Raw genomic sequence first — 56,978 nt, 5'->3', positions numbered from 1 at the left:
GCAGGAGGTCACCGAGCAGATCAACACCGACGTGCGGGAGGGGCTGGAGAAGTCCCAGCGGGAGTTCCTGCTCCGCCAACAGCTCGCCGCGATCCGCAAGGAGCTGGGTGAGGACGAGCCGGACGGCTCGGCCGACTACCGGTCCCGGGTCGAGGGTGCCGACCTGCCGGAGAAGGTCCGCGAGGCCGCCATGCGGGAGGTCGGCAAGCTGGAGCGGGCCAGTGACGCCTCCCCGGAGGCGGGCTGGATCCGTACCTGGCTGGACACCGTCCTCGAGATGCCGTGGGGCACGCGTACCCAGGACAACACCGACCTCGGCGCGGCCCGGGCGGTGCTCGACGCCGACCACGCCGGCCTGGCCGACGTGAAGGACCGCATCCTGGAGTACCTCGCGGTGCGCAACCGCCGGGCCGAGCGCAACCTCGGCGTGGTCGGCGGTCGCGGCTCCGGCGCGGTGCTCGCCCTCGCCGGCCCGCCCGGGGTCGGCAAGACCAGCCTCGGTGAGTCCGTGGCACGGGCACTCGGGCGCAACTTCGTCCGGGTCTCCCTCGGCGGCGTGCGCGACGAGGCCGAGATCCGCGGCCACCGGCGCACCTACGTCGGCGCGCTGCCCGGTCGGATCGTCCGTGCGCTGCGCGAGGCCGGCTCGATGAACCCGGTCGTGCTCCTCGACGAGGTCGACAAGCTGGCCGCCGGCTACGCCGGTGACCCGGCCGCCGCCCTGCTGGAGGTGCTCGACCCGGCGCAGAACCACACCTTCCGGGACCACTACCTGGAGGTCGACCTCGACCTGTCCGACGTGCTCTTCCTGGCCACCGCCAACGTGGTGGAGTCCATCCCCGGTCCGCTGCTGGACCGGATGGAGCTGGTCACCCTGGACGGGTACACCGAGGACGAGAAGGTCGCCATCGCCCGGGACCACCTGCTGCCCCGGCAGCGGGAGCGGGCCGGGCTGACCGCCGACGAGGTGAGCATCGCCGACGAGGCTCTCGCGCTGATCGCGGGGGAGTACACCCGGGAGGCCGGCGTCCGGCAGCTCGAACGTGGCCTCGCCAAGATTCTGCGCAAGGTGGCGGTGACGCTGGCGACCGACCCGACCCCGGTACGCGTCGACACCGACAACCTCGCCAGCTACCTGGGTCGACCGAAGTTCACCCCGGAATCGGCCGAGCGCACCGCGGTGCCCGGCGTGGCCACCGGCCTCGCCGTCACGGGCGCCGGCGGGGACGTGCTCTTCATCGAGGCGACCAGCATGGAGGGCGAGCCGGGGCTGACCCTGACCGGCCAGCTCGGTGACGTGATGAAGGAGTCGGCGCACATCGCGCTCTCCTACCTGCGCTCCAACGGGCGGCGGTTCGGCATCGACCCGAACGTCCTGGCCGGGCGCCGGATCCACGTCCACTTCCCGGCGGGCGCGGTGCCCAAGGACGGCCCGAGCGCCGGCATCACCATGGTGACCGCGCTGGCGTCGCTGGTCACCGGCCGCCCGGTCCGCCCGGAGTTCGGGATGACCGGCGAGGTGACGCTCTCCGGGCGGGTGCTACCGATCGGCGGGGTGAAGCAGAAGCTGCTCGCTGCGCACCGGGCCGGCCTCACCGAGGTGATCATCCCGGCGCGCAACGAGCCGGATCTGGACGACCTGCCGGCCGAGGTGCGCGAGGCGTTGACCGTGCACACCCTGGCCGACGTCGCCGACGTGCTCGCCCTGGCGCTGCGCCCGGCCGAGGTCGACGCGTTGGACGGCTCGGCGCTCGCCGTGGCCTGACGATCCGACCAGGGAGCCCTCGTCGTCTTCGGACGGCGGGGGCTCCCTGCTGTACGAGTCGATCAGCGAACCGTACTGTCCTGCTCGAACCCCTCAACCACCTCTCCGCCACGAGGCGGCCCCCCGGGAGGAACCCCTGTGAACGTGGTCCTTTGGATCATCCAGATCCTGCTCGCCGTCGTGTTCGGCGGTGCCGGCCTGGCCAAGCTGACCCAGCCCAAGGAGAAGCTGCGCGACCGGATGGGCTGGGTGGACCCCGTTCCGCCGACCCAGGTCAAGGCACTCGGCGCCGTCGAGGTGCTGGCCGCCATCGGGCTCGTACTGCCCGCCCTCACCGGCATCGCCACCGTGCTCACCCCGCTGGCCGCCGTCGGGCTGGTCATCGTCATGATCGGCGGCATTCTGGTACACCTGCGCGACCTGAAGAGGCAGGACACCGAGGACCGGCGCCGGATGGAGATGCAGGGCGCCGTGACCTGCGCGGTGCTGCTCGTCCTCGCCGCGGTGGTGGCGTGGGGCCGGTTCGGCCCGTACTCCTTCTGATCCTCGCGCCGGCGACCGTCGGGTACGACGGTCGCCGGCGGCGCGCTCAGCGGTGGTCGCCGCCGCGATCCCGGCGCACGGTGGCCTTGCGGCCCTTGATGGTGCTGGAACGCAACCCGGAGATCACCTCGTCGGCCACGCCCTGCGGCACCTCCACCAGCGAGAACCGGTCGGCGATCTCGATCGAGCCGATGTCCCGGCCGCTGATCCCGGTCTCCCCGGTGATCGCGCCGACCAGATCCTGCGGGCGCACCCCGGCGCGCCGGCCCAGGCCGACGAAGACCTGGACGGTGTTACCGCCCACACGCGGCCGGCCGCCACCGCGCCGGTCACCGCCCCGGCCCCCGGCCTCCGGCCGACCCTCGCGGGGGCCGCGCACCGGCACCTGCGGGATCTCCTCCTCGTCGTCCGAGCCCGGCGAGGTCACCTCGTGCGCCAGCTTCACGGCGGCGAGAGCGACCTCCATCAGGTCGAACTCGTCGGTCAGCGTCTCCACGATCACCCGGAACGGGTCCAGGTCGTCTTCCAGCAGGCTCTCCCGCAGCGCCGCCTGGGTCAGCTCCAGCCGGCGGGTGCGCATGTCCGCCACCGTGGGGATCTTGTCGATGGTGATCCGCTGGCCGGTCACCCGCTCGATGGTCTTCAGCATCCGGTGCTCACGCGGCTCGGCGAGGGTGATCGCCACGCCCTCCCGCCCCGCCCGGCCCACCCGACCGATCCGGTGCACGTACGACTCCGGCGCCGACGGAACGTCGTAGTTGACCACGTGGGTGAGCTGCTCGACGTCCAACCCGCGGGCCGCCACGTCGGTGGCCACCAGCAGGTCGGCGGTGCCCGCCCGCAGCCGCCCCATCACCCGGTCCCGCTGCTCCTGGCTCATCCCGCCGTGCAGCGCCTCGGACCGGTAGCCCCGGCCGTTCATCGTCTCGGTCAGCCGGTCGACCTCTTCCCGGCTGCGGCAGAACACGATCGCGGCGGTGGGTGACTCCACGTCCAGCACCCGGCCCAGCGCGGCCGGCTTGTGCGCCCGGGTCACGATGTACGCGCTCTGCCGCACCCGGGGCGCCTCACCGGCCACCGTCTGCTCCCGGCCGATCTCGATCCGGACCGGCTCGCGCAGGTGCTGTCGGGCCATCCCGTCGATCCGCGACGGCATGGTGGCCGAGAAGAGTACGGTCTGGCGCTGCGCGGGGGCGTGCTCCAGGATCGCCTCGATGTCCTCGGCGAAGCCCATGTCGAGCATCTCGTCGGCCTCGTCCAGCACCACCGTGGCCAGCCCGCCCAGCCGCAGGGTGCCCCGGGCGATGTGATCGAGCGCCCGCCCCGGGGTGGCCACCACCACGTCGACCCCGCTGTCCAGCGCCCGCAGTTGCCGCCCGATCGGCTGCCCACCGTAGATCGGCAGCACCCGCGCCCCCAGGTCCTTGCCGTAGCGGTGGAACGCCTCGGAGACCTGCACCGCCAGCTCCCGGGTCGGCACCAGCACCAGCGCCACCGGGTCCCCGCCCTGGCGGTGCGGCGGCATCCGGTTCAGCAGCGGCAGCGCGAACGCCGCCGTCTTGCCGGTGCCGGTGGCCGCCTGACCCAGCAGGTCCCGACCCTCCAGAAGCGGTGGGATCGCCTCCCGCTGGATGGGGGTCGGTTCCTCGTAACCGAGGACGGCGAGCGCGCCCAGCAGTTCGGCGCGCAGCCCGAGCTCCGTGAAGGCGTTCGCCTCGTCGGTGCCGTCGGGGGTGGTGTCGGTAGGTGCGTCGTGCTGTGCAGGTGCGGAACTCATGCGCCAAGCCTTTCATCACGCCGCCGCCCCCGCTGCGCCGACCGGCCCAACAGCCGCCTGGCCGCCCTGCCGGCGCGCGGTTGGTCAGCCGCCGGTGGTCAGGATCGCGAGGATCATCACGCCGGCGAGCGTCGCGTCCAGCACCCCGCACCACTCGGCATAGCCGCGCGGCACCACCCGGCCGGTGCGGTGGTGCACCAGGTCCCACCCGGCATGCGCCAGCCAGCCGAACGCCACCAGCCACGCGCCGGTCCGTCCGCCGGCCGTGACCGCGACCAGCGTCAGGGCGACCCAGCCGGCCAGGCCGGCCAGTTGGGTGGCGAGCACGCCTGGACCGCGCAGCGTGCGGCGGATCACGCCGATCAGCAGGTAGCCGCCGGGCAGCGCCAGCATCGTCCAGGGGCTGAGCACCTGTGGGTCGAACACCATGTCCAGGCCCATGAGCAGCGCCAACCCGGTCGGCCAGCGGCGGGCGAGCGCCACCACGGCCGGGTGTCGGCGTACCGGCGCGGGCGCCTCGTGCCGATGCCGCACCGCCACCAGCACCATCGCCGGCACCATCAGCAGATGGCCACCGAGCAGCATCGCGTCGGCGTCCAGCAGGCCGGCCCACATCGGCGCGAACAGCAGCAGGAACGGGACGTACATGGCGGCGGCCATCTCGCCGACCGCGCTCCATCGGTGCGCCCGGTAACGCATCCACACCGTCATACCCACGGTCATGTTGGTGGCCATCACCAGCGCGGCCACCTCCGGTCGATCCAGCGGTCCGGCCAGCCCCAGCGCGGCACCGGCCAGGTCCCACCACGGGGCGAGAAGCAGCATCCCGGCGATCATCGCGAGCGCCATCTCGGCGAGGTGCCACAGCAGCCTTCGCGAACGGCCGGCCGCCGTCGCGGCCGGGGTCATGCCCGGCGCTGCCGGCGAGTCGGGCGGCAGCGACTCGCTCGGTGGTACGGCCAGGGTGTCGGAGTGCGTCCGTGTCGTTTCCATGCCGTCGACCCTGCCCGCGTCCCGGCGCGGTGGGCAGGCTCGTCCGTCACCGGAAAACCGTGCGTTTTGCACGGTCCAACCGTGACAACCGCAGGGGTGGATCGGGCGTCGGGCGGTCCTAGGATCGGTGCGTGGCGAGCGAGGCGGTGACTCCCCGGGCGGACCGCCGGCTGCACCGGGCCCGGCAGGCGACGCTGCTGTCGCTGGCCACCGGCGTCTGGGCGACCGCCCTGCTGCCCGCCGTCGGCCTGAGCCGCGAGCCGGACCCGGGCCGCGTCGCACTCGGCGCGGTCGGCATCCTCGCCTTCGTGGCCACCCAGACCGCCGTGCTGTACGCCGCCGTGACGCCGTGGCTCGACCAGCGCTGGCGGCGTCGCGCCCAGCTGAGCCTGGCCGGGGTGGCGGTGCTGACCGTCCCGCTGGTGGGGCCGGTGGCGGCCGGTGTCTGGCCGACCTGGGCGTGGCTGGGTGCCTCGCTGATCGGGATGGCGCCATTGCTGGTCCGCCTCCCGGCCGGGCTGGCGGTCGCGGCCGGGGTCCTGCTGGTGTCGATGGGCGTGGGGTGGTGGACCGGCGGATCGGTCTGGCACCACCTGGCCGTGACCGGCGGGGTCGGGGTGGGCATCTCCGCGGTCAACGGGTTCCAGGTCTGGTTCTGGGACGTGCTCGTGGAGGCCCGGCAGGGCCAGGCCGCCCAGGCCCGGCTGGCCGCCGCCGAGGAGCGGCTGCGCTTCGCCCGAGACGTGCATGACGTGCTGGGGCACAGCCTCACGGTGATCGCGTTGAAGGCCGAACTCGCCGCGCGGCTCGCCCACGTCGACCCGGAGCGAGCCGGCCGGGAGGCCACCGAGGTGCAGCGCCTCGCCGCGTCCGCGCTGACCGAGGTGCGGGAGACCGTGCACGGCTACCGGGCCGTCGACCTCGGCGAGCAGTTGGCTGCCGTGGTGGGCGTACTGCGTTCCTGTGGGGTGCGCTGCACGGTCGTGCCGCCGCCGGCCGACCTGCCCCAGCGCGCGGCCACCGAGCTGGCGGCGGTGCTGCGCGAGGCGGGGACGAACGTGCTGCGGCACAGCCGGGCCGACTGGTGCCGGATCCACATCCACTGGGAGGACGACGTGGTCAGGATGACGGTGGCCAACGACGGCGCCGACGGGCGGGGCCCGGACGGGCACAGCCACGGCCTGCGCGGGCTGGTCGACCGGCTCGCCGCCGCCGGCGGCGAGCTGCGGGTGCGCCGGGAGGACGGGGTGTTCACGCTCGAGGCCACCGTGCCGGTGGCGTCGTGATCCGCGTCCTGCTCGCCGACGACGAGGATCTGATCCGGGTCGCGGTCGGCGCGCTGCTCGCTCTGGAGCCGGACATCGAGGTGGTGGCCCACGCCGCCGACGGCCCGGCGGCGGTCACCGCGACACTGGCGCACCGCCCCGACGTGGCCGTGGTGGACCTGGAGATGCCTGGCCTGGACGGCATCGGAGTCGCCGCCGAGCTGACCCGCGCCCGCCCCGAATGCGGGGTGGTCGTGCTCACCGGGCACGGCCGTCCGGGGCACCTGCGCCAGGCGTTGACCGCCGGCGCCCGGGGGTTCCTGCCCAAGGGCTCGCCCGGCAGCGCGCTCGCCGACGTGATCCGCCGCGTGCACGCCGGCGGCCGGTACGTCGACCCGTCGCTGGCCGCCGACGCGCTCACCCTGCCCGCGTGCCCCCTGACCCCCCGCGAGCTGGAGACGCTGCGGCTGGCCGAGTTCGGTGCCCCGATCGCGGTGATCGCCCGCCGGGTGCACCTGTCCACCGGCACCGTGCGCAACCATCTCTCCGCCGCAGTGCAGAAGCTCGGCGCGCCTGACCGCGCCGAGGCGATACGCACAGCCCGCAACAACGGCTGGCTCTAACCCCCCAACTCCCCACGCGCCGGGTCCGCGCTGATGCGTCCGCTCCGGTGATCATGAAGTTAGCGACGTCGGCGCCGGCGTGTCGTGACGCTAACTTCATGATCGACGCGGGGGTGGACCAGAGGGAGCGGGGTAGCGGGCGCCGTTGAAGGTGACTCGGAGCGCATACACGGAGTTGCCGGCGGTGATGAACAGGTGGTTCCGTTTCGGGCCGCCGAAGGTGAGGTTGGCGACCGATTCGGGCAGCAGGAGTTTCCCGATGAGGGTGCCGTCGGGGTCGAAGCAGTGCACACCGTCCCAGGCTGCGGCCCACACCCGCCCGGCGTCGTCGACGCGGATGCCGTCGAAGCGGCCGAAATCGCATTCGGCGAAGACCTTCCCGTCGGTCAGAGCGCCGTCGGCGGTGACGTCGAAAACGCGGATGTGGCTGGGTTCCTGTCGGGTGTCGACGATGTAGAGCTGCTGCTCGTCGCCGGAGAAGGCCAGGCCGTTGGGGCGGCAGAAATCGTCGGCGACGATGCGCAGGTCGCCGGTGGCCGGGTCGAGGCGGAACACATAGCAGTCACCGCCGAACTCGTTGTCGCCCCTGTTGCCCTCGTAGTCGGAGTCAATGCCGTAGCTCGGATCGGTGAACCAGATCGTGCCGTCGGCGCGTACCACGACATCGTTGGGGCTGTTGAGGCGCCGACCCTGGTGGCGGTCGGCGAGCACGGTGATCGTGCCGTCGTGCTCGGTGCGGGTGACTCGCCGGTTGCCCTGCTCGCACGTGACAAGCCGGCCCTGGCGGTCCACTGTGTTGCCATTGGCGTAGCCCGAGGTGTTGCGGAAGACGCCGACCGCGCCGGTGCACTCGTCCCAGCGCAACAGCCGGTCGTTGGGGATGTCGCTCCACACCAGGTACCGGCCGGCTGGAAAGTAGGCCGGACCTTCGGTCTTGCGTGCGCCCGTGTACAGCCGTTCGGCGACGAAGTCGCCGTCGAGGTAACGGAACCGCTCGTCGAGCAGGTGGAACTGTGCGGGAACGGTCTCGGTCACCGCCGCGCCTCCTGGATCTTGTGCACAACGTTCGGCCAGATCCTAGTCGCGCCGAACCTGATAAGGTCAACAGGCGCATTGGGCAGATCACATCTCGGGGAGCGGCTTCGTGGTAGATGACATCGACCGAGCGTTGTTGGCGTGCCTGCAGCACGACGCCACCCAGTCCTACGCCGCGCTGGGGAAGGCGGTGGGCCTGTCCGCCGGCTCGGCGCACGAACGGGTGCGTAAGCTGCGCGAACGCGGGGTGATCCGCCGCACCACCATCGACGTCGACCCGGCCGCCGTGGAGCGCGGCGTGTCGGCCTTCGTGATGGTCGACGGCAACACGTGGATGGGTGACACACGGGAAGCGCTCTCGGCCATACCCGGCATCCAGGAGGCGCACATCATCGCCGGCGCGGCCTCGCTGCTGGTGAAGATCCGCACCGCGACCACCGAAGACCTGCAGGCGGCGCTCCGCAGCATCTTCGACATCGGCGGAGTGACCAGCACCCAGACCATCGTCGTGCTCGAGACGTTCTTCGAACGTCCGGTGAGCGTCCTCGATGGGAGCACCGAACCGCAGCCGGGCTAGCGTGCGGGGGTGCGTACGGTCGAGTTGATCTGTTCGGTGGAGCTGGACGACGCGGTCCGGACCGCCTGGGACCGGTTGGCCGCGGCCGGGCTGCCCAGCCTGGCGCGCAACATCCACCCGACCAACCGACCGCACCTCACCCTCGCGACGGTGGACGAGTTCCCGCCCGGCGCCGAGCATCGCCTGGCCGAGCTGTTCGAAGCCGCGCTGCCGGTGCCGGTCACGCTCGACCGCGTCGTCGTTCTCGACGGCAGCGCGCCGTTGGTCTGGCTCGTCCGACCCACGCGCGCGCTGACCGCGCTGCACGCTGCCGTGTGGGACGTGCTCACCGACGCTGCCGGACATCGTCCGTGGCACGCGCCGGGTGCGTGGATGCCGCACCTGAGCCTGGCGCTGCGGTTCCGCAACGCGGACCTGCGGCTCGCCCGCGCCGTCGCCGGCGGTCAGCGGCCGACGGGCGCGTTCGTCGCGGGCCGCAGCTACGACGGCACGGACCGGACCGTGACGCCGCTGATCCGACAGCGACGCTGATCTCCCGCGACCGTCCGGTCCATGCGGGCATCAACTGCTGGCTACGACAGTTCGTCGACCTCGGTGCGTGGCAGGTGGGTGCAGTGCGCAACGGTGGCGTCGTCCGGGACCGGCGCGTTCGGGCCTGTGGAGGCTTCGGCCTGTCGGACGCGGCGGACGACGTCCGCCGGCCCGTTCGTGGCGAGCAGTTGCAGTACCCCGGGCCAGTCGGTCAGGCCGTACGGGCTGACGATGCGGCTGGCGCCGTTGCTGAGCAGCGCGACGCCGTCCAGCTCGTGAAGAGGGCGGCTGCCGGTCACCGCTTCGTACGCCGCGTGCGGATCATCCTTGGCGATCCAGTAGCCGCACGGCTGGTTGCGGCGAGCCCGCAGCGCCTCGGCGCAGGAGTCCCGGATGCGGTCGTACTCCGGTGTTCCTCTGGAAAGGCCGTTGAGGGGCGCGGAGCAGATGCGCCTGGTGGTCACCTCACGTTCGTCGGTGATGACCTGCGGGCCGTCGCTGGCTTGGTCGAGGACGAGGAAGGAGTCCGCCAGCAGGAGGTAGTCCAGCCGGTCCTGGTGGGCGCGGACCATCAGAACGGTCGCCTGCGGGCTGCTCGGGTTCGTGATGTCGCAGGTGCCCCGGTGGTCGGCGGCTATCTCGCCGATCGCCGGGGCGAGGATCGCCGCGAGGTCTCGCCCGTCGGTACGTGACAGCCGGCCGAGCAGCGCGCCGCCGAGACGATGCGTGTACCAGGCGACACCGTGGGAGCAGATCGACTCGGCTCCCGGGATACCGGCGCCGTCCAGCAACACGGCCGCGCCGGGAACAGCGCCGAAGAAGTCCTCGTTCGGCTGGCCGGCCCGACCGGCGCTGGTCGCGATGCTGACGTGCACTCCTGGGCTCCTCAGTCAGGCATCATGGTGGCCGTGAACGCTCCGTACCCCGATTGGGTGACCATCGCGGCCTATGAGAACACACCTGGGTGTCCGCAGCCGATGGCTGCCGCCCGCGCTTGACTGCGTGACCGGGGCATCGACTGGATGCCCTTCGGGTCGAGCGACATCTACTGGGACCTTGCCTGCGGCATCGGCCCGGACGGGCACTGGCATGGCTGGGTCCAGGTCCGTATCGAGGCTGCCGCTCTGCGGCGCCCCGGGCTGCATCCCGATCAGCCGACCGCGGCGGTCACCGGGCCGACCCCACCTGGCTGGTGGCACGCCGCAGCGGAGCGGCACGCTCGCTGAGGCACCCCGAGTCGCGACGGTGCGGAGGGGTCCCCGGTACAACGCCGGGGACCCCTCCGCACGCCTCAGCGGTAGAAGCGCAGGTAGTCGAACTCGGCGGTCACCGGGGGCGCGGCCCCGCCGTGTGCGACCAGGCCGATCCGGGGAGTGGTGTCGGCCGGGAAGGTCCACACCGCACCCCACGTCCAGGTACGCCCGTCCCGGCTGGACCCGGCCCGGAACTCGTGCTCCCCGGTGACCGGGTCGACGTGGTGCGCCAGCCGCAGCCAGGTGGTGGTGGCCGGGGGGCCGACGATGCTGCCGCCGTACACCGGCTGGCCGGCGAAGGGCAGCTCGTAGCCGTACTCGACCTGCCGGGTGTTCCAGATCGCCACCTGGGCCAGCCGGGCGAACCGGTCGTCGTCGACGTACGCGACCAGCCCGGCCTGCTGGTAGTTGCGGACCGTCTCCTCGCCCAGATCCAGCGTCACCCGGGTCTCGGCGACGTAGTCGCCGCTGGGCGCGTCGCGCAGCAGCACACCGGCGGTGTTGCCGGTGCCGGTCAGGTCGGCGGCCTGTACCGGCCAGCGCAACGCGCCACCGGAGACGGTCGCCGCCGGGTCCTCGCGTACCCACCGCCAGCCGGCGTCCAGCCCGTCGCTGAACTCGTCGGAGTACGCCCGCAGCGGCGCTCCGACACGGGGCTCGGGCACCGCCCGCTTCGCCGGCTCGTACAGCCGGACGGCGCTGACGTTGTCGAACTCGGCGGCGCCGCCGGTGGCGGTCAACCCGGGCCGGCCGGCAGTCGGGCGGTCCAGCCGCAGCGACACGACGGCGAGTTGGTCACCGAGCCGGGCCGGGCTCAGCTCGGCGACCAGGTTCCGGCCGCGTACCTCGACGGCCAGGTTGTGCTGGTCGGCTGGGGCGAAGCCGGCGGGCAGCGGCGCGGTGGCCCGCCGGTCGCCGTCGCGGGCCACCAGCAGGCCGCCGGCCGCGTCCACCCGTACCTCGACCCGGTCGCCGAGGGTGATCCCGGCGGCGGCCGCGCCGGTGAGCCGCAGGTCGGCCTCCGCCCGCACGTCCCCGCCCACGGCGGTACGGCTGGTCAGCGCGCCGCTGCCGGTGAGCCGACCGTCGGCGACCCGCCACTCGCCGGCGGTACGTCGCCAGCCGGCCAGCCCTGCGGTGTCGAACCGGTCGTCGACCCGGCCGGTGGTCACCGGTGCGGGCCGGGTGCCCTCGGACGGCCCGGCGCCGGCGTTCACCGTCGGCCAGCCGTCGATCCAGTCCAGCCGGTCCAGCAACATCGGGCGTTCGTTGATGCCGAACGGCTCGTCCAGGTACGGGTCGGCGCGGTCGATGGCGTGGTAGACGATCCAGTCCTGGCCGGACAGGTCGGTGAGGAACCCGTTGTGGCCGGTGCCGATCCACCGGTTGCCGTTCTGGGTGAGCACCGGTGTGCCGCCGGCCCGGGAGGCGGTCAGCGCCACGCCGTCCCGGTCGGTGAACGGGCCGCGCGGGGTGCGCGCCCGTCCGACCTGGACGGAGTAGCCGGTGGCCGGGCCGGCGCAGCAGTTCGCGGTGGAGGCGAACAGGTAGTACCAGCCGTCGTGGCGCAGCACGTAGCTGCCCTCGAACTTGTTGTCGACGGCCACCAGGGTCGGCGTGCCGACCGCGGTCAGCCCGTCCGGGCTGAGCTCGGTGACCGAGATGCCGCCGTAGTAGCTGCCGTAGTAGAGATAGCTGCGGCCGTCGACGTCGGTGAACTGGCTCGGGTCGATGGTCCACAGGTAGCCACCACCGCCGCCGGGGCGCGGGGTGACAACCGGCTGCGTGGCGAAGGTCCACGGCCCGGTCGGGCTGGGGGCGGTGGCCGCGCCGATCGCGTAGTCGCTGCCCTCGGTGGAGACGGTGGTGTCGGTGACCGTCACGTACATGACCCACCGGTCGCCGAGGCGGCGCACGTCCGGTGCCCAGTACGCCGCGCCGGGCGCTGCGTAGGGCGGGCGCTGGTCGCGGCCGAACGCATCCCCGACGTACGTCCAGTCGACCAGGTCGGCCGAGCGGGCCGTGGGCACCCGATGGAACTCGCGCTCACCCTCGCGCAGCGGGTCGGTCGTGCCATAGGCGTACCAGAAGCCGTCGTCGCCGCGGACGATGACCGGGTCGGCGAAGGTGTCGCCCACGGCGGCGGAGATCGGATTTCGGTAGCGGGACGGGCCGTCGGAGCCGGCAGCGGGCGTAATCGGGGACGCGGCCAGGATCAGGCCGAGCGCGGCGGCGAGCGCGCCGCCGCGGCGGAGGTGTCGCATATGGACCTGCCTCGGGGGAGTGGGCGGTGTGTGCCCTCGTTCTTACAACGATGGATACAACGTTGTAAAGGGCTGGGCATCCGCACCCCGGTTACCGGTGCGGCACCGGGTCGGGGAGATGATGGGGCGATGAGCGCAGTCACCGAGGGCCGGGGGATGGCGGAGTTGGCCGCCCTGTTGGCCGACGGCACCCGGGCCGGCATCTGCCTCGCGCTGCTCGACGGCCGGGCCTGGACGGCTGGCGAACTGGCCCGGCGGGCCGGGGTCGCGCCGTCCACGGCCAGCGACCACCTCACCCGGCTGGTCCGGGGCGGGCTGCTGGTCGAGGAGCGGCAGGGCCGGCACCGCTACCTGCGGCTGGCCGGGCCGTCGGTGGCCCAGCTGATCGAGAACCTGGTCGGGCACGCCCCGGCCCCACCCGCGCCGACCGGGTCGCTGCGCGCCGCCAGCTCCGGAGCTGCCCTGGCGTACGCCCGGACCTGCTACGACCACCTCGCCGGGCGGCTCGGCGTGCTGATGTACGACGCGCTGCTGGCCGACGGACGGCTGGACCGGGCCAGCGGACTGACGCTGACCCCCGACGGGTGGGCGTGGGCCGCCGGGCTGGGTGTACCGGTGGACGTGCTGCGCACCGCCCGACGCCCGGTGGTCCGCGACTGCCTGGACTGGACCGAGCGCCGGTCGCACCTGGCCGGGGCGCTCGGCACGGCGCTCTGCCGACGCTTCACCGAGCTGGGCTGGACCGCCCCGGGTGCAGGCCGCGCGGTCCGCCTCACCGCGGCCGGCCGGCCCGCCCTCGCCGCGACCCTGGCCATCCCCGAAGAAGCCCTCACCCCCACCCAACCCCCGACACCGGCCAGCGGCCGCGCCTGACCCCCGGCCGCCGCGTCAGAGGGAGCGGTGGACGCAACATCCTGGATCGAGTGGTCTCGGCGCGCGCGGAGGCCACTAGATCCAGGATCGAGCACGATCTTGGCGGCGCGGCGCGGCGCGGCGCGGCGCGGGCCGGGCATTGTTCGGTGGGGGGCGAACGGTCGGGGTTCTAACGTCGGGCGGTGACTGACACCTGGCCTGTTGTTCCGCCCGCTGCCGGGGCGCCGGCTTGTGGGCCGCCCACCTTCGAACCTGACGGCAGTTGGTGGGTGACGCGGCACGCCGACGTCCGGACGGCGCTGACCGACCCGGCCTTCCGGGTGCCGGCCGTCGACACCGGTCCGCCCGGCACCCTGGCCTGGCTGCGCGCCACGGTCAGCCGGTTCAGCCCGCCGGAGCGGCACGCCGTGCGCCGGGCGATCGGGGTGACCGCGTTGGCCGCGCTGGATCCGGACGAGCTGCGGCAGGAGGCGGCCGGGCTGACCGCCGCAGCCCTGGACCGGGCCGGAGACCGCCTCGACGTGATGCGCGAACTGGCCAGGCCGGTGCCGCTGTGGGTGCTGGCCGGCCGGCTCGGCTTCGGCGATCCGGCCGCCGCCGGGACGGCGGTCGAGGCCGTCGCCGCCGCGTACCACCCCGGGGTCGACCCGGCGCTGCTCGGTCGGGCCGACCGGGCGGTGGCGGCGCTGCTCGTGCTCTCGGCGCCGGCCCCGCCGGAGGTACGGGCGAACCTGATCGGCCTGCTGGTCCAGGCGTGCGACGCCACCGCCGGCCTGATCGGCGCCGCCGCCCACCACCTGCTGCCCCCACCCGCCCACCGCCCGGCCGGTGACCCGCCGGACTCAGGGACCGCCGAACTGCTGGCCGAGGTACTGCGGCTCGACCCGCCGGTCCGGGCCACCCGTCGGGTCACCACCGCCGGGGTACGGCTGGGCGGGCAGGACCTGCCGCCGGGTAGCGCGGTGCTGCTCCGGTTCGACGCGGCCAACCGCGATCCGCGCGCGTTCGCCGATCCGGAGGCGTTCCGGCCCGACCGGCCCGCCGCTGAGCTGCTGACCTTCGGCGCGGGGGAGCGCGGCTGCCCGGGTGACCGGCACGCCCTGGCCCTCGCCACCGGGGTGCTCGGCGTGCTGCGCCAGCGCTGCCGGCGTACCGAAGCCGACCTGCGCCACGGGCCACATCCGACCCTGCGCGTTCCGACGATCCTGGAGGTGACCGCCCGATGACCGACCGCCGTGCGGCGTTCCGCGCCCTGCACCACGCCGGCCGACCCTTCTTGTTGCCGAACGCCTGGGACCACGCCTCGGCGGCGGCGCTCGCCGCGCGCGGCCATCCGGCGATCGGCACCACCAGTCTCGGGGTCGCCGCGGCAGCCGGGCGACCCGACGGCGTGGCGGCCACCGGCGCGGAGACCCTGGCCCTGGCCCGCCGGCTCGCCCGGCTGCCGGTGCTGCTCACCGTCGACGTGGAGGCCGGGTTCGCCGACGACCCGGCGGCGGTCGCCGGGTACGTGACGGAGCTGGCCGGGCTTGGCGCCGTCGGGATCAACCTGGAGGACGGGCGCGCCGACGGCACCCTGGCCGATCCCGAGTGCATCGCCGACAAGATCGCGGCGGTGAAGGCGGCGGTGCCGGACCTGTTCGTCAACGCCCGTACCGACACCTGGTGGCTCGGGGTGGCCGACCCGCTGCCGCAGACCCTGGCCCGGGCTCGGACCTACCGGGCCGCCGGCGCCGACGGAATCTTCGTGCCCGGCACCGTCGACCTGCCGACCCTGCGGGTGCTCACCGAGCGGATCGACGCGCCGCTGAACGCGCTGTACCAACCGGGCGGGCCGGGACTGGACGAGTTTGGCCGGGCCGGGGTGGCCCGGGTCAGCACCGGCTCCCTGCTGTTCCGGGCCGCGCTGGCCGCCGCGGTCGCGACCGCCGACGCGGCCCGGGCCGACGGGTTCGTCGCGTCGCCGGGTCTGCCGTCGTACGCCGAGGTGCAGGGCCTGGTGGCGGCGGACGGCGACTGACGGGCCGGCCCCGCCCCCGGCGGTGGTTCGTCACCGCGCGACGCGCCTGCCGGCCGTCAACCAGCCCGCTCCCTTCGGGGTGGATAGGAGGATTGTTCGGTCCATTCCGGTCCCGCTGATTACGGTGTGTTTAGGGCGATCCACCGAGAGTCGTGACCGGAGAAAGGGACCCCCGTCATGCGAGTGCCCAGCCGTAGCCCCGGACAGCAGCCCGGCCCGCCCGTATCGCCCTCCGCCCCGGCCCATCGCCGGCCGTCCGGCACCACCCCTCGCCGCCTTCCCGCCACCGACCCGGATCTGGCCGCCTACCGGGCGGCCGTCGCGGAACTGCTGGTCGAGGTGGGCGCCCTGGCCGACGCGACCAGCACCCGCGCCCGACAGGTGCTCATCGATGAGCGGCTGCGCGAACCGGCGCTCGCCGCGGTGCTCGACGCCACGCCGCAGGGTCTGATCGGAGCGCGCGAGACGCTGCTGCTGGAGATGGCCCGCTACCAGCCGAACGAGCGCACCTCGGCGCGGGACCTCACCGCGCTGGTCCGGATCTACCTGCTCTCCCGCATCGACGTGCTGTGGTGGCAGGACGCTCCCACCTTCGTCACCGACGACCAGGTCAACGGCAGCAACGACCTCGTCGACCTGGAATGGCTGCGCCGCCGTGACCTGCTGCGCTTCCGCTACCAGGAGCAGCCCTCCACCGTGCTGGGCCGGGCGGCGCGCGGGATACGTCGCCGGCTGCGGCCGGATGCCACCCCACGCACCGCCGGGCTGCTGTTCCGGCGGGCCCGGCGGGAGGTGGTGGCGCTGCTCAACGACATCGGACGGGAGTTCACCGCAGCCGCGCCGCCGGTCACCCCGCCACTCTGGGTGACCAGCCTGGTCCGCAGCACCGAGCACCAGTACCGGCTGCGTCGGCTGGGCTACGCCGCGATGCTGCCCAGTGGGCACTGCCTCGGCTACTCGATGGACGTCGAACTCGCCTGGTACGAGCGCTTCGGCGCGCGGGACACGCTGGCGGAGCTGCTGCTGGCCCGGCAGGAGGCCGGCGAGCTCAACGTGATCGACGAGGGACAGGCCTGGCACCTCTGTCTCGCGCCCACCGCCGGGCGCCGGCTGCGCCGGGCGTACGAGTCCGAGATGGGGGTCTGAGTCGATGTGCGGTATCGCGCTGAGCATCGGCCCCGAGGCCGACCCGACGACCTTCCGGCGGATGCTCGCCGTCCTCGCCTCCCGCGGTGAGGTCACCGAGACCCGGTCCGAGAACGGGCTGCTCGCCGGCACCCGCCGGCTGCGGGTGGTGGACCGGGACCGGGCGGTGCAGCCGTGGACGTCGAACGACGAGCGCTGGCTGCTCTGCTTCAACGGCGAGATCTTCAACCACCGGGAGCTGCGCGCACAGCTGACCCGGCTCGGGCAGGTGTTCCGCACCGAGGGTGACACCGAGGTGCTGCTCGCCGCGTTCCAGCAGTGGGGCGAGGCGGCGGTGACCCGGCTGCGCGGCGAGTACGCCTTCGCGGTCGTCGAGCGTGCCACCCGGCGCGCGTACGTGGCCCGCGACCCGCTCGGGGTGAAGCCGCTGTACTGGTCCCGCCGACCCGGCTGCCTGCACCTCGCCTCCGAGGTCAAGGCGTTGGTCGGGCACGGCGTCCCGGTCAACGAGGTGCCACCCGGGCACCACGGCTGGGCGGATTCGGACGGGCACGTACGGCTGCACCCGTTCGTCGACCTGCTCACCATCGGCGACGGGCTGCCGGTCATCGACGACCCGGACGAGGCCGCCCTGCTCGTCCGTGCCGCGCTGACCGATGCGATCCGGATGCGGGTGGACACCGACCTCACCGTCGGGGTGGTGCTCTCCGGCGGCCTGGACAGCTCGTTGACGCTGCGGCAGGTGCGGGACATGCACCCGGACTGCGTCGCGGTGACCGTCGGCGTCCCGGACAGCCCCGACGTGACGTACGCCCGGCGGCTTGCCGCCGACCTCGTCGTGCCGCACGAGGTGATCGAGCTGCGCCCACGCGACATCCGGCTCGCCCACGTGCGCGAGGCGATCCGGATCTCCGAGCTGACCGAGTACGGCGACATCATCAACGCGGTGATCTCGGTGCCGATCTTCCGGCGACTGCGTGACCTGGGGGTCAAGGTGGTCCTCACCGGCGACGGCTCCGACGAGCTGTTCGGCGGGTACCCGATGTACCACCAGGTCGGGCCGACCGCGTCCCGTCGGCTCTTCCTGCACCGCATCCGCAACCTGTGCCGCACCGAGTTGCAGCGGGTCGACCGGGCCGCCATGGGCCACGGGGTGGAGGCCCGGGTGCCGTTCCTCGACCTCAGCGTGGTGGAGCTGGCGATGCGGCTGCCGCTGGAGCTGAAGCTGCGCGACGGGCAGGACAAGTGGATCGTCCGGCGGGCTTTCGCCGACGTGCTGCCGGACTACATCCGGCGTCGGCCGAAGAACCCGATGTCGTACTCCTCGGGTTTGCACGAGCGGGTCCGGCTGTACAAGCCGCTCTTCGCCCGGCTGCACCGCTCGTTCGGCTACGACCTGCTGGAGCCGGTCCGTCGCGACTTCGACACCGTGCTGACCCGGTGCGGCAACGACCTGGACCGGGCCATCGCCGACGGGCTGACCCGGCCGGACTACACGGTGCTGGAGCATGCCCGCGATCTGGTCGGGGCGGCGAAGTGGAACGCCGCGCCGGTGGTCCGCCGGCTGGTCGGCCCCCGTCCGGCCCGCCGCTGAGCGGTGCCCCGCCGCACCGCCGGCAGGTACGGGCCGCTTGACTCTGACACGGTGTCAGGGACGAGCGTGGGGGGACCATGTTCACCATCGGAGACTTCGCCAGACTCGGCCGGGTGTCGGTCCGGATGCTGCGCCACTACGACAGCATCGGGCTGCTCCGCCCGGCCAGCGTCGACCCGCACACCGGTTACCGGTTCTACCGCGCGGACCAGCTACGCCGGCTCAACCGGGTGATCGCCCTCAAGGATCTGGGCCTCACCCTCGATCAGGTGCGGGCGATCCTCGACGACGCCGTCGACGTCGCCGAGCTGCGCGGGATGCTGCGGCTGCGCCGCTCCGAGCTGGCGGCCCGCCTGGCGGCGGACACCGCCCGGTTGGCGGCCGTCGAGGCGAGGCTCCGGACGATCGAGTCGGAGGGAACGATCACAACCCACGACGTCGTACTCAAGGAGATCACGGCGGTCCGCGTCGCGGAGCTGACCGCCGTCGCGCCCAACTACCAGACCGAGGACATCGGCCCGGTGATCCAGCCGCTCTACCCGGAGCTGTTCCGCCGCCTGGACGCCGCCGGCATCCACCCGGCCGGGCCCGCCATCGCCTGGTACGAGCCGGCCACGGCGGCCGGCGGCGAGGCGGTCGTCGTGCACGCCGGGGTCACCGTCGCGGTCGAGGCGTCAACAGACGGGGAGGTCACCGTGGTCGACCTGCCCGCGGTGGCCACCGCCGCGACGATCATCCACCACGGCGCGATGGACGATGTCGAACAGAGCACGCAGACGCTCGCCCGGTGGATCGAGGAGAACGGCTACCGCACCGACGGCTTCGCCCGCGAGGTGTACCTGGACTACTGCCAGGACACCCCGGAGAAGGGCGTGACCGAACTCCAGCTCGCCGTGTACCGGGACTGAGCGGGGACCGCCCAGCGCCAGGTCCGATCGCCGCCAGCATCCGCGCCGTCGCCGGGCCAGGCTGGATGGATGACGAACAGCACCACGTTCCACGTCCACGCCCTGCCGGCCGCGGCGCTCGATACCGTCCGCCTCACCGGCCGCGACGCCGCCGACCAACCCGTCGAGGCGCGCCTGGCCGGTGGCGGAGAACCGCTGCGCTGCTGCCTGCGCGATGCCGAGGAGGGGGAGGCGCTGCTGCTCTTCGGCTACCCGCCGCCGGGCGCCGCCGGCCCGTACCGGGAAATCGGCCCGGTCTTCGCGCACGCCACCGCCTGCCCGGGCCCGGACTCCGCGGACAGCCACCCGCCGGCCTGGCGGGGGCGACCCCAGGTCCTGCGGGCGTACGACCGGCAGGGCCGGATCCACGGCGGTCGGCTGCACGACGGCACGGACCCCGAGGCGGTGATCGCCGAGCTGTTCGCCGACCCGGCGGTGCACCAGCTGCACAGCCGCAACGTGGTGTACGGCTGCTTCATGTTCGCCGTGGAGCGGGCCGCCGGGTGACGCCGGCCGGAGGCAGCGCGATCGGTCGGGCGGTCGGTGCTCAGCTCACCAGCAGCAGCGCGCCGACCGCGGCGAGCGTGCCGGTGACCGCGAGCAGGATGCTGGTCAGCACGAACCGGGTCACCGGCACCGCCACCCCGGCCGCCCGGCACCGCTCGAACCACAGCAGGGTGGCCAGCGACGCCCAGGGGGCGGCCTGTGGGCCGACGTTGGCACCGATCAGCAGGGCCAGCAGACGGGTCTCGTCGCCGATCGGCAGCACCGACTCGCCGGCCAGGTAAGCCGGCAGGTTGTTCACCCCGTTGGCCAGCAGGGCGCCCGTCCCGCCGGCGCGCAGCGCCCCGGCGGCACCGACGTCGGCGCCGAGCAGACCGGCGACCAGGTCGTCCAGCCCGTACCGGCCGAGGGTCTGCACCACCAGGAACAGGCCGGTGACGAAGAGCAGCAGCCGCAACGGCACCAGACCTGGGCGCAGCGTGGCGGGGGAGCGGACGACGAAGCCGAGCAGCACCAGCGCGACCGCGACGGTGGAGGCGACGCCGATCTCCACTCCGGCGACGATGCCGGCGACGAAGAGCAGACAACCGGCCAGCGCGGTGCGGTGCAGCACCGGATCGGCGGGCACGTGGCGGGCCGGCGGAACGAAGCGTCCGCCGGCCGGCCGGTCCCGCCGCCACCAGGCGTACCAGAGCAGCACCATGGTGACCGCCACGGCGGCGAGCTGTGGCAGCGCCATCCGGGCCGCGTACGCCAGAGGTGCCAGACCGACCCGGTCGGCGGCCAGCAGGTTGGTCAGGTTGGACACCGGCAGCAGCAGGCTGGCGGTGTTGGCCAGCCAGACCGTGGTGACCGCGAGCGGGCCGGCCGGGACGCGCAGGCTGCGGGCCAGCGCGAGCAGCACCGGGGTGAGCAGCACAGCGGTGGTGTCGAGGTTGAGCACGAGGGTGGTCAGCGTGGCGAGGCCGCCGCAGAGCAGGAACAGGGCCGCCCAACTGCCCCGGGAGGCGATGGCCAGCCGGCTAGCCAGCACGTCGAAGACCCCGGCCACGGCGGTCAGCTCGGCCAGCACGATCACGGTGCCGAGGAACAGCAGCAGCGGCAGGATCCGGTGCAGGGTGTCGCTGGTCTCGGCACGGGGCAGCAGCCCGCTCACCGCGCAGGCCGCCCCGGCCACCGCGAGGAAGACCGCCACCAGGTCGAGCGGGTGGGGACGCCAGCGCGCGGTCGGCTCGGGCGGGGCGGGTGGCGCGTCGGCGGCGGCGGTGGCGGCAAGCTTCACGTCGGACCACGTTCGCATGATGTCCGGCCCGCCGCCCGCGCTGGACCCGTGGTGGTGACCAGCCCCACCAGCGCGGGGTCGGCGCCCTTCCGGCCCGTCGGGGTGGCCCGGTGCGGGGAACCCGACAGACCGCACCGGTGCGGTGGACAACCGTCGATCGGTCCCATAGCGTCCAACGGATATGCGGAGGACCCTGCCGGCCGCCACGATGGCCCTACTGCTTGCCCTGACCTCCTGCACCACGGCTGGGCCCAGTGGTGCGCCCAACTCGGTGCCGGACGACATGCCGAACGCCTCGCGACAGGACGCGGCCCAGGTCGAGCGGACCATGGCCAGTCTGCGCCGGGTGGACGACCTACCGCTGTACGAGATGACCTACGTCGGGGCGTACGACCGGACGGCGGGCACCGACGCGACCCCGTCCAGCCCGTTCGGCTGCTCGTTGTTCGTCGCCGCGGGCGACCCGGCCCGACCGTTGTTCGCCCGCAACTTCGACTGGGATGCCAACCCGGCGCTCGTGTTGCGGACCGATCCGCCGGACGGCTACGCGGCCATCTCGCTGGTCGACATCTCCTACCTCGGGGTCGGCGCGGACCCGACCGGTGACCGTCGGCTGCTCGACGCGCCGCTGCTGCCGTTCGACGGGATGAACGAGCGGGGCCTCGCGGTGGGGCTGGCCGCGGACGACGCGGCAACGGTCCGCGCCGACCCGGGCAAGCCCACCGTCGGCTCGGTGCGGATCCTGCGGCTGGTGCTGGACCGGGCCGCCACGGTCGACGAGGCGGTGGCCGTGTTCAGCCGGCACAACCTCGACTTCGACGGCGGCCCGGCGCTGCACTACCTGCTGGCCGACGCGACCGGTGCGTCGGCGGTGATCGAGTTCGTCGACGGTGAGCTGCGGGTGGAGCGGGGCACGGGCGGCTGGCAGGCGCTGACCAACGTGCCGGTCGCCGGGGTCTCCGAGCAGCGGCGCCGCGAGGACCACCGGTACGGGCAGATCGCCGCCGCGCTGAGCCAGGCCGGCGGGGTGCTGGACGCCACCGCAGCGCACCGGGTGCTCGCCTCCGTCCGGCAGGGGCACACCCGCTGGTCGGTGACGTACGGCCTGCGCAGCGGCGAGGTCCGGCTGGTCACCGCCACCGGCGGCGGCGAGCGGCGCTACCAGCTGCCGATGAGCTGATTCGCCGTACCCGCTGGAACGTGGCCGGGCCCGGCCCCCGAAATCGGGGACCGGGCCCGGCGTCGTGCGCGGTGCCTACCAGATCAGTGCTCGGTGCCTACCAGCTCAGGTAGCTGGGCTGGGTCTGCACGTTGAGCTCCTTGTACTTGACCAGCTTCGCCGTCCAGGTGCGCCAGTCGTTCAGCTCCAGGACGTCGAGGCCCTTCACCATGTCGTTGGAGTAGATGTGTCCGTTGTAGTAGTACGCGGACCAGGTGCCACCGCCGACGAACGTGTCGGCCGAGAGCGGACCGCGCTCCCAGAAGGCGATCTCCTTCGGGTTGGCCGAGTCGGTGAAGTCCCAGACCGAGATGCCGCCCTGGTACCACGCCTGGACCATGATGTCCCGCCCGAGCACCGGGATCAGCGAGCCGTTGTGCGCCACGCAGTTCTCGGTGTCCGCGTTGTTGCGGGGGATCTTGTAGTAGCTGCGGAAGTTCATCGTCCGGGCGTCACCGCGACCGGTGATGTCGTAGATGGCGTCCGCGCCACGGTTCGGGCCGATGGCCTCGTTGCAGGTCGCCGCGCCACCGCCACCCAGCTCGTCGGTGAAGATCACCTTGGTGCCGGAGTTGTTGAACGTGGCCGAGTGCCAGAACGCGAAGTTGGTCGTGTCCCGTACTCGGTTGATCACCCGGGGCGCCTCGCGGTTGCGGATGTCCAGCAGGATGCCGTCACCCATGCAGGCGCCGGCGGCCAGGTCCTTCTCCGGGTAGGCGGTGATGTCGTGGCAACCGGTGGTCGCCGAGCCGGTCCCGCTGCCCGGGAAACCGCCATCCGGGAAGAGGTTCGGCGTCGAGACCACGGCCGCGTCGGTGGGCTTCTTCAGCGGCACCTTGATGATGGAGATGGAGTCGTGCGGCGGCTGGCAGTCGGGGAACTCAGCCCGCGGGCTGTACGACGAGACGTACAGGTAGATCGCCTTGCGGTCCTTGCCCGGCACCAGGGTGTGGGTGTGCGAGCCGCAGGCGGTCTCGACGGACTTGATGTAGCGCGGGTTGGCCTTGTCCTTGATGTCGAAGACCTTGATGCCCTCCCAGGACTCCTTCACGTTCGCCCCCTGCGCGGTGCTGTTGCAGGAGTCGTCGCTGCGGGACGAGTCGGTGGAGAGGAAGAGCAGGTCGCCGTGGATGGAGATGTCGTTCTGCGACCCCGGGCAGAGCACGCGGGACTTGACCGTCGGCGCGTTGGGCCGCGAGATGTCGTAGATGACGAAGCCGTTGTAGTTGCCGGCGAAGGCGTACTTGCCCTGGAAGGCGATGTCGCTGTTGGTCGCGTCCAGCGGTGCGACCTTGGGGACGTTGGCGATCTGGCGGAGGTTGGGGCTGCTCACGATCTCGTCGACGCCGGGGATCGTGTTCGCAGCGGCGGCCACCGGGGCCGACTGCGTCACGACCTGCGCGTTGCTTGCCGGGGCGACGAGGACGCTGGCGACGAGGAGGCCGGTGGCGGCGAGGGCCACGATCCGGAGTTGTCGTAACCGTGGCATGTGGAGTCTGATCATCGGCGAGGCCCTTCGCAAGGGGGAGACGATGGTTGGCACATTACCGTCCGACGAAGAGCATCGATGTGACCTGGGTCACATCCTATCGTCTTCCTCAATGGATAACATCGCGATGACCTCGACCCCAGGGAGTGGCCCATGACCAGTCGGCGCGCACGGACCCTGGCGATCGTCACACTGGCGCTCCTGTTGCCGCTGGTGGCGTTCGTCGTTGTCCGCACAGGGGACGACTCCGGGACGCGCGCCGCGCAGCCGGTCTCCGCGCCCACCGCCACCGCGCCGACGGCCAGCCCCGTTCCCACCGACCTGACCGTCATCGCGCCCGGCCGCCCGGGCGAGTCGGCGTCCACCCGCGCGGCCCACGAGGTCCGCGACGCCGGCCCCGCCCCGCACAACTCATTGGACGTCTGGTTCGTACGGATGATGATCCCGCACCACGCGCAGGCCCTGGAGATGGCGCAGCTGGCGCCCGACCGGGCCGCCAACCCGACCATCCGCGCCCTCGCCGACCGGATCCGGGCCAGCCAGGGCCCGGAGATGGGCATGATGCGCGGCTGGCTGCAGACCCGTGGCCTCCCGGCGGAAGCCCCGGGGCACGACCACGGCAGCATGCGCGGAATGCAGTCACCGGAGGCGATGCGGCAACTGGCCGCCGCCCACGGTGCCGACTTCGACCGGCTCTTCGTCCGGATGATGACCGAACACCACGAGGGTGCCATCGAGATGGCCACCAACCTGCTCAAGGTCGGCTCCGACCTGACACTCAGCGAGTTCGCCAACTCGGTCGCCACCGAGCAGACCGTCGAGATCGACCGTATGCGCGAGGTCCTCGCCGGCTGAGCGAGAGGGCTCGGCCATCCGGCACGTACGCTGGGTGACCGTGAGACGCACGATGTTCGGTCGCCCGCTGCGCGGCATCGCCTTCGACGTGGCCGTCGCCGGAGCGGTGGCGCTCCTCGGCCTGGCCGGGGCCGTGAACCAGCCGGGCGGCTGGGCGGCCACCCTGGTCGGCGTGGGAATGGCGGTGGCCTTGCTGTTCCGCCGCTCGTACCCGAGCGCGGTGACCGTGGTGATCGCGGCACTCGCCCTGGTCCAGGTGATCGCACAGTGGGGTCCGCTCGCCTACGACGTCGCCGTCCTGATCGCGCTCTACAGCGTGGTGAAGTACGGCCAGCGGCTGCGCGACGGGGTGCTCGCCGGCGCGGTCGCCGCCATTGGCGTGCTGCTCGCCGCCGCGCAGACCCCCGGCGTCATCAGCTTTTGGGTGACCGCGCTGTGGTACGCGCTGGTCACCGGCGCGGTCTGGCTGGTCGCGCTGAACGTGCGAACCCGCCGCCTCTACGTGCTCAGCCTGGAGGAGCGGGCCAGCACCCTCGAACGCGAACGGGAGGCCGAGTCGCGGGCGGCGGTCGCCGAGGAACGCACCCGGATCGCCCGCGAGCTGCACGACGTGGTGGCGCACAGCATGGCCGTGATGATCGTCCAGGCGGACGGGGCGCGCTTCATGCTCGACCGCGATCCCGAGCAGGCCCGGACGGCGGTGAAGGTGGTCGCGGACACCGGCCGGCAGGCCCTGGAGGAGATGCGCCGGCTGGTCGGCGTCCTGCGGGACGCTGGTCCCTCCGGCGCGAGCGGTTCGGTGGTGGCCGCCGACCCGGAGCACCGCCGGCTGGCCCTGACCGAGCTGCCCGACCTGCTGGCCCGGTTCCGTGACGCCGGGCTGCGCATCCGGCACACCGTCGACGGCGAGCCGCCGGCGCTGCCGCCGGGGCTGGAGCTGACCGTCTACCGGGTCGTGCAGGAGGCGCTGACCAACGCGCTCAAGCACGCCGGCGTCGGTGCCGGCGTCGAGGTGACCCTGACGTACGCCGCCGACGCCGTCGTGGTCCGGGTGGTCGACGACGGTCGCGGCCGGCCCGTGGTCAGCCCGGCGCCGTCCGGCGGTCACGGCCTGCTCGGCATGCGGGAGCGAGTGACGGTGTACGACGGCAGCCTCACCGCCGGTCCCCGGCTGGCCGGGGGCTGGCAGCTCGAGGCCCGGCTACCGCTACCGTCGGACAGCGCAACGGAGGTGATCGCGGCATGACGATCCGGGTGGTGATCGTGGACGACCAGGCGCTGGTACGCGCCGGGTTCCGGATGGTGCTGGACTCCCAGCCCGACCTGGAGGTGGTCGGGGAGGCCATCGACGGGGCGGACGCGCTGCGCGTGCTCGCCCGCACCGAGGCCGACGTGGTGGTGATGGACATCCGGATGCCGACCATGGACGGGGTCGAGGCGACCCGGCGGCTCTGCGCCGACCGTCCGGCCGGTCCGCCCCGGGTGTTGGTGCTGACCACCTTCGACACCGAGGCGGACGCGTTCGCCGCGCTGCAGGCCGGGGCGAGCGGCTTCCTGCTCAAGAACGTCCCACCGGAGGAGCTGCTGGCCGCGATCCGGGTGGTGGCCGAGGGCAATTCGGTGGTCGCGCCGTCGATCACGCGGCGGCTGCTGGACCGGTTCGCCGGCCAGTTCGGTGCCGGACCGACCGCCGACCCCCGGCTGGCGCAGCTCACCGAGCGGGAACGCGAGGTGCTGCTGCTGGTCGCGCAGGGGCTGTCCAACGCGGAGATCGCCGCGCGGGTGCACGTAGCCGAGGCGACGGTGAAGACCCACGTCGGGCGGATCCTGGCAAAGCTCCACCTGCGCGACCGGGTTCAGGCGGTGGTGCTGGCGTACGAGAGCGGGCTGGTCACGCCCGGCGGGTGACCCACCGTACGACCTGAGTCGTACCGGCCGGCGGGCACTCCGCGACCCGGGACGCACACAGGTCGAGCGCGCAGGTGGAGATCGACCGACCCGCGCCGGCCATAGCGTCGGAGGGGTCCGATCCGCACCTCCACCGGGGAGCCCACGTGTCCCTCGCACCTTCCACCCACGCCGGCACCGGCGTCGCGGTCACCACCCGTGACCTGGAATGCGGGGCGGTGACGGGATGATCCGCCTGACTCTGCGCTCGCTGCGCGCCGAGGCGCTGCGCATGCTGCTCTCCGCGCTGGCCGTCGTGCTCGGTGTCGCGTTCATCGCCGGCACTCTGATCTTCGTCGACGGGATGCGCGCCGGCGCGTACGACCGGGCCAGCACCTTCGACCGACACACCGACCTCGGCGTCTATCCGACCGGAACGAAACCGCTGCCCACCGACCTGATCGACCGGGTCCGTGCTCTCGACGGGGTGGCCGCCGCGGCCGGTGAACTGACCAACACCGGCGGCATCGTCGGCGCCGACGGTCGGCCGGTGCTCGGCTTCACCGTGCTCGTCGCCATTCCCACCGAGGACGCCCTGCGCTCGTACGACGTGGTCGCCGGCCGACTGCCCGACCGCGCCGGAGAGGTGGTGCTCGACGCGCCGACGGTGGCCGAGGAGGGCTTCGCCCTGGGCGCCCCGGTCCAGATCGGCGGCACCGGCGGCGCCGCCCGCCCGTACACCCTGGTCGGGACCGTCGACGTGGCTGGCACCACACGTGACGTCGGCGGTCCGTTCATCGGCCTGATCGGGCCGGACGCGCTCGCGGTCACCGGCGAGCGCGGATACGGCCGGATCATGGTGGCGGCCCGGCCGGGCACCTCCGCCACCGCACTGGCCGACCGGGTACGCGCCGCCGTCGGCGCCGACACCAGCGTGCGGAGCCGCCAGCAGATCCTCGACGACGCCGTCGACGAGGCGGTTCGTGACCTGGACCAGTTCACCATGGTGCTGATGATCTTCGCGGCGGTCGCTGTGGTGGTGGCGGGCTTCGTGATCGCCAACACCTTCGCGATCGTGCTGGCTCAGCGCACCCGGCGGACCGCGCTGCTGCGACTGGTCGGCGCGACCCGAGGGCAGGTCTTCCGGGTCACCTTGCTGGAGTCGGCGGTGATCGGGATGGTCGCCTCCGGGGTCGGGGTGCTGCTCGGGGTGGCGCTCGCCAGCGGAATTCGGCTGCTGACGTCCCGACTGGACGTGCCGGTCTCCGGCGGGCTGACCGTCACCGGATCGACCGTACTGACCGGCCTGCTGCTGGGCACCCTGCTCACCGTGGGCGCCGCCCTGTTACCGGCCTGGCGGGGGACCCGGGTCGCGCCGGTGGCCGCGCTCACCGACGCCGCGGTGCAGCCCAGCCGGGGCGCGGGTCGGCTCCGGCTGACCCTCGGTGCGGTGGTGCTGGCCGCCGGTGTCGCCGCGCTGGCTGGCGCCGCGAGCGCCGGTCAGGTGCTGCTGGTGGCTGTCGGAGGGGTGCTGGCCTTCTTCGGGATCGTGCTGTTCGGGCCGGTTCTCGTTCCCGCGCTGGTCCGGGCGTTCGGCTGGCCGGTCCGCCGTCTGGTCGGGGTGACTGCCGGGCTGGCCGTGGCCAACGCGGTCCGCAATCCCCGTCGGGTCGCCGCGACTGCCACCGCGCTGGTGATCGGGATCGGGCTGGTGTCGGCGTTCGTGGTCGGCGCACGCAGCACCAAGGACGGCATCGAACGCAGTGTGGACGCCGAGATCGGGACTGACTTCGTGGTCAGTGGAATCGGCTCGAACCTCCCCGCCGCGCTCGCTGGTGAGCTGGCGGCCCGTCCCGAGCTGGGTGTGGTGCACGAGCAGCGCAGCACGGTCGCCGCCGACATCGAGATCCGCGCCGCCCATCCGGCGTTGGTCGGCCGGACGCTGAGCGGCGTGCTGGCCGGCGAGGTCGGCCGGCTCGGGCCGGGTCAGGTGCTGGTGCACCGGGAGCTCGCGCAGGCGCGCGGTTGGCAGGTCGGCTCCCCGGTCACCGTCCGGGGGCGCCCGTTCCGGGTGGTCGCGGTGGTCGCCGACGACACGCCCGCCATGGCCGCCAGTGGTGCACCCGCCGGGCACGTCATCGAGATGGCCGACGCTGATTTCGCCGCGCTCTTTCCGGATCAGCGGGGCTTCCTGGCCGAGGCGGACCCAGCGGCCGGAGTGAGCGCGGAGCGGGCCCGGGACGCGATCGAGGCGGTGCTGGCCCGCTACCCGACGGTGAACCTGATGGACCAGGGCGCGTACAAGAAGATGCTCACCGGCACCGTGGACATGTTGCTGGCCTTCGTCACCGCGCTGCTCGGCCTGGCCGTGGTGATCGCCCTGTTCGGCGTGGCGAACACGCTGAGCCTGTCGGTGGTGGAGCGCACCCGGGAGAACGCGGTGCTGCGGGCGGTCGGGCTGACCCGGAGCCGGATGCGGGCCATGCTCGCCGTGGAGGCGGTGCTGGTGGCGCTGGTCGGCGCGGTGCTCGGAGTCGGGTTGGGCACCGGGGTCAGCGCTGCCGCCATGGCCCTGCTGGCCCGCCTGGGCGGGGACTTCCACGTGGTGCTGCCGGTCGGCCAACTCGGGCTGATTCTCGGCGGCGCGGTGCTGGCCGCCCTGCTCGCCTCGGTGCTGCCGGCCCGCCGGGCGCTGTCCCGGCCGGTCGTCGAGGCGCTCAGCGACTAGCAACCGGGCGGCGACGCGGACGGACAGCCGCCGGCCGGCCCCGCCGTCTTCCCCGGCGGCGGGACCGGCCAGCAGTGCCGGGCCTACAGAAGCTCGACCATCGAGCCGGAGCACCGGTTGCGGGTGTCGAAGATGTAGCGGGCGTGCCGGACCACCAGGTCGTAGTCGAAGCTGTCGTGGTCGGTGACCACCACCACCGCGTCGGCGGCCCGCACCTCCCGCTCGGTCAGCCCGACCACGGTCACCCCGGCGGGGATCTGGTGCGCCTCGGCGTACGGCTCGACCGCGTGGACCTGGGCACCGAGGGCCTGCAAGCGGCGGGCCACGTCGACCGCGGGGGAGTCCCGCATGTCGCCGGTGTTCTTCTTGTACGCCAGCCCGAGCAGCAGCAGCCGGGCACCACTGACCGAGCGGCCGGCCCTGTTCAGCCCTGCCATGATCCGCTGCGTGACGTGCTCGGGCATCTCGTGGTTGACGTCGTTGGCCAGCTCGATGAACCGGAACTGCCGGCCCAGGCGGCGCTTCACCTGCCAGGACAGGTAGCACGGGTCGATCGGCAGGCAGTGCCCGCCGACGCCGGGGCCGGGGCGGAACGGCAGGAAGCCGAACGGCTTGGTCTCGGCGGCGTCGATCGCCTGCCAGACGTCGATGTCCAGGTGGTGCGAGAGCATGGTCAGCTCGTTGATCAGCGCGATGTTGACCTGGCGGAAGGTGTTCTCGATCAGCTTGGTCAGCTCGGCGACCTGGGTCGAGTCGACCGGCACGGTGCGCTCCACGAGGCGCCGGTAGAACCCGTCCACCCGGGCCAGCGACGCCTGATCCACGCCCGAGACCACCTTCGGGGTGTTCTCCAGCCGCCAGGTCGGGTTGCCGGGGTCGATCCGCTCCGGGCTGTAGCCGAGGTGGAAGTCGCCGGGGCTCTGCAGCCCGCTGGCCGATTCCAGCAGCGGACGCAGCAGCTCCTGCGTGGTGCCCGGGTAGGTGGTCGACTCCAGGATCACCGTGCTGCCCGGCCGCACGTACGGGCCGATGCCGACGCCGGCCTGCTCGACGAAGCTCAGGTCGGGGGTTCCGTCGCGCAGTGGGGTGGGGACGGTGATGACGCAGATGTCGAAGCCCTCGGCGTCGGTGTACTCGGTGCTGGGGTGGTACCGCCCACTGCCCAGCGCCCGGCCCAGCCGGTCGGTCGGGATGTCCTCGACGAACGATTCGCCGGACGCGAGCCGCTTCACCCGGTAGGCGTCGACGTCGAGGCCGACGACGTCCAGCCCCGCCTCCACGGCGCGCATGGCCAGCGGCAGTCCGACGTACCCCTGGCCGATCACGACCAGCTTCTCAGCACTCACCCGGGCTCCCGCGGCAGATGGTGGAAATGACCTGCTGAGAGCCTAGAGGGGTCTTCGGTGCCGTAAGTCCGTTTTGGTGATACCGGTGCTGGTGGGGTCACCGCTGGGCTGCCCACCGGCCGCGGACGACCAGCGCCGGTCAGCTCAGCTGCCCGGCGGCACCCCTGGCTCGTCCGGCGGGCTCGTGGTGGTCGGCGGCGGATCGCTCGGCGGGCTGGTCGTCGGAGCGGTCGTCGGGTCGGTCGTGGGCGAGGTGGTGACGCTCGCCGTCGGCGACGGCGGACCACCCGTCTGGCTGGGCTGTGTGCTCGGCGTCGCGCTCACCGAGGCCGACGGGGTGTTCTGGGGAGCGTGCGGCCGGTCCGGCCGGGCCGGATTCGTGATCTGCTCGTTCGCCGCCGGCAGGTCAACCTGGTCGGTCGGCGCCACGGTCGGCGAGGTGGTGGGCAGCTTGACCGCCGGGGCGTCCGCGTTCTTCGCCGCGCCCAGCGCCGTCACCAGGGCGGTCACGGCCACGAGTACGGTCGCCGCCGCGCCGACCAGCGCGCCCCGTCGACCGCGTCGACCGCCCGCCGGGGCGACCGCCGCGCCGACCGGCACGTCGGTACGGGTGCCCGGCCCGGCGTCGCGCAGCGGGACCGACGCCGCCATCGCGGTGGGCGGCTCCCCACCGGTCACCGCGGTCCGGGCCGCCTCGGCCATCGCCGCGCCGCTGGTGAACCGCTCGAGCGGATCCTTGGCCAGTGCCCGGGACACCAGAGCGCGGACCGCCTCCGGAATCTCGTGCGGCAGCTCCGGCGGCTCGTCGTCCAGGTGCCGGACGGCGACCTGGAGCGGATTGTCGCCGGTGAACGGCGGACCGCCGGTGAGGCAGCAGTACGCGACCGCGCCGAGCGCGTAGATGTCGGTGGCACCGCTGACCGGCCGGCCGGCGGCCTGCTCGGGCGCCATGTAGAGGGCAGTGCCCGGCACCGCGTTGGTGCTGGTGATGCTGGTGACGTTGGTGGAGCGGGCCACCCCGAAGTCCACCAGGACGACGGTGCCGTCCTCGTGAACCAGTAGGTTGCTGGGCTTGACGTCGCGGTGCACGATGCCGCCGCGGTGCGCCGCGTTCAGCGCCCGGGCCGCCTGAGCCACGATCGACATCGTCTCGGTCACGTCGAGTCGGCCGGCCGACTCGATCCGCTTGGACAGCGGCTCGCCGTCCACGAACTCCATGACCAGGTAGTCCGCCCGGCTGCCGTCGGGCAGGTCGTCCTCGCCGCAGTCGTAGACCTGCACGATGCCCGGGTGCCGCAGGGCCGCCATGATCCGCGCCTCGGCCCGGAACCGGGCGATGAAGTCGGGGTCGGAGACCAGCGCCGGCAGCAGGACCTTGACCGCGACCTGCCGGCCGAGGACCAGGTCGGTGCCACGCCAGACGTCGCCCATGCCGCCGGTGGCGACACGTTCGTCCAGGCGGTATCTACCGCTGAGCACGACCTCCGATGACAACACAGCATTACCGTACCCAGAGTGGCGCTGAACGGCGCGCCACGGTTGCTCGGCCGGGCGGTCCATACCGACGGTCCATCCGGTCTGACCTGTGTGGACGTGGTCGGTGTGTGACGAGACAGCGACGCCGTGTGACAAAAGCCGACACACGGCGGCGTACGCTCGCTCACAACGCCGGAGAATCCTCCCGCGGCGCGCGTAGCGTCCGTAGGTCACCGCGCGTTACGGCAACGCGCCGCCCGAGCCGGTTGATAATTGTCACTCTTCCGTGACACGGTGCCAGCTTGTCGCCCCGTTGCTCCCCCTCCTAGCGTTAGCCCGGCTCAGGCCCGCCCGGGACAGCGCGTCGACAACCGACCGTCATGGCGCTGGTCCAGACCACCAGCGCCGGCCACCGCGGACCCGGGCGCGATCAGAATCGGCGGAGGGCGGTGCGGTGCGGGAACTGATCCGGCCGACGGTCCGTGCCGTCCGGAACGCCCCGGCGCAGCGGATCGGGCCGGGATGTCCCGGACGATCCGTGGTCCCCGGATGAGCGGCGAGTTGTCGGACGCGGTCACCGCGGCGCAGGCCGGAGACGAGGACGCTTTCCGCTTCCTCTACCGCAGCCTCCAGCCCGGCCTGCTGCGCTACCTGACCGCCCTGGTCGGCGCGGACGCCGAGGACGTCGCATCGGAGACCTGGCTGCAGATATCCCGCGACCTGCCCAACTTCACCGGCGGTGAGTTCCGCGCCTGGACCGTGACCATCGCCCGCAACCGTGCGATGGACCACCTGCGCCGGCTGCGTCGCCGACCATCGGTGGCGGTTCCGGTGCAGGCGCTCGCCGAGTTGGCCGACGACGCGGACACCGCCGAGCGGGCCGGCGAGACGGTCGGCACCGAGGCCGCCCTGGCACTGATCGCCACCCTCCCTCCCCGGGAGGCCGAGGCGGTTCTCCTGCGGGCCGTGATCGGGCTGGACGCGGAGTCCGCCGGCCGGGTACTGGGCCGCCGGGCCGGTGCCGTCCGGACCGCCGCCCACCGGGGTCTGCGGCGGCTCGCCGCCCTACTGGAACAGCAGGGCCTGGTCGCGGCGTCGCCCGGTGACGAGGGCACGGTGCGGCCGGTGGACGCCGAGGGCACGGTGCCGCCGGTGGACGCCGAGGGCACGGTGCCGCCGGTCGGTGTCGAGGCGATGCCACCGCCTCGTCAACGCGGCTCTCGATCCCGGCGGACGTCGCGCGCCGAGCCGGCGGACGGCTGACGTGAGGGGATTCCGGATGAACCCGTACCGGCGGGCCGACCGTGCCGAGACCGAACGACTGCTCGACGCGACCCGCGCCGGCCAGGCCGCCGACCCGGACGCCGCGTCGGCCCAGGTCCGCGCGACCACCCCCGACCGCACGGCGGCCGACCCGGTGGCCCGACTGCTCGCCGCGGCCGCCGGCCCGTCCCGGCCCGGGGAGCTGACCGGCGAGGAGGCCGCACTGGCCGCGTTCCGGGCCGCCCAGGTCAACCCGGCGCCGACCGTGGCCCGCCGGCCACACGGCCGCCGAGCGACCACCGGCGTGGTGGCCTGGATCGGAGCGGTGGCGGCCACCGCCACCGCGGGCGCCGCCTTCGCCGCGGTCCGTCTGGACCGGGCACCGGACCCGGTGCTACCGGCGCCGAGCAGCCCGTCGCCCAGCCCTTCCGACGTCGAGCCGACCGCGTCCGGTGATCGCACCGCCGCGCCCAGCCGGTCGGTGGCGCCGCCGCCCGGCACGCCATCCGCTTCCAGCACCCCGTCGGCCGCTGGCAAAGCGCCCGCCGGGCAGCTGCGGGGGTTGTGCCGCGCCTGGCTGGCCAAGAATCCCGACCAGCGGGAGAAGGCGCTGCGTACGCCGGCCTTCCAGAACCTGGTGACCGCCGCCGGCGGCGCTGGCGAGGTCGAGGCGTACTGCCAGCGGCTGGTGCCCGAGGCGGAGCCGACCACGTCGCCGAAGGTCAAGCCGTCATCGACCGGCGAGCCCGCCCAGCGGTGAGCGTCCGACCGGCGGGGCGGTTCGTTCCGCCCTGCACCGGGAAATTCGTCTGTTAGACAGAGGTTGGTGGCGCCGTCGACGCCCCGACGGTGTCGGTGGGCGGGTTTACGGTGGCACAGTGTCCCGGAGCCGGCACACGGAGAGGGGGCCACGACCGGTGGTGACGTCACCTGAGCTGGACCGCAGCGCCATCCTGCACGAGTCCGCCGCCGCAAACCGACACCTCGCCCGGATCTGCTTCAAGACCGGCCCACCCACCCGCACCGGCGTCGAACTGGAATGGACCGTGCACGACGCCGCCGATCCCGCCCGACCCGTCGACCCGACGCGGCTGCGGGCGGCTCTGGGGCGGCACAGCCCCGTCACGCTGGACGCCACCAGCGCGGCCGAGCCGCTGCGTTACGGCGGCACGGTGACCTTGGAGCCGGGCGGCCAGTTGGAGATCTCCACCCCACCCCGCCCCTCGGTCGCCGCGCTGATCCAGGCCACCGAGGCCGACATCGCCCAGGTCACCGACCTGCTGGCCGCCGGCGGGCTGATTCTCGGTCGCAGTGGCATCGACCCGCACCGCCGGCCCCACCCGGTGGTGGACACCCCCCGTTATCGCGCGATGCGCGGCGCCTTCGACCGGCGTGGCCCGGCCGGCCGCACCATGATGTACAGCACCGCCGGCCTGCAGGTCTGCCTCGACGCCGGCGAGCCGGACCAGGTCGCGGCGCGCTGGGCCGCGGCCCACGCGGTCGGCCCGCCCCTGCTCGCCGCGTTCGCCTCCGCCACCCGGCACGCCGGTCGGCGTACCGGCTGGGCGTCCGCCCGGATGGCCGCCTGGTTGGCCATCGACCCGGCCCGCACCCGACCCGTCTGGGCGGCCGGCCGCCCAGACGAGGACCCGACCGCCGCCTGGATCCGGTACGTGCTCGCCGCGCCACTGCTCTGCCTGCGTCGGCACGGTTCGGACTGGACCGCGCCGCCCGGCGTGACCTTCGCCGACTGGCTTGACGGCGCGTTGCCCCGCTCGCCCACAACCGACGACCTCGACTACCACGTCAGCACCCTCTTTCCGCCGGTGCGGCCGCGCGGCTACCTGGAGCTGCGCTACCTGGACGCCCAGCCCGGTCGGGACTGGCGACTCCCGCTGGCGGTGCTGACCGCCCTGTTCGCCGATCCGGGCACCGTGCACGCGGCGTACGCGATCGGCGCGCCGGTGGCGCACCGCTGGTCCACGGCGGCCCGGCACGGCCTGGCCGACCCGGCGCTGGCCGTCGCCGCGGCGGCGCTGCTCGACCTGGCCCTGACCACCCTGCCCCGGCTGGACCTGCCGGTCGGCATCCACGACGAGATCCAGCGAGGCGTACGGCGGCGGTTGACCGCCGCGGAAAGGGGAGACCGGTGAGTGCGAGGAGTGAGCCGGGGTTGCGAGCCCCGCAGTCGCGAACGAAAGTTGGCGCGGTGACCGCGAGCACGACCGGACACGCCGACGGGGAGCAACTGCGCGGCAGGATCGCGGCGGAGCTGGCGCGGGCCCGCTCCCGCACGGCGCTGCTGACCGAGGTGGTCGACGACGCTGACCTGATGCGCCAGCACTCGCCGCTGATGTCGCCGCTGGTCTGGGACCTGGCCCACGTCGGCAACCAGGAGGAGCTCTGGCTGGTCCGCGACGTCGGGGGCCGCGAGCCGGTCCGGTGCGACATCGACGAGCTGTACGACGCGTTCAAGCAGCCGCGCCGGGACCGTCCCACGCTGCCCCTGCTGCCACCGGCCGAGGCACGCGCCTACCTGGGCACCGTCCGGGACAAGGTGCACGACCTGCTCGACGCGGTGACCTTCAGCGAACGGCCGTTGGTCGCCGACGGGTTCGCCTTCGGCATGATCGTCCAGCACGAGCAGCAGCACGACGAGACGATGCTCGCCACCCACCAACTGCGCTCGGGGCCGGCGGTGCTGCACGCCCCGCCGCCGCCGGAGCCGCCCGCCCGGGTCGGTGGGGAGGTCCTGGTGCCGGCCGGTCCCTTCACCATGGGCACCGATACCGACCCGTGGGCCCTGGACAACGAGCGCCCCGCGCATCGCGTCGACCTGCCCGCGTACGTCATCGACGCCACCCCGGTGACCAACGGCGAGTACGAGGGGTTCATCGCCGACGGCGGCTACTCCGACCCGCGCTGGTGGAGCGCCGAAGGGTGGGCGCACCGACTCCAGGAGCAGCTCAGCGCGCCGATGCACTGGCGCCGCGATGGCGACGGCTGGTCGTACCGGCGCTTCGGCCGGTGGGACCGGGTCCGCGCCGACGAGCCGGTGGTGCACGTGTGCTGGTACGAGGCGCAGGCGTACGCGGCGTGGGCCGGCAAGCGGTTACCGACCGAGGCGGAGTGGGAGAAGGCGGCCCGCTGGGATCCGGCGACGGGGCGGTCCCGCCGCTACCCCTGGGGTGACGACGACCCGACCGACACGCACGCCAACCTCGACCAACGCCACCTGCGGCCGGCCCCGGTGGGCGCGTACCCGGCCGGTGCCTCACCGCTGGGCGTGCATCAGCTCATCGGTGACGTCTGGGAGTGGACCTCGACGACGTTCGGCGGGCATCCCGGCTTCGCCGCGTTCCCCTACCGGGAATACTCAGAGGTCTTCTTCGGCGACGACTACCGGGTGGTGCGTGGTGGCTCGTTCGGCACCGACCGGTCGGCCTGCCGGGGCACCTTCCGCAACTGGGACTATCCGATCCGCCGGCAGATCTTCAGCGGTTTCCGCTGCGCCCGCGACGCCAACCCGGACGAGTCGCACCGGTGAGCCGCCGCGCGACCGGCGGGCCGGCGGGCGGGGTGCGCTGATGTGTCGCCACCTGGCCTACCTGGGGCCGCCGGTCACCCTGGCCGAGTTACTGTTCGACCCCCCGTACTCACTGGTCCGGCAGTCCTGGGCGCCCCGCGACATGCGCGGCGGCGGCACGATCAACGCCGATGGGTTCGGCGTCGGCTGGTACCCGGGTGACGGTGAGCCGGTGCGCTACCGGCGGGCCCAGCCGATCTGGAGCGACCCGACCATCGCCCAGCTCGCGGCGGTGACCCGCGCCGGCGCGGTCCTCGCCGCGGTCCGCTCGGCCACCGTCGGGATGGCGGTGCTCGACGGCGCTGCCGCGCCGTTCGCCGAGGGGCGATGGCTGTTCAGCCACAACGGGGTGGTGCGCGGCTGGCCGGACGCCGTGGTGCCGCTCGCCGCCGGCCTGCCGGTGCGCGACCTGCTCACCCTGGACGCCGCCACCGACTCGGCGCTGCTCTGGGCGTTGGTCCGGCAGCGCCTGCGCGCCGGCGTCGACCCGGCCGAGGCGGTCGCGCAGACGGTGGCCGACGTCGCCGCTGCGGCCCCCGGGTCGCGGCTCAACCTGCTGCTCACCGACGGGCACCGAGCGGTGGCCAGCGTGGCCGGGCACGCGCTGTCGGTGCGCGCGGCGGCGGGCACCGTGCTGCTCGCCTCGGAGCCGCACGACGACGACCCCGGGTGGCGGCCGGTGCCGGAGGGGCACCTAGTCACCGCCACCGCGAGCGAGGTGCGGGTGAGCCCGCTGCCGACCCGGTGAGTCGCACCGGTCGTGCCCCAACGGTTGACCGAGCAGAGAGGAAACACCGATGACCGCGGAGCCGCTGGAGATCTACCTCGAGGAGCAGGACCTGGAGCGGGGCCTGCGGCAGGACGTTCGGGCTGGGCTGAGCGCCGACGAGAAGTGGCTTCCACCGAAGTGGTTCTACGACGCCCGGGGCAGCGAACTGTTCGAGGCGATCACCCGGCTGCCCGAGTACTACCCGACCCGGGCCGAGCGGGCCGTGCTGGCCGAGCACGCGCCCGACATCGCGGCGCTCACCGGGGCCAAGACCCTCATCGAGCTGGGCTCCGGCTCGTCGGAGAAGACCCGTCTGCTGCTGGACGCCTTCACCCGTCAGGGCGGGTTGGGCACGTTCGTTCCGCTCGACGTGTCGGTCAGTGCGCTGCTGGGGTCCACCGCGCAGATCGCCGCCGACTATCCGGGGCTACGGGTCCGGGGCATCGTCGGGGACTTCACCCGGCAGCTGGACCGGCTGCCCACCGGGGGCCGCCGGCTGGTGGTGTTCCTCGGCGGCACCATCGGCAATCTCCTGCCGGCCGAGCGGGCCGAGTTCCTGGCCGAGATGCGCGCCGCGCTGGAGGCGGGCGACTGGCTGCTGCTCGGCACCGACCTGGTGAAGGACCCGTCGGTGCTCGTGCCCGCGTACGACGATGCGGCCGGGGTGACGGCGGAGTTCAACCGGAACGTGCTGCATGTGATCAACCGGGAGTTGGGCGCCGATTTCGACCCGGAGGCGTTCGACCACGTCGCCCGCTGGGACCCGGACCACGAGTGGATCGAGATGCGGCTGCGGGCGACCCGGCCGTTGCGGGTCCGGGTGCTGGACCTGACCGTGGAGTTCGCCGCGGGGGAGGAGCTGCGCACGGAGGTGTCGGCGAAGTTCCGCCCGGCGGGGATCGCCGCCGAGTTGGCCGTGGCGGGCTTCACCGCGACGGAGTTCTGGACCGACCCGGACGGGCTGTTCGGGGTCACGCTGGCCCAGGCGCGGTGAGGCTGTTCACCCACCCCGGCTGGCCCCACCGATGATCGGTTAGGCTGGTCGCGCGAAGGGGAGTAGCCCCCAATGTCGTGGTCGACATACTGGTGCGTTCCGCACCCGGCCACGCGGCCCCGGTCTCCGGGGCGGGCGAGACCTTCGACTCAGGCTGTCGTGGCCGGGTCGAGGGCGCCTCTTTTCCTCCTCCCGGCGTGAACGGGAAGGACGTCATGGAGGGTTTCTTCGCCGCGCTGGTCATCAGCTTCGGTGTCATCTTCGTCGCCGAGCTGGGGGACAAGAGCCAGCTGATGGCGCTGACCTTCGCCACCCGGTTCCGGACGATGCCGGTGCTGATCGGCATCACCATCGCCACGGCGGTGGTGCACTTGGCATCGGTCGCCATCGGCACAGGGCTCGGCGCTGTGCTGCCCACCGACTGGATCTCCCTGGTGGCCGGCCTGGCGTTCCTCGGCTTCGGCGCGTGGACGCTGCGCGGGGACAAGCTCACCGACGAGGAGAAGCGCAAGGCCGAGAAGACCAACAAGACCGCGATCGTCGCGGTGTCGGTGGCGTTCTTCCTGGCCGAGCTGGGTGACAAGACGATGCTCGCCACGATCACCCTGGCCACCCAGTACGGCTGGTTCGGCACCTGGCTCGGCTCTACCGTCGGCATGGTGGCCGCGGACGCGCTGGCCATCCTGGTCGGCCGGCTGCTCGGCCGCCGGCTGCCGGAGAAGGCCATCAAGTACGGCGCCGCGGTGCTCTTCGCCATCTCCGGCCTCTGGTTGATCCTGGAGGCGGTGAGCGAGCTGACCTGAGCGCCGCCGACTACCCGCCTCGTTGGCGGGTAACGGCTCCGGGTGGAACCGGCGGAACTGCTGCGCCACGGCGATGCGGTGCTGGTCGCCGTGGTGGAGGTCGCCGGTGCCGTAGTGATCTTCGTCGGTGCGGTCTGGGCGGCGGTGCGGTTCGTGGTCGAGGGGCTGCGACACCGCACCGCCGCTGTCTTCACCCCGATCCGGCTCACCCTGGGCCGGTTCCTGACCCTCGGTCTGGAGTTCCAGCTGGCGGCCGACGTGCTGCGGACCGCGGTGTCCCCGTCGTTCGACCAGATCGGCCAGCTGGCCGCGATCGCCACGATCCGGACGGCGCTGAACTACTTCCTGGGCCGGGAGATCCGTCAGGAGCAGCGTCAGGTGGCCGAGGCTGAGCACCGGACATGATCGGCGTGCTGGTCACGGCAGTCACCGCGCTGGCCCTCGTCGCCGGTGTGGTCACCGTGCTGAGCACCGGGGCCGGCCGGACCGCCATCCGGGTGCTGTTGGACCTGCTGACCGCGGCCGGCGTGCTCCGGCTCGCGGGCGGCCCGGGCTGGACCGACCTGGCCGGCGCGGCGGCGATCATCGCGCTGCGCCAGCTGCTCTGGGCGGCGCTGGGCGCCGCGCCACCGTGGTCGCGTCGACAATCCGGACCGCCCCTCGCCAGGGACGATCACCACCTACCGTTGGCGGTACGAGGCGAAACCGGTGCACGCGGGAGGACGACCACATGAGCAGGCACGACGAACCGAACGAGTACGGCTTCGCCGGCGGTGCCACCGCTCCCGAGCCGCAGCCCGGCGGCAAGCCCGACGAGCAGGATCAGGCCGAGGAGGTGGCGGTGCCCGGCGACGACCTCACCGAACCGGCGGCCGAGGCGCTGTCCGAGGAGACCGAGGAGCGCCGGCCCGTCGAACGCGGCCGCTGACTGGCCAGCGCGGCCGGGTCCCGGTCAGCCGTCGCCCTTCCGCTGGTAGACGTCGGGCACGCCGTCGCCGTCGGCGTCTAGCCGCTCGCGCTCCGCCACCCGGCGGTACGCGGCGTTGCGGCGGGCCAGCACCGTGGCGGCCAGTCCGGCGGAGATCACCGAACCGGCCAGCACGGCGGCCTTGACCCGGTCGTCGGCCGTGCTGCCGACGCCGAACGCCAGGTCGCCGATGAGGAGCGACACGGTGAACCCGACGCCGGCCAGCAGGGCGATCCCGAGCAGATCGGACCAGGTGATGTCCTCGTCCAGTTCAGCGCGGGTGAACCGGGCCAGCAGGTAGGTCGACCCGAAGATGCCGATGCTCTTGCCGAGCACCAGGCCGGCGACGATGGCGATCACCACCGGGTTGGTCACCAGGGCGCCCAGGTCGGTGCCGCGCAGGGTAACCCCGGCGGCGAACAGGGCGAAGATCGGCACCGCGAAGCCGGCCGACACGGGTCGCCAGCGGTGCTCCAGGTGCGCGGCGAGTCCACCGGTATCCCCGTTGGCCGGCGGGCGGCCGTCGGTCTGGGCGGCACCCGCCCGACGACGGGTGGTCAGCACCGGCACCGTGAAGCCGAGCAGGACGCCGGCCACCGTGGCGTGCACGCCGGAGGCGTGCACCAGGGCCCAGGCGGCGACCGCGAGTGGGATCAGCGCCCACCACCAGCTACGCCCGCGCTGTACCAGCAGCGCGAAGAGTCCGATCGGCGCCAGCGCGGCCACCAGCGGTACGGGGTGGAAGTCGGCGGTGTAGAAGACCGCGATGATGGTGATCGCGAACAGGTCGTCGACCACAGCGAGGGTAAGAAGGAAGGCACGCAGGCCCTGGGGCAGGTGTGAGCTGACCACCGCGAGCACGGCCAGCGCGAAGGCGATGTCGGTGGCGGTCGGGATCGCCCAGCCGCGCAGCCCTTCCCCGCCCGCCGTCAGGACGACCGCTACGTAGATCAGCGCGGGCACCAGCATCCCGCCGAGGGCGGCCACCACCGGCAGCGCGGCACGCCGCGGGTCACGCAGTTCACCGGCGACGAACTCCCGCTTGAGCTCCAGACCCACTACGAAGAAGAAGATGGCCAGCAGCCCGTCCGCGGCCCAGGTGGCCAGGTCCAGGTCGAGATGCCAGCGCGCGCCGCCGGGCCAGGGCTGCCACTGGCCGAGCCGGGTGTACGAGTCGGCCCAGGGGGAGTTCGCCCAGGTCAGCGCCAGTACGGCGCCGAGTAGCAACAGGGCGCCACCGACCGTCTCGGTGCGCAGCACGTCGGCCAGGTGCCGGGCCTCGGGCCACGACGATCGCGAGAAGAGCCGGGCCGCCGCCGGCCGCGACCGGTTGGGGGGCGGGGTGCGGTCGGTCATCTGTGGGGCTCACCTCGGGCTGTCGGGACGGCAGGAATCCACTCGCCGACCAGACTTCCCGGCACACCGTTGCCGACCCTATCCGGGCTCGCCGGTCACGGCGAACTCAGGGGCGATGGAACGCCGCCCGATCGGCCGCCGACTTTCCCCCGATGTCACCGCTGCCGATTGGACGTTTGTCGGGTTGGTCATTCGGGCGCACTTGTCGCCGCTGAAAACACATAACTCCGGACATAAGCCGTATGAGCCGGTTTAATGGTTTCACGAGTTTGCAGACGACCTTGGGGGTTTTCGTGAAGTTCTTTGGCGTAACCGGACCGGCACGGAGGCGCACCTGATGGACCTGCTCCGCCAATTGCGTCACGTGCGTCGGCACTGGTGGGTCGCGCTGCTCACGGTCATGGTGGCCCTGGGCGTGTCGGCATTCCTGACCGTACGGGCCCAACCCCGGTACGTCGCCTCGGTGACCTTCTTCGCCACCACCCCCAACCAGGGCGTCACCGACGCCTACCAGGGTGGGCTCTTCCTTCAGCAGCGCGTCAAGTCGTACGCCGACCTGCTCAGCAGCGACCGCCTGGCGCAGAGCGTGGTGGCGGAGAACCCGGTCGGGCTCACCGCGGACGAGGTGCAGCGCAGGGTCAGCACCTCCACCGAGGCCGGCACCGTACTGCTGCGCGCGTCGGTCACCGACACCGACCAGACCCGGGCGTTGCGGGTGACGGAGACCCTCGCCTTGAAGTTCGTCGAGCTCGTCCAGAAGGTCGAGACACCGCCCGAGGGCAAGGCGCCGATCAAGATCGAGGTGGTCAGCGGTCCCCGGGTCAGCGCCAGCCCTGTCTCGCCGCAGCCGGTGCAGAACCTCACTCTCGGCGGCCTGATCGGCCTGATGCTGGGCGTCGGACTGGCGATCCTGCGGGGCGTGGCCGACGTCCGGCTGCGCGACGCCGCCGGTCTGCAGAGGGCCACCGGCAGCCCGCTGCTCGGTGAGATCCCGTTCGAGAGCAATGCCCGCTCGGCGCCGCTGATCATCGGCGACGCCGCAACCTCGGCGCGCGCCGAGGCGGTCCGCAAGCTGCGCACCAACCTGCGCTTCGTGGACGTGCACGAGCCGGCCCGGGTCATCGCCGTGACCAGCGCGTTGCAGGGCGAGGGCAAGACCACGCTCTCCTGCAACCTGGCGATCGCGCTGGCCGAGGCGGGCTGGCGGGTCCTGCTGGTCGACGCGGACCTGCGTCGTCCCAAGGTCGACGAGTACCTGGGCATGGACGCCGGGGTCGGTCTCACCGACGTGCTGGTCGGCGACGTCCAGGTGGGCGACGTCGTGCAGCGCTGGGGGGACAAGTCGCTGCTGGTGCTGCCGAGCGGCTCCGCCCCGCCGAACCCGAGCGAACTGCTCGGCTCCAAGGCGATGGCGGACCTGCTGTTGGCGCTGCGCGAGTCGACGGACATCGTGATCATCGACACCGCGCCGCTGCTCGCGGTGACCGACGGTGTGGTGGTGGCGGTGCAGGCCGACGGTGCCCTCCTGGTCACCCAGCAGGGCCGCACCTCGCGGACCCAGGTGGCCGCGGCGGCCCGCTCGCTGCACTCGGTCTCGGTCCGGCTGCTCGGCTGTGTGCTGAACATGGCCAAGGTGGCCAAGGCCGAGGCGTACCAGTACGAGGCCTACCGGGTCGTCGCCTCCACGGCGACGCCGTCGGTGCCGACCGACCGGGCCACGTCCGCCCGGCACGCCGAGAACACCGGGGTCAACGGCGTCACCGACCGCACCCAGGAACTCAGCCGGTTGCCCCGATGAGCGCGGCGAGGGGTCGCAGCGAACGTTCGATCTCCTCGGCGCAGCGTCGGAAGTCGGCGGCGGTGCCGCCGATCGGGTCCCGTAGGTCGTCCGCGTCCGGGGCGGCGGGTTGCAGCCGCCCCCGGGCGTCGGCGGCGGCGGCGATCGCGGCCCGCAGCGGGTCGTCCGCCGGCTCGGTGGGCGGCTCGGCCGCTGCCGCCAGCCGGCCGAACTGCCGCAGGGTGAACGTCCGGTGCAGCGCGGCCGGCGCCAGCGCGGTGCAGACCGAGCGCTGGCGCCGGGTCGCGGTCAGCACCAGCGTCGCGTCGGCCAGGTACTCGGGGCGCAGCCCCCGGGTGCGGAAATCCGCCGGGTCCGCGCCGCTCTCGGCCGCGACCTCCATGGCGTACGGGTGCATGGCCAACCCGTCCATCGCGTCGGTGCCGGCGCTGGCCACGATGACCGGCCGATCGGCGAGCAGCCGGCGGGCCAGGTACTCGGCCATCGGCGATCGGCACAGGTTGGCGTGGCAGACGAACAGCACGCGGTCGGCCATCCGTACCCCTCTCGTCGGTGCGGACGCGGACGGCCACACCGCGAGGGCGGTGCGTCGACGCCGGTGGCCGCGCAGGGAGGGGTTGTCGGCATCGTACGCGGGCCGGGTGCCCGCCGGTCGTGGTGCCGCGCCGACGGACGCCGATCCGCGGCGGATGGCGGTGACCCGGTGAAGATCGGCATCCTGTCGTACCACTTTCCGCCCGAGCCGGCGTTCATCCCCGGCAGCCTCGCCGAGGAGTTGGCCGCACGCGGGCACGAGGTTCGGGTGCTCACCGGATTCCCGGACTACCCCGGCGGCCACGTCTATCCCGGCTGGCGGCAGCGCTGGCACCACCAGACGCACAGTGAGCGGCTGACTGTCCGGCGGGTGCCGCGGTACTCCGGCCGCCCCGGGGCCGCCGGCGTCCGGATGGCCAGCTACCTGTCCTTCGCCGGCAGCGCGACGCTGGCTGCGCGCCGGTACCTGGGCGACGTGGACGCGCTCTACGTCTTCCAACTGCCGGCCACCACGTTCGCCGCCGCCGGCGTGCTCCGGCTGCTCCGGCGGGTGCCAGCGGTGCTGCACGTGCAGGATGTCTGGGCGCGCGACGGCGCTGACGAGGCGGGCGACGGGCGCTGGGCGGCGCGGATGAGTACCGCGATGACCCGGATCTACCGGTCCGCCGCACGGGTTGCCGTCGCCGCGCCGTCGATGCGGGACCTGGTGGTCGCCGCTGGCGCTGACCCGGCCCGCGTCCGGCTGGTACTGAACTGGACCGACGAGCGGATCTTCCACCCGGCGACGCCGGGCGCGGCGGCCCGCCAGTTGGTTCGCCGCGACGGCCGGTGCGTGGTGATGCACGCCGGCACCATCGGTGCCCGGCAGGGGCTGGACACGGCGGTACGGGCCGCCGCGGCGCTGGACCGGACGATGGAACTGGTCCTGGTCGGCTCGGGCGCGGAGGAGCGGCGGGTGCGGGGGCTCGCCGCCGAGTTGGGCGCGGAGAACGTCCGCTTCATGGAGCGGCGGTCCCCGGTCGACATGCCCGAGCTGTATGCCGCCGCCGACTACCAGCTGGTCATGCTGCGCGACCTGCCAGAGCTGCGCGGCATGGTGCCCGGCAAGTTGCAGGCCGCGCTCTCCTGCGCCGCACCGGTGGTGGCCTCGGCCGGCGGGGACACCGCCGAGTTGGTCGAGCGGGCCCGGGCCGGGCTGTCCTGCCCGCCGGAGGACTGGGCCGCGCTGGCCGACCGGTTCTGGTTGGCCGCCACCATCCCCCCGCCGGCGCGCGCCGAGATGGGGCGCCGGGGTCGGGAGGCGTACCTGCGGGAGATGTCGTTGCCAGCCGGGGTGGACCGGATCGAGCGGCTGCTGCACGAGGCAGCGGGTCGGGTCCCTGAGCCCGTCGCCGATCCGCGAGGCAACCTCGCGTAACGGACAATAAATGCCATAACGGTACGAGCTTCGCTGACGTGTGCTAAGAACGTCAGGGGATATCGGACCTTCTGTCCGGTTCCGGGAACGGAGTGTGGTATGACGGAGGAGAGCGAACGACCGCGCCGGCGGCGAAGCCGGTCACGGCGCCGCCGGCGAGCCCGACTGCGCCGCGCCCTCCTTGGCGCCCTGGTGGTCGGCTCGCTGCTGCTGGCGACCGGCGGGTGGATCGGCTTCCGCGGCTGGCAGGCGCGAGCCCACCTGCTCAACGCCGCCGGCCTGGCCCGGGAGTTGAGCGCCCAGGTGGTCGGCGGGGACACCGATCGTGCCCTGCGGACCCTCGCCGCCCTCCAGGAGCAGTCCGGCGCGGCCCGGGCCGCAACCGCTGACCCGGGCTGGCGGCTCGCTCGGCGTACCCCGATCGCCGGCGATGACGTTGACGCCGTCCGGCGGATCGCCGTGGCCATCGACGAGCTGGCCCGACAGACGTTCCCGACGCTGCTGCGGACGGACCTGACCAGCCTGGTGCCCACCGGGGGTCGGCTGGACCTGGCCCGACTCACCGCAGTCTCCGGCGAGCTGTCCCAGGTGGACGACGCGGTGCAGCGCACCCGCAGTGACCTGGCCGCGGTGCCCGCCGACCGGCTGGTCAACCAGATCCGGCAGGCGCTGACCGACCTGCGTGGCGAGATCGACCGACTGGCCAGTCTCACCTCGGCCGCCGACCAGGGCGCCCGGCTGCTGCCGCCGTTGCTCGGCGCGAACGGCCCGCGGCGGTACCTGCTGGTCTCGCAGAACCCGGCCGAGCTCCGCGCCACCGGCGGCATGTTCGGGGCGTACGCGATGATCGAGGCCGACAAGGGCCAGGTCCGGATGGGCAAGCAGGGCAGCAGCGCTTCCCTGGGCCAGTTCAACCCGCCCCTGAAGCTGCCCGCCGAGACCCGGGCCCTCTGGACCGACCTGCCCGGCATCTATCCCGCCGATGTCAATCTGACCCCGCACTTCCCGACCGCCGCTACGCTGTACCGGGAGATGTTCCGCCGCAAGACCGGCACCACGGTCGACGGTGTGCTCGCCGTCGACCCGGTGGTGCTGTCCTACCTGCTCAAGGCGACCGGCCCGGTGCTGGTGCCCGGTGGCGTCCCGCTGGCCAGCGAGAAGGTCGTGCAGACCCTGCTCAACGAGACCTACCAGCGATTGGACGTCCGGCAGCAGGACGCGTTCTTCGCGGCGTCCTCTGCCGCGGTGTTTGATGCCTCCTTTAAGGAGAATGTCAACCCAAAGGTGTTGTTGTCCGCATTCGACCGTGCTATCACGGAACGCCGGATGTTGTTCTGGAGTGCCCGACCGGAGGAACAACGGACAATCGGCGACAGCCGGATGGCCGGGACGCTTCCGGAACAGGACACCGTGCCGACGGTCGGCGTGTTCCTCAACGACGGCAGCGGCGCGAAGCTCGGCTACTACCTGCGGCCGACGGCGAACCTGACGGTGGGCGAATGCCAGCCCGACGGCCGCCGCGAGCTCCGGCTGCGGGTGACTCTGCGTTCGACGGCGCCGAAGTCCGGACTCAGTGAGTCGGTCCTCGGCCTCGGCATGGCGGGGGACCCGTATACCATGCGCACGCTGGTGTCGATCTTCAGCCCAGCGGGCGGGAGTGTGCTCGACGCTCGGCTCGACGGCACGGAGATCGCAATGGGCAGCGGTACCGAACGGCGCCGCCAGGTCGCCACGGCCAACGTCGAGGCGAGCCCCGGCGCCGAACGAACGTTGGAGGTCACCCTGTTGACCGCCAAGACCGGCGTCGGACAGGCCGAGCTGTGGCTGACCCCCACCGCCAGCCCGTGGACCACCCAAGTTCATTCCGCATCAAGCTGTGACCAGTAGTAGGGAACCAATCATGCGGCAATCCCGCATCATCATGGCGCTCACGGTCGGCTTGGCCGTGGTGGCCGTGCCGACCGCGGCGCGGGCGGCGTAGCCGCAGCCGCAGCCGCAGCCGACGACGACGGACACGCCTCAGCCGCCGCCGTACGTGCCCGCGCCCCCGTCGCTGACCGTCAACCGGCCGACGATCTTCCTGGGCCAGACGGTCGTGCTGACCGGCACCGGCTTCGGTCGGAACGAGACCGTCGAAATCCTCGTGTCGGTCACGCCGCTGGCCGCCCCGGCAGCCGGCCAGGCGCCGGCCCGCCGCAGCGACGGCAGCACCGTGGCCATGGCCCCGGTGGCGTCCCAGGCGAGCGCGCCGCTGAACTTCACGGCGTACACCAATGGCCAGGGCCGGTTCACCAAGAGCTACAAGCCGTCGGTGACGGGTCTGCTGACCGTCACCGCCACCGGCCGGGAGTCCGACCGGTCCGCCAGCACCGAGCTGCGGGTGCTGCACAAGAAGCAGCCGCTGCCCGTCACGGGTGACAGCATCGGCACGCCCATGAAGCTCGGCGGTGGCCTTATCGGCGCCGGCGCGGTCATGCTGCTGCTGACGCTGGCCTGGCGTCGCCGCCAGCGCTTCGGCGGGGCCGCGCACTGATCGGCACCGTGACCGGGCAGTGCCCGGATCTCACCTCAGGCTGGCGCCCGTCGGAGCACTCCGACGGGGCGCCAGCCCTTCTGCGCCCTGGTGTTCGTGCGCGCGGCGCTCGTTCGACGGCCCCGTGGTGGTCGGTCCGGCCGTACGGCGTCCTGGTCTCCGCGTTCGGTGGGGCAAGCCGACCCTGTCGGTGATCGTTGTCCGTTCCGGGCATGCTGGCCCGCGCTGTGGACGGTCGCTGTCCTGGGCGTGAGACCTGTGAGGCATCAATATGCCTGGTAGGTATCACGCCGCTTGTCGACCCTGGCCCAGCCCGCGCCCTGATCGACTCGGTGTCGACGACGTTGCGGTGTCCTGGCGTCGGGATGCCCCAATGTCGGGGATACCGAGTCGATCCCGCCACCGCCCGGTCTGACGCCGCGACGCCCGGAGGTATGTCCGGTATAGGGATCCGTGGCCTGTGACCGGCTGCACCCGTGCGGTGGAATGGGGGCCGGCCCGGGGTCGTTACATACCCTGACGATCGCAGCACCATCGGCCCGCCGCCCCGACCCAACGGGTTGGAATGCCAGGCCAAGCCCGGTCGTTACAGATCCCCGAACGACCGCACCAGCACCCGCTCGACGGGGTGCCGACGGACGGGCCAACCCGGAATGACCCCGGCCCGGCGGTCGTTACACATGGACCCGGCGCCACGAGCCCCCGCCCGTGGGCCGCCGAAAGACTTGTTGTTGATAGCGCCGGACGAGGTGCTCGCACCCGCATGCCGACCCCCATCGGCCGGGTGTCTACCCCCGTGAAGGAGCTACCCCCATGAACACGATCATGCGTAAGAGCGTGCTGTCCGTTGCTGGTCTGGCCTTCGCCGGTGGCATCTTCGCCGGCCCGATCGCCCACGTCGCCAACCCCGTCGACGGCAAGCCCGTCGCCGTTGCGGTGCAGGCCGACAAGCCCGATGCGAGCAAGCTGATCCCGCACGGTGTTCAGGGCGAGCAGTCGCGCATCGATTTGAACGACGAGCAGACCGCCAATGCCAAGGCGATCATCGCGGCGACGAAGAAGGCTGGTCTGCCGGAGCGGGCGGCGGTCATCTCGATCGCGACGAGTCTGCAGGAGTCGAAGCTGGAGAACCTCGGCCACCTCGGCGACATGAACGATCACGACTCGCTGGGCCTGTTCCAGCAGCGGCCGAGTTCGGGTTGGGGTACGCCGGAGCAGATCACCGATCCTGAGTACTCGACCACCGCGTTCCTGAAGGGATTGAAGCAGGTTGACGGGTGGCAGGACATGCCGCTGACCGACGCCGCGCAGACCGTGCAGGTGTCGGCCTACCCGGACGCCTACGCCCAGTGGGAGAAGCAGGCCGCGGACTTCGTCGGCGAGCACTGGAACAGCTGACCCACCGCACAACCCCGTGACACCGACCTGGCCGGCACCCGGAATCTGGGGTGCCGGCCAGCGGCATGTTCACGCCCCGACGTGTCGTCGCTGGCGGCGTACCCCTGGGGTTGTCAGTTCCTGGTGTGGTTGCGAGTGCGCAAGATGTCGATCAGCGCGGCGATCAGCGCGAGCCCGATGATCCCGGCGGCCAGCGTGAGTGACTGTTCGAAGGCCATGGTCCAGTTGCCTCGGCTGTCGGCCAGCTCGGAGAAGAACATCGAGCCGACGGCGGCGATGCCGGCCGCGGCGCCGATCCGCTGACCGGTCTGGAGCATGCCGGCGCCGCTGCCCGCCTGGTGTACCGGCACCTGGGCGAGGGTGAGCGTCTGGTTGGGGGCGATCACCAGCCCGCTGCCGAGGCCGGCGACGAGCAGCGGGCCGGCGGTGACCCACGGCGCTGGGGCGTCCGGCGCGAGGCGCAGCGCGACCACCGTTCCCGCCAACCCGATCACCACGGCGAGCAGCCCGATGGCGACCAGTGGCCGGCCGAAACGGTTGACGATCCGTCCGCCCAACACGGAGGCCGCGGCTGAGCCCAGGGCGAACGGAGTGATGGCCAGACCGGCGACGAGCGCGCTGTAGCCGAGGCCGTTCTGCAGGAACAGGGTGAAGATGAAGAAGATCGCGGTGAAGCCACCGAAGTAGACCAGCGCGATGAGCGACCCCAGGGTGTACGACTGGAAGTTGAACAGCCGCAGGTCGAACAGCGGTTCGCGGTGCCGCGCGTACCACCGCTCCCAGAGCCCGAAGGCGACCAGCACAGCGAGACCGGCCGGAATGAGTGCCCACTTCCACGGGGTCCGCCACTGCTGCTCCTGTACCAGCGGCAGCAGGATGAGCACCACGCCCACGCCGAGCAGCAGCACGCCGATCGGGTCGAGCCGGCGCCGGTCCGGTTGCCCTTCGGGGCGGCCGGGCAGCAGCCGCCAGCCGAGGATCGCCGCCACGATGCCGACCGGCACGTTGACGAAGAAGACCCACCGCCACCCGTGTTCCTCGCCGCCGATGGCGATGAGCAGTCCGCCGATCAGCGGGCCGACGGCGGTGGAGATACCGATCGTGGCGCCGAGCAGCCCGAACGGGCGGGCCCGTTCCGGCCCCCGGAACAGCTGCTGGATCAGCCCGATCACCTGGGGGTTCACCACGCCGGCGGCGGCGCCCTGGAGCAGTCGGGCGAGGACCAGCCAGGTCGGGGAGGTGGCCAGGCCGGCGAGTGCGCTGGTGACGGTGAACAGCACGATGCCGAAGACGAATGCGTTGCGCCGGCCACGGGCGTCACCGAAGCGGCCGGCCGGCACCAGCGCCAGCCCGAAGGTGAGCGCGTACCCCGACAGGACCCACTGCAGGTCGCTCGGGGAGGCGTGCAGCGCGCGGTCGATGGACGGCACCGCGACGTTGACGATGCTCACGTCGAGCAGCGTCATGAATGCGGCGACCAGCCCGACGCCGACGGCCTGCCAGCGTCGCCGGTTCTCCGCCGCGTCGAGGGGCTGCGGCGTCTGGGCCGCACTCATCGGGCTCCCCGTTGACCGTCGATCATGCATTGCTGACCGCTACCCCGGTCGGCGGGGGACGAATCGTCGCGGGTGGTTCCTCGGGTCACGCCATCTGGCGGGCGCAGAACCGTGGACCGAAGTCGAGGCCCGCCATCGGCGAATCCTCGCGGTGCAGCAGGCCCTTCTCGGTGAGCAGATGCAGCGTGGTCTGCAGCTGCTCATCGGTCAGCCCGGACTCCTCGGCGATCAGGTCCGGGTACGGTACCTGCCCGCGCGCCTCGAGCGCGGTGACCGCCTGGTACACCCGTTGCTCGATCTCCGACAGTTGCACCTGCGGCATGATCTCCTCCTTCGCTCGTCCGCCTCTGCGCAGACGGTTGCGCCGCGTCGGATACCCCCTGCGTGACCGAAGATGCCCACCCGATCGGGCGGTCGGCGCGGTCCTCGAACGGTGCCGTGGCGGGGTCGGCGGGCGGGGGTGCCATAGGCTGCATCCGTGATCGTCTGGGATCTCGTCGTCGTCGGCGCCGGCCCCGCCGGGCTCTCCGCGGCACACACCGCTGCCCGCGCCGGCGTCCGCACCCTGGTTGTCGAGCGGGCCGCGCACCCGCGGTACAAGACCTGCGGCGGTGGCCTGATCGGCACCTCGCTGGCAGCCGTGCGGGACCGGATCGAGGTGCCCGCGCACGACCGGGTGGACCAGGTGACGTTCACCCGCGACGGCCGCCGGGAGTTCACCCGCCGCAACGACAGCCCGGTGGTGACGATGGTGCGCCGCGAGGAGTTCGACGACCGGCTCCGCGCGGCGGCGGTCGCCGCAGGCGCGCAGATGCGTGAGCGGGTCGCGGTCCGCGCCATCGAACAGGATCCAGAGGGGGTACGCCTGCGGCTGGCCGACGGTACGACGCTCGCTGCCCGCGCGGTGATCGGCGCGGACGGCTCCTCGGGCGTGACCGCTCGGCACGTGGGGGTCCAGTACCAGCAGGTGGACCTGGGGTTGGAACTGGAGGTGCCGGTGCCGCCCGCCGAGCAGGAGCGCTGGCGGGGGCGACTGCTGCTGGACTGGGGTGCGATGCCGGGCTCCTATGCGTGGGTCTTTCCCAAGGGCGACCGGTTGACCGTCGGCGTGATCGCTGGCCGGGGCGCGGGGGAGGGGACCCGCGACTACCTGCGGCGGTTCGTCGACCGGTTGGGCCTGACCGACCTGCCAGCGGAGCACGACTCCGGTCACCTGACCCGCTGCCGCAGCGAGGATTCGCCGTTGCGGCACGGCCGGGTGCTGGTTGTGGGGGACGCGGCCGGGCTGCTGGAGCCGTGGAGCCGGGAGGGCATCAGCTACGCGCTGCGCTCCGGCGAGCTGGCCGGCGCGGCGGTCGCTGACGGCGACCTGGCCGGGTACGAGCGGGCGGTGGCCGAGCGCCTGGTGCCGTCGATGCGGGCGGGGTACCGGCTGCTCGACCTGTTCACCCGCCGCCCGGAGATGTTCCACGCCCTGTTGGCGACCCCGCCGGGGTGGCGGATGTTCGTCCAGTTCTGTCAGGGCCGAGCGAGCTTCGACGAGATGCTGGGACGTCGGCCGATCCGGGCGGCGCTCGCGGTGCTGGGTCGGCTGCCCGCCCCTCGCCGGCAGCGCGCTCCGGCCAGCCCGTGACCTGCCGACGCTGACCTGCCGACCTCCCCGCCCTTGCCATTAATCCAGGATCCTAGGATGCCCTACGCGGTGTGACCGCCCGTACCCGAATGGCGCACAGATCGCGCCGACCGGACTGCTGGTGGAAAGCGCTCCGAACGCTGGACAATGACGGGGGAGCAGAGGGGGTGCTGATGGCCGAGCAGCCGTTCACCGATGACGAGTACGCGTTCCTGCGCCACGTACGGTTCGGGGAGCTCCCGCCGGCCGTCCGCCCCGACCAGCGGGTGGAGCTGACCGAGAGCGATTCGCGCAGTGATCAGCCCGACCCGTTCGACGACATGGTCCACTGGAACCTGCGCCACGCTGGCTGAGAACGCGAAACGGGCCGCGAGTGTCACCACCCGCGGCCCGCTGCAATCAGTACCGGTCCGCAAACCGGTACTCCTCGATCAGAAGACCGGCACGCCCGCGCGTACCAGCCGCCAGTTGGGCTGGAAGAAGTCGGCCGGGTCGATCGTCCCCCTGGCCTGCGCCCAGTCGATGAGCAGCTGGCGGATCTCCTGCTGCGCGTTGTAGACCTGGGTCTTCACGATGCCGGGGAAGTTGCCGCCGCCGCTGCGCCGGTAGTTGTTCACCGCCACCACGAACTGCGCGTTGTCCCCGACCGGGGTGTCGGTGCCGGGCAGCACCAGTCGGGTGATCCGCTGGCCCACCGGCTTGGAGATGTCGATGTCGTAGTCCAGGCCGGAGATCACGTCGTAGTTGTAGTCCGGCACCGTCGAGTCGCTGATCTGCTCCAGGTCGACCGGTGCACCCGGCGCGAGGGTGCGGAAGTACTTCGCCGAATACTCCAGGTACGCGCGTACCTCGGCGCCGCTGAGCACGACCGCCTCGAGGGTGTTGTCGAAGACGTACAACCCGGCGACGTCGCGGATCTTCACGTCACCGGCAGGGAAGACCGCCGTGCGGCTGAACGGCGAGGCCTGTGACAGCACCGGGAGGCTGGCGTACGGCGTGCCTGCTAGCGCGGTGGTGACCGTCTCGGCCTGAACGTGGTTGATGAAGTCCAGGATCGGGGTGTCCTTGTACCGCGACTCCACCGTGGACATCCCGACCGTGGCCTGTGCCACGACCTGGTTGACGTACGCCACCGTCTTCTGGTGCTGGCCCCGCACGGCGGCGAGCACCTTCGGGTCCTCCACCACCGTGTTGGTGTTCAGCATGGTGGCGGCCTTCTTGGTGATCGTCCACCGGCCGCGCTCACGCGCGAGGGTGAAGTCCATCCGCGTGAGCCGCTGGCCCCACTTCGACGGCTCGGAGAGCAGCACCTGCGCGCCGGTCCGCTCGTTGGTGACGAACTTCTCCACGACCTCGTTGTGGGCGTGACCGAAGAGGATCGCGTCGATCCCCGGCACCTGCTGGGCGATCAGCGCGGTGGGGTTCTCGTTGGGCAGCTCCGGGCCGTAGCTGGAGGTGCCGCTGTCGCCGCCATGCGCGGAGATCAGCACGATGTCCGCGCCCCGGGCCCGCATGATCGGTACGTACTTCGCCGCGGTGGCGATCATGTCGTCGAACCGCAGCCTGCCCTCGACGTTGCCCTTGTCCCAGATGGCGCTGCCGGGGTTGGTCAGCCCCAGGATGCCGACCCGGAGCGTCGGCGCGGCGAAACCGAGGGAGACCTTCTTGATGACGTACGGCAGGAAGGCCGGCTTGCCGGTCTTCGCGTTGACCGCGTTGGCGGCCAGCGCCGGGAAGCCGAGCTGGCGGATCCACAGGTCCAGCAGCGGCAGGCCGTAGTTGAACTCGTGGTTGCCCAGCGTTACCGCGTCGTAGTCGATGATGTTCATCGCCCGGGCCATCGGGTGCTTCTCCCCGGTGGTCGTGATCGGCTCCTGCTTGGCGTAGTACGTGGCGAGCGGCGTGCCCTGGATGGTGTCGCCGGCGTCCAGCACCAGCGTTGCCTTGCCACGCCGCTCCCGGCGGATCTGGTTGATGAGGGTGGCCAGCTTCGCCACGCCGATGTCGTTCTGCCGGCTGTCGTCGTACTCGGCGTCGCGGTAGTAGTCCCAGTTGTAGACGTTGCCGTGGGTGTCCGACGTGCCCAGGAGGGTGAGGTCCCAGGTACGTGACCGGGCCGGGCCGGCCGCCTGCGCAGGCGCGGCGGCGATCAGCGGGGCGGTCGCCGCCGCGGCCGCGGCGGCGAGCACCTGGCGACGCGACGGGCCGGAGGGAGAGGTCATGACATGCCTTTCCATGGGGGTGGACGCGCCTCATGGGCGCCTCGCGCACCATAACCAGCAGCCGTCACTCCCGCCACGCCAGCCCCGCCGGTTTCCACCCGTCTCGGCAGCCATCGTGGGTAGGCGGGCCGAATCCAGGCCACGGTCGACCCGGCGGCCCGGTCAGCGTGGCCAGGCGGCGAGGCGCTGCCGGACCCGGGCGACGTCGGTGGGGCCCAGGCCGTAGCGCCCGAAACGCGCGTCGGGCAGCCGGTCCAGGTAACGCCCCGCGGCCCGCACGTCCGCCGGATCCAACACGGGGTCGACCTGCCGGGCCAACTCCAGCAGCTCGGTCACGTCGTAGTGCTCCAGGGCCGCCGCCACGTCGATGAAGTCACGAACCTCCCGCCGGTTGACCAGCGCCGCGATCTTGTTGGCCACCAGGTCGCGGACGTCCATCACCGGGCCGAGGTCCATCACCACCGGGCTCTGCTGCCGGTCGAGCCGGGCCAGGCTGAGCCGGATCTGCCGCCCGTCCCGGCTCACCACGAAGTCCTTCATGTCCCGGTCGTACCCGTCGAACAGTTCGCCCAGATCACTGTCCGGGTCGGCGTCAGTGACGATGAACCCGGCTCGCTCCAGCGCCACGCGTACCCCCGCAGAGGCCGCCGCCGCGGCACCTTCCACGTCGGCGAAGAGGTCCACGTCCTCGGTGGGACGGGCGACCAGGCCGTGCGCGGCCCAGGCCACGCCGCCGCCCAGCACGAATCGGTACGGCCCGGCCGCGGCCAGCGCCACCCGGGCAACCTCCCGGTAGAACTCATGCAGGTGCGGGGAGATCACGCCGCCCGCAGGCCGCGGTGCCGGCTCTCCCACGCCTGGCGTACACCCCGGGGCAGGTTGAGCAGCCGCCACACCCGCCGCAGCGTCCGCCCATTGATCAGGACGCGCAGGTCTTCGGCGCGGGTGGTCTCTCGCAGCACGTTCTCGTACATCCAGAGAAGCTGGTCGGGGTCGCCGAGGTCGAAGGTGCGCTCGGCGTTCCACATCAGCCGTACCGGCAGCTCCACCACGCCCCGGGTGGGGCCGTGCAGCTCAGCGAGCGTCCGCGCCACCATGGCAGGGCGACCCGGGCGGGCCAGGAAGGCCACGCCGGTCGCGGTGGGGGAGACGGCCTGCATGGTGTCAGGGTAACGCCCGCTGATGCTGGTGTCGCTCACGCCGTTCCCGCCTTCGTCTCTGTTGACGCTGTTGAGTGCGGTATGGCGCGGTTCGGGCGGGGCGTCCGGGTCGTTGGCCCGCCGTGCCGGTTTCGTAGGTGGGGCGGGGTCCCGTCCGTGTCTGTCCCGGTCGCTGGCCGGCCGCGGTCCCAGCCCGAGCCGTCGTCTCCCGGTCGGTCGCTGTTGTTGGCGTGATACCTGTGAGGCATCAATATGCCTGTGAGGTATCACCGGTGTTGTCGACCCCGGGCCGGTTCGCGAGGTTTCGGGGTGATCGACCCGGTGTCGGCGATGTCGCGGCATCCCGACGCGGTGATGCCCCCACGTCGGTGACCTGGAGTTGACCATGGCAAGCCGGCCGCGTCTGGCGCCGGGGGCGACGGCCGAGCGCATCGAATGTCCGGCGGGGACGGGAGCGGTTGTCGAGCGCGTCGAATGTCGGCTGACGCCGGGAGCGGGTGGGCGGTCCGGGCGTCGAATGTCCGGTATCGGGGGTCTCTGGTGTGTGACTGGCTGCACCCGTCGGCCGGAATGGGGGCCGGCCCGGGGTCGTTACATACCCTGACGATCGCAGTACCACGGCCCGCCGCCCCACCCCCCGAGGTTGGAATGCCAGGCCAAGCCCGGTCGTTACAGATCCCCTGAACGACCGCACCAGGCACCCGCTCGACCCGGTGCCAATGCCGGAATGACCTCGGCCCGCCGGTCGTTGCAGATCCCCTGAACGACCGCCCCCGCGCCCCGCTCCACTGGGTGCCGGCGGATGGGCCAGGCCCGGAATGATGTCGGCCCGGCGGTCGTTACACACAGACCCGGCGCCACGAGCCCCCGCCCGTAGGCCGCCGAAAAGACTTTCCCCCTTGTTGTTGTTAGCGCCGGACGAGGTGCTCGCACCCGGTAACGCCGATCCCCCGGTCGGCTGGGTGTTTACCCCCGTGAAGGAGCTACCCCCATGAAC

At 72.7% G+C, this 56,978-nt stretch carries 52 protein-coding genes (1 of these 52 running past the window's edge); 36 read left to right on the top strand and 16 right to left on the bottom strand.

The genetic code is table 11. The features are described from left to right. A protein-coding gene (gene lon, locus ABZV00_RS27990) for an endopeptidase La (RefSeq protein WP_328416441.1) crosses the window boundary here: on the top strand, positions 1–1,765 show its 3' portion. Its footprint begins 566 nt before the window's first position; 1,765 of the gene's 2,331 nt are visible here — the last part of the coding sequence; its start codon lies beyond the left edge, outside the window; its stop codon occupies positions 1,763–1,765. Between the two features lie 138 nt (positions 1,766–1,903). Further along, the gene (locus ABZV00_RS27985) at positions 1,904–2,308 is read left to right on the top strand and encodes a DoxX family protein (RefSeq protein WP_355611347.1); all 405 of its coding nucleotides are present in this window, start codon (positions 1,904–1,906) and stop codon (positions 2,306–2,308) included. Between the two features lie 46 nt (positions 2,309–2,354). Here ABZV00_RS27985 and ABZV00_RS27980 read toward each other — a convergent pair whose 3' ends face one another. Together ABZV00_RS27980 and ABZV00_RS27975 are read right to left on the bottom strand one after the other, a co-directional pair. Further along, the gene (locus tag ABZV00_RS27980; RefSeq protein ID WP_355611344.1) at positions 2,355–4,085 is read right to left on the bottom strand and encodes a DEAD/DEAH box helicase; all 1,731 of its coding nucleotides are present in this window, start codon (positions 4,083–4,085) and stop codon (positions 2,355–2,357) included. Positions 4,086–4,169: 84 nt separating this feature from the next. Next, positions 4,170–5,078: a hypothetical protein gene (locus ABZV00_RS27975; RefSeq protein ID WP_355611341.1), complete on the bottom strand. Its 909-nt coding sequence runs from the start codon at positions 5,076–5,078 to the stop codon at positions 4,170–4,172. 131 nt (positions 5,079–5,209) lie between these two features. Here ABZV00_RS27975 and ABZV00_RS27970 point away from each other — a divergent pair, with 131 nt between their 5' ends. After that, positions 5,210–6,364, top strand: a complete 1,155-nt coding sequence (locus ABZV00_RS27970; RefSeq protein WP_355611338.1) for a histidine kinase — start codon at positions 5,210–5,212, stop codon at positions 6,362–6,364. Beyond that, on the top strand, positions 6,361–6,966 hold the full coding sequence (locus ABZV00_RS27965) for a response regulator transcription factor (RefSeq protein WP_355611335.1): 606 nt from the start codon (positions 6,361–6,363) through the stop codon (positions 6,964–6,966). Before ABZV00_RS27970 ends, ABZV00_RS27965 begins: the two co-directional genes overlap by 4 nt. A 96-nt stretch (positions 6,967–7,062) precedes the next feature. On the opposite strand, the gene ABZV00_RS27960 is transcribed toward ABZV00_RS27965, so the two are convergent. Next, positions 7,063–8,001 carry an SMP-30/gluconolactonase/LRE family protein gene (locus ABZV00_RS27960; protein WP_355611332.1) on the bottom strand — a complete coding sequence of 313 codons (939 nt, stop codon included), beginning with the start codon at positions 7,999–8,001 and terminating at the stop codon, positions 7,063–7,065. 109 nt (positions 8,002–8,110) lie between these two features. On the opposite strand from ABZV00_RS27960, the gene ABZV00_RS27955 reads away from it, so the two are divergent. Next, on the top strand, positions 8,111–8,578 hold the full coding sequence (locus tag ABZV00_RS27955) for an Lrp/AsnC family transcriptional regulator (protein WP_355611329.1): 468 nt from the start codon (positions 8,111–8,113) through the stop codon (positions 8,576–8,578). A 9-nt stretch (positions 8,579–8,587) separates the two neighbouring features. Further along, complete coding sequence (locus ABZV00_RS27950) at positions 8,588–9,109, top strand: 2'-5' RNA ligase family protein (RefSeq protein WP_355611326.1); 522 nt, start codon at positions 8,588–8,590, stop codon at positions 9,107–9,109. A 41-nt stretch (positions 9,110–9,150) separates the two neighbouring features. On the opposite strand, the gene ABZV00_RS27945 is transcribed toward ABZV00_RS27950, so the two are convergent. Next, positions 9,151–9,984: a hypothetical protein gene (locus tag ABZV00_RS27945; protein WP_355611323.1), complete on the bottom strand. Its 834-nt coding sequence runs from the start codon at positions 9,982–9,984 to the stop codon at positions 9,151–9,153. Positions 9,985–10,131: 147 nt separating this feature from the next. On the opposite strand from ABZV00_RS27945, the gene ABZV00_RS27940 reads away from it, so the two are divergent. Next, positions 10,132–10,335, top strand: coding sequence for a hypothetical protein (locus ABZV00_RS27940; protein ID WP_355611320.1), 204 nt, complete (start codon positions 10,132–10,134; stop codon positions 10,333–10,335). 65 nt (positions 10,336–10,400) lie between these two features. Here ABZV00_RS27940 and ABZV00_RS27935 read toward each other — a convergent pair whose 3' ends face one another. After that, on the bottom strand, positions 10,401–12,626 hold the full coding sequence (locus tag ABZV00_RS27935) for a family 43 glycosylhydrolase (RefSeq protein WP_355611317.1): 2,226 nt from the start codon (positions 12,624–12,626) through the stop codon (positions 10,401–10,403). A 129-nt stretch (positions 12,627–12,755) separates the two neighbouring features. Here ABZV00_RS27935 and ABZV00_RS27930 point away from each other — a divergent pair, with 129 nt between their 5' ends. The 7 genes from ABZV00_RS27930 to ABZV00_RS27900 all read left to right on the top strand — a co-directional run bounded on the left by ABZV00_RS27930 (position 12,756) and on the right by ABZV00_RS27900 (position 19,713). Beyond that, positions 12,756–13,499, top strand: a complete 744-nt coding sequence (locus ABZV00_RS27930; RefSeq protein WP_355611314.1) for a winged helix-turn-helix domain-containing protein — start codon at positions 12,756–12,758, stop codon at positions 13,497–13,499. 182 nt (positions 13,500–13,681) lie between these two features. Further along, positions 13,682–14,725, top strand: coding sequence for a cytochrome P450 (locus ABZV00_RS27925; protein ID WP_355611311.1), 1,044 nt, complete (start codon positions 13,682–13,684; stop codon positions 14,723–14,725). Beyond that, positions 14,722–15,519, top strand: coding sequence for an isocitrate lyase/phosphoenolpyruvate mutase family protein (locus ABZV00_RS27920; RefSeq protein WP_355611308.1), 798 nt, complete (start codon positions 14,722–14,724; stop codon positions 15,517–15,519). The genes ABZV00_RS27925 and ABZV00_RS27920 overlap by 4 nt, the downstream gene beginning before the upstream one ends. A gap of 177 nt (positions 15,520–15,696) precedes the next feature. Next, positions 15,697–16,665, top strand: a complete 969-nt coding sequence (locus tag ABZV00_RS27915) for a DUF5715 family protein (RefSeq protein WP_355611305.1) — start codon at positions 15,697–15,699, stop codon at positions 16,663–16,665. Between the two features lie 4 nt (positions 16,666–16,669). Beyond that, the gene (locus tag ABZV00_RS27910; protein ID WP_355611302.1) at positions 16,670–18,259 is read left to right on the top strand and encodes an asparagine synthase-related protein; all 1,590 of its coding nucleotides are present in this window, start codon (positions 16,670–16,672) and stop codon (positions 18,257–18,259) included. 77 nt (positions 18,260–18,336) lie between these two features. After that, positions 18,337–19,167, top strand: coding sequence for a MerR family transcriptional regulator (locus tag ABZV00_RS27905; RefSeq protein WP_355611299.1), 831 nt, complete (start codon positions 18,337–18,339; stop codon positions 19,165–19,167). 69 nt (positions 19,168–19,236) lie between these two features. After that, positions 19,237–19,713, top strand: coding sequence for a DUF1203 domain-containing protein (locus ABZV00_RS27900; protein ID WP_355611296.1), 477 nt, complete (start codon positions 19,237–19,239; stop codon positions 19,711–19,713). 40 nt (positions 19,714–19,753) lie between these two features. Here ABZV00_RS27900 and ABZV00_RS27895 read toward each other — a convergent pair whose 3' ends face one another. Further along, entirely contained in the window at positions 19,754–20,992 is a 1,239-nt protein-coding gene (locus tag ABZV00_RS27895; RefSeq protein WP_355611293.1) for an SLC13 family permease, read from the bottom strand. Between the two features lie 181 nt (positions 20,993–21,173). Here ABZV00_RS27895 and ABZV00_RS27890 point away from each other — a divergent pair, with 181 nt between their 5' ends. Continuing rightward, positions 21,174–22,172, top strand: coding sequence for a carcinine hydrolase/isopenicillin-N N-acyltransferase family protein (locus ABZV00_RS27890; protein ID WP_355611290.1), 999 nt, complete (start codon positions 21,174–21,176; stop codon positions 22,170–22,172). A 97-nt stretch (positions 22,173–22,269) separates the two neighbouring features. Here ABZV00_RS27890 and ABZV00_RS27885 read toward each other — a convergent pair whose 3' ends face one another. Beyond that, on the bottom strand, positions 22,270–23,715 hold the full coding sequence (locus tag ABZV00_RS27885; protein ID WP_355611287.1) for a hypothetical protein: 1,446 nt from the start codon (positions 23,713–23,715) through the stop codon (positions 22,270–22,272). A 138-nt stretch (positions 23,716–23,853) separates the two neighbouring features. Here ABZV00_RS27885 and ABZV00_RS27880 point away from each other — a divergent pair, with 138 nt between their 5' ends. From ABZV00_RS27880 to ABZV00_RS27865, 4 genes are all read left to right on the top strand, one after another. Then, positions 23,854–24,555, top strand: coding sequence for a DUF305 domain-containing protein (locus ABZV00_RS27880; protein WP_355611284.1), 702 nt, complete (start codon positions 23,854–23,856; stop codon positions 24,553–24,555). A gap of 34 nt (positions 24,556–24,589) precedes the next feature. Then, entirely contained in the window at positions 24,590–25,801 is a 1,212-nt protein-coding gene (locus ABZV00_RS27875) for a histidine kinase (protein ID WP_355611281.1), read from the top strand. Next, a complete protein-coding gene (locus tag ABZV00_RS27870; protein ID WP_355611278.1) occupies positions 25,798–26,463 on the top strand; it encodes a response regulator transcription factor in 666 nt (221 codons plus the stop codon). Before ABZV00_RS27875 ends, ABZV00_RS27870 begins: the two co-directional genes overlap by 4 nt. A 226-nt stretch (positions 26,464–26,689) precedes the next feature. Beyond that, positions 26,690–29,170, top strand: coding sequence for an ABC transporter permease (locus ABZV00_RS27865; RefSeq protein WP_355611275.1), 2,481 nt, complete (start codon positions 26,690–26,692; stop codon positions 29,168–29,170). Between the two features lie 83 nt (positions 29,171–29,253). Here ABZV00_RS27865 and ABZV00_RS27860 read toward each other — a convergent pair whose 3' ends face one another. Beyond that, positions 29,254–30,516, bottom strand: a complete 1,263-nt coding sequence (locus tag ABZV00_RS27860) for a nucleotide sugar dehydrogenase (RefSeq protein ID WP_355611272.1) — start codon at positions 30,514–30,516, stop codon at positions 29,254–29,256. A 144-nt stretch (positions 30,517–30,660) separates the two neighbouring features. After that, positions 30,661–32,013: a protein kinase gene (locus tag ABZV00_RS27855; protein WP_355611269.1), complete on the bottom strand. Its 1,353-nt coding sequence runs from the start codon at positions 32,011–32,013 to the stop codon at positions 30,661–30,663. Between the two features lie 528 nt (positions 32,014–32,541). Between ABZV00_RS27855 and ABZV00_RS27850 the strand changes: the two genes are divergently transcribed. From ABZV00_RS27850 to ABZV00_RS27805, 10 genes are all read left to right on the top strand, one after another. Beyond that, a complete protein-coding gene (locus ABZV00_RS27850) occupies positions 32,542–33,255 on the top strand; it encodes an RNA polymerase sigma factor (protein ID WP_355611266.1) in 714 nt (237 codons plus the stop codon). Between the two features lie 16 nt (positions 33,256–33,271). Further along, positions 33,272–34,015, top strand: a complete 744-nt coding sequence (locus ABZV00_RS27845; protein WP_355611263.1) for a hypothetical protein — start codon at positions 33,272–33,274, stop codon at positions 34,013–34,015. Between the two features lie 157 nt (positions 34,016–34,172). Continuing rightward, complete coding sequence (egtA, locus tag ABZV00_RS27840) at positions 34,173–35,408, top strand: ergothioneine biosynthesis glutamate--cysteine ligase EgtA (protein ID WP_355611260.1); 1,236 nt, start codon at positions 34,173–34,175, stop codon at positions 35,406–35,408. Positions 35,409–35,464: 56 nt separating this feature from the next. Then, complete coding sequence (gene egtB, locus ABZV00_RS27835; protein ID WP_355611257.1) at positions 35,465–36,802, top strand: ergothioneine biosynthesis protein EgtB; 1,338 nt, start codon at positions 35,465–35,467, stop codon at positions 36,800–36,802. A gap of 40 nt (positions 36,803–36,842) precedes the next feature. Further along, the gene (gene egtC, locus ABZV00_RS27830) at positions 36,843–37,589 is read left to right on the top strand and encodes an ergothioneine biosynthesis protein EgtC (protein WP_355611254.1); all 747 of its coding nucleotides are present in this window, start codon (positions 36,843–36,845) and stop codon (positions 37,587–37,589) included. 49 nt (positions 37,590–37,638) lie between these two features. Next, on the top strand, positions 37,639–38,604 hold the full coding sequence (egtD, locus tag ABZV00_RS27825) for an L-histidine N(alpha)-methyltransferase (RefSeq protein ID WP_355611251.1): 966 nt from the start codon (positions 37,639–37,641) through the stop codon (positions 38,602–38,604). A 215-nt stretch (positions 38,605–38,819) separates the two neighbouring features. Beyond that, positions 38,820–39,407 carry a TMEM165/GDT1 family protein gene (locus tag ABZV00_RS27820; RefSeq protein WP_328426614.1) on the top strand — a complete coding sequence of 196 codons (588 nt, stop codon included), beginning with the start codon at positions 38,820–38,822 and terminating at the stop codon, positions 39,405–39,407. A gap of 42 nt (positions 39,408–39,449) precedes the next feature. Next, complete coding sequence (locus tag ABZV00_RS27815; RefSeq protein ID WP_328416508.1) at positions 39,450–39,812, top strand: DUF1622 domain-containing protein; 363 nt, start codon at positions 39,450–39,452, stop codon at positions 39,810–39,812. Beyond that, positions 39,809–40,141: a hypothetical protein gene (locus ABZV00_RS27810; protein ID WP_355611248.1), complete on the top strand. Its 333-nt coding sequence runs from the start codon at positions 39,809–39,811 to the stop codon at positions 40,139–40,141. Before ABZV00_RS27815 ends, ABZV00_RS27810 begins: the two co-directional genes overlap by 4 nt. Then, positions 40,138–40,335: a hypothetical protein gene (locus ABZV00_RS27805; RefSeq protein WP_328416511.1), complete on the top strand. Its 198-nt coding sequence runs from the start codon at positions 40,138–40,140 to the stop codon at positions 40,333–40,335. Before ABZV00_RS27810 ends, ABZV00_RS27805 begins: the two co-directional genes overlap by 4 nt. Before the next feature lie 24 nt (positions 40,336–40,359). On the opposite strand, the gene nhaA is transcribed toward ABZV00_RS27805, so the two are convergent. Then, complete coding sequence (gene nhaA / locus ABZV00_RS27800) at positions 40,360–41,730, bottom strand: Na+/H+ antiporter NhaA (RefSeq protein WP_355611245.1); 1,371 nt, start codon at positions 41,728–41,730, stop codon at positions 40,360–40,362. A gap of 337 nt (positions 41,731–42,067) precedes the next feature. Here nhaA and ABZV00_RS27795 point away from each other — a divergent pair, with 337 nt between their 5' ends. After that, positions 42,068–43,528: a polysaccharide biosynthesis tyrosine autokinase gene (locus tag ABZV00_RS27795; RefSeq protein ID WP_355611242.1), complete on the top strand. Its 1,461-nt coding sequence runs from the start codon at positions 42,068–42,070 to the stop codon at positions 43,526–43,528. Here ABZV00_RS27795 and ABZV00_RS27790 read toward each other — a convergent pair. Continuing rightward, positions 43,509–44,063 (bottom strand): low molecular weight phosphatase family protein, encoded by a 555-nt coding sequence (locus ABZV00_RS27790; protein WP_355611239.1) that lies wholly within the window; start codon positions 44,061–44,063, stop codon positions 43,509–43,511. The two genes, ABZV00_RS27795 and ABZV00_RS27790, sit on opposite strands and share 20 nt — an antisense overlap. A gap of 168 nt (positions 44,064–44,231) precedes the next feature. On the opposite strand from ABZV00_RS27790, the gene ABZV00_RS27785 reads away from it, so the two are divergent. From ABZV00_RS27785 to ABZV00_RS27770, 4 genes are all read left to right on the top strand, one after another. Continuing rightward, positions 44,232–45,479, top strand: a complete 1,248-nt coding sequence (locus ABZV00_RS27785; protein ID WP_355611236.1) for a glycosyltransferase family 4 protein — start codon at positions 44,232–44,234, stop codon at positions 45,477–45,479. 99 nt (positions 45,480–45,578) lie between these two features. Beyond that, complete coding sequence (locus ABZV00_RS27780) at positions 45,579–47,366, top strand: DUF4012 domain-containing protein (RefSeq protein ID WP_355611233.1); 1,788 nt, start codon at positions 45,579–45,581, stop codon at positions 47,364–47,366. Between the two features lie 148 nt (positions 47,367–47,514). Beyond that, positions 47,515–48,012, top strand: a complete 498-nt coding sequence (locus tag ABZV00_RS27775) for a hypothetical protein (protein WP_355611230.1) — start codon at positions 47,515–47,517, stop codon at positions 48,010–48,012. A gap of 813 nt (positions 48,013–48,825) precedes the next feature. Then, positions 48,826–49,410, top strand: coding sequence for a hypothetical protein (locus ABZV00_RS27770; RefSeq protein ID WP_355611227.1), 585 nt, complete (start codon positions 48,826–48,828; stop codon positions 49,408–49,410). A gap of 113 nt (positions 49,411–49,523) precedes the next feature. Here the strand turns inward: ABZV00_RS27770 and ABZV00_RS27765 are convergent, their stop codons facing one another. After that, entirely contained in the window at positions 49,524–50,996 is a 1,473-nt protein-coding gene (locus ABZV00_RS27765) for an MFS transporter (protein ID WP_355611224.1), read from the bottom strand. A gap of 55 nt (positions 50,997–51,051) precedes the next feature. Further along, positions 51,052–51,288, bottom strand: coding sequence for a hypothetical protein (locus tag ABZV00_RS27760; RefSeq protein WP_355611221.1), 237 nt, complete (start codon positions 51,286–51,288; stop codon positions 51,052–51,054). 156 nt (positions 51,289–51,444) lie between these two features. Between ABZV00_RS27760 and ABZV00_RS27755 the strand changes: the two genes are divergently transcribed. Both ABZV00_RS27755 and ABZV00_RS27750 read left to right on the top strand, forming a co-directional pair. After that, complete coding sequence (locus ABZV00_RS27755; protein ID WP_355611218.1) at positions 51,445–52,599, top strand: geranylgeranyl reductase family protein; 1,155 nt, start codon at positions 51,445–51,447, stop codon at positions 52,597–52,599. A gap of 173 nt (positions 52,600–52,772) precedes the next feature. Beyond that, positions 52,773–52,952 (top strand): hypothetical protein, encoded by a 180-nt coding sequence (locus ABZV00_RS27750; protein ID WP_328416529.1) that lies wholly within the window; start codon positions 52,773–52,775, stop codon positions 52,950–52,952. A 78-nt stretch (positions 52,953–53,030) separates the two neighbouring features. Here ABZV00_RS27750 and ABZV00_RS27745 read toward each other — a convergent pair whose 3' ends face one another. The 3 genes from ABZV00_RS27745 to ABZV00_RS27735 all read right to left on the bottom strand — a co-directional run bounded on the left by ABZV00_RS27745 (position 53,031) and on the right by ABZV00_RS27735 (position 55,981). After that, entirely contained in the window at positions 53,031–54,821 is a 1,791-nt protein-coding gene (locus ABZV00_RS27745) for a 5'-nucleotidase C-terminal domain-containing protein (protein WP_355611215.1), read from the bottom strand. A gap of 162 nt (positions 54,822–54,983) precedes the next feature. Beyond that, positions 54,984–55,643 (bottom strand): nucleotidyl transferase AbiEii/AbiGii toxin family protein, encoded by a 660-nt coding sequence (locus ABZV00_RS27740; RefSeq protein ID WP_355611213.1) that lies wholly within the window; start codon positions 55,641–55,643, stop codon positions 54,984–54,986. After that, the gene (locus ABZV00_RS27735; RefSeq protein ID WP_355611377.1) at positions 55,640–55,981 is read right to left on the bottom strand and encodes a hypothetical protein; all 342 of its coding nucleotides are present in this window, start codon (positions 55,979–55,981) and stop codon (positions 55,640–55,642) included. The genes ABZV00_RS27740 and ABZV00_RS27735 overlap by 4 nt, the downstream gene beginning before the upstream one ends. Positions 55,982–56,978 lie beyond the last annotated feature (997 nt).

The organism is Micromonospora sp. NPDC005173 (assembly GCF_040608515.1).
In the GTDB taxonomy this organism is placed as follows: Bacteria; Actinomycetota; Actinomycetes; order Mycobacteriales; family Micromonosporaceae; genus Micromonospora.
The sequence above is the reverse complement of the archived record's forward strand: the minus strand, read 5'-3'. Positions and strand labels throughout refer to the sequence as shown.

Coding starts and splice junctions, on each gene's coding strand:
- ABZV00_RS27850 (WP_355611266.1), top strand. CDS start 32,542: ATGAGCGGCGAGTTGTCGGACGCGGTCACCGCGGCGCAGGCCGGAGAC.
- ABZV00_RS27975 (WP_355611341.1), bottom strand. CDS start 5,078: ATGGAAACGACACGGACGCACTCCGACACCCTGGCCGTACCACCGAGC.
- ABZV00_RS27735 (WP_355611377.1), bottom strand. CDS start 55,981: ATGCAGGCCGTCTCCCCCACCGCGACCGGCGTGGCCTTCCTGGCCCGC.
- ABZV00_RS27870 (WP_355611278.1), top strand. CDS start 25,798: ATGACGATCCGGGTGGTGATCGTGGACGACCAGGCGCTGGTACGCGCC.
- ABZV00_RS27845 (WP_355611263.1), top strand. CDS start 33,272: ATGAACCCGTACCGGCGGGCCGACCGTGCCGAGACCGAACGACTGCTC.
- ABZV00_RS27790 (WP_355611239.1), bottom strand. CDS start 44,063: ATGGCCGACCGCGTGCTGTTCGTCTGCCACGCCAACCTGTGCCGATCG.
- ABZV00_RS27745 (WP_355611215.1), bottom strand. CDS start 54,821: ATGACCTCTCCCTCCGGCCCGTCGCGTCGCCAGGTGCTCGCCGCCGCG.
- ABZV00_RS27890 (WP_355611290.1), top strand. CDS start 21,174: ATGCGGAGGACCCTGCCGGCCGCCACGATGGCCCTACTGCTTGCCCTG.
- ABZV00_RS27900 (WP_355611296.1), top strand. CDS start 19,237: ATGACGAACAGCACCACGTTCCACGTCCACGCCCTGCCGGCCGCGGCG.
- ABZV00_RS27760 (WP_355611221.1), bottom strand. CDS start 51,288: ATGCCGCAGGTGCAACTGTCGGAGATCGAGCAACGGGTGTACCAGGCG.
- egtD (WP_355611251.1), top strand. CDS start 37,639: ATGACCGCGGAGCCGCTGGAGATCTACCTCGAGGAGCAGGACCTGGAG.
- ABZV00_RS27940 (WP_355611320.1), top strand. CDS start 10,132: ATGCCCTTCGGGTCGAGCGACATCTACTGGGACCTTGCCTGCGGCATC.
- ABZV00_RS27765 (WP_355611224.1), bottom strand. CDS start 50,996: ATGCATGATCGACGGTCAACGGGGAGCCCGATGAGTGCGGCCCAGACG.
- ABZV00_RS27935 (WP_355611317.1), bottom strand. CDS start 12,626: ATGCGACACCTCCGCCGCGGCGGCGCGCTCGCCGCCGCGCTCGGCCTG.
- ABZV00_RS27805 (WP_328416511.1), top strand. CDS start 40,138: ATGAGCAGGCACGACGAACCGAACGAGTACGGCTTCGCCGGCGGTGCC.
- ABZV00_RS27905 (WP_355611299.1), top strand. CDS start 18,337: ATGTTCACCATCGGAGACTTCGCCAGACTCGGCCGGGTGTCGGTCCGG.
- ABZV00_RS27750 (WP_328416529.1), top strand. CDS start 52,773: ATGGCCGAGCAGCCGTTCACCGATGACGAGTACGCGTTCCTGCGCCAC.
- ABZV00_RS27880 (WP_355611284.1), top strand. CDS start 23,854: ATGACCAGTCGGCGCGCACGGACCCTGGCGATCGTCACACTGGCGCTC.
- ABZV00_RS27780 (WP_355611233.1), top strand. CDS start 45,579: ATGACGGAGGAGAGCGAACGACCGCGCCGGCGGCGAAGCCGGTCACGG.
- ABZV00_RS27915 (WP_355611305.1), top strand. CDS start 15,697: ATGCGAGTGCCCAGCCGTAGCCCCGGACAGCAGCCCGGCCCGCCCGTA.
- nhaA (WP_355611245.1), bottom strand. CDS start 41,730: ATGACCGACCGCACCCCGCCCCCCAACCGGTCGCGGCCGGCGGCGGCC.
- egtC (WP_355611254.1), top strand. CDS start 36,843: ATGTGTCGCCACCTGGCCTACCTGGGGCCGCCGGTCACCCTGGCCGAG.
- ABZV00_RS27770 (WP_355611227.1), top strand. CDS start 48,826: ATGAACACGATCATGCGTAAGAGCGTGCTGTCCGTTGCTGGTCTGGCC.
- ABZV00_RS27980 (WP_355611344.1), bottom strand. CDS start 4,085: ATGAGTTCCGCACCTGCACAGCACGACGCACCTACCGACACCACCCCC.
- ABZV00_RS27795 (WP_355611242.1), top strand. CDS start 42,068: ATGGACCTGCTCCGCCAATTGCGTCACGTGCGTCGGCACTGGTGGGTC.
- ABZV00_RS27920 (WP_355611308.1), top strand. CDS start 14,722: ATGACCGACCGCCGTGCGGCGTTCCGCGCCCTGCACCACGCCGGCCGA.
- ABZV00_RS27820 (WP_328426614.1), top strand. CDS start 38,820: ATGGAGGGTTTCTTCGCCGCGCTGGTCATCAGCTTCGGTGTCATCTTC.
- ABZV00_RS27865 (WP_355611275.1), top strand. CDS start 26,690: ATGATCCGCCTGACTCTGCGCTCGCTGCGCGCCGAGGCGCTGCGCATG.
- ABZV00_RS27910 (WP_355611302.1), top strand. CDS start 16,670: ATGTGCGGTATCGCGCTGAGCATCGGCCCCGAGGCCGACCCGACGACC.
- ABZV00_RS27810 (WP_355611248.1), top strand. CDS start 39,809: ATGATCGGCGTGCTGGTCACGGCAGTCACCGCGCTGGCCCTCGTCGCC.
- ABZV00_RS27930 (WP_355611314.1), top strand. CDS start 12,756: ATGAGCGCAGTCACCGAGGGCCGGGGGATGGCGGAGTTGGCCGCCCTG.
- ABZV00_RS27885 (WP_355611287.1), bottom strand. CDS start 23,715: ATGATCAGACTCCACATGCCACGGTTACGACAACTCCGGATCGTGGCC.